Annotated in this window: 42 protein-coding genes, 1 rRNA gene and 1 pseudogene; 36 read left to right on the top strand and 8 right to left on the bottom strand. The window is 53.3% G+C overall.

Features of this window, described 5'->3' with window-relative positions; translation table 11 throughout:
* Nucleotides 1-120 precede the first annotated feature (120 nt).
* The 8 genes and pseudogenes from V8L71_RS17675 to cysQ form a co-directional block, all read left to right on the top strand.
* Nucleotides 121-300: pseudogene (locus V8L71_RS17675) on the top strand (flagellin); the annotation flags it as partial.
* A gap of 90 nt (nucleotides 301-390) precedes the next feature.
* Nucleotides 391-744: a hypothetical protein gene (locus V8L71_RS17670; protein ID WP_035561520.1), complete on the top strand. Its 354-nt coding sequence runs from the start codon at nucleotides 391-393 to the stop codon at nucleotides 742-744.
* A 26-nt stretch (nucleotides 745-770) separates the two neighbouring features.
* A complete protein-coding gene (locus tag V8L71_RS17665) occupies nucleotides 771-965 on the top strand; it encodes a hypothetical protein (protein WP_035561523.1) in 195 nt (64 codons plus the stop codon).
* A 291-nt stretch (nucleotides 966-1,256) separates the two neighbouring features.
* Nucleotides 1,257-2,027 carry an amino acid ABC transporter substrate-binding protein gene (locus V8L71_RS17660; RefSeq protein ID WP_035561526.1) on the top strand — a complete coding sequence of 257 codons (771 nt, stop codon included), beginning with the start codon at nucleotides 1,257-1,259 and terminating at the stop codon, nucleotides 2,025-2,027.
* Between the two features lie 96 nt (nucleotides 2,028-2,123).
* Nucleotides 2,124-2,792 (top strand): amino acid ABC transporter permease, encoded by a 669-nt coding sequence (locus tag V8L71_RS17655; RefSeq protein WP_035561529.1) that lies wholly within the window; start codon nucleotides 2,124-2,126, stop codon nucleotides 2,790-2,792.
* Entirely contained in the window at nucleotides 2,789-3,544 is a 756-nt protein-coding gene (locus V8L71_RS17650) for an amino acid ABC transporter ATP-binding protein (RefSeq protein WP_035561533.1), read from the top strand. Before V8L71_RS17655 ends, V8L71_RS17650 begins: the two co-directional genes overlap by 4 nt.
* 117 nt (nucleotides 3,545-3,661) lie before the next feature.
* Nucleotides 3,662-5,227, top strand: coding sequence for an ATP-binding protein (locus tag V8L71_RS17645; protein WP_035561536.1), 1,566 nt, complete (start codon nucleotides 3,662-3,664; stop codon nucleotides 5,225-5,227).
* Nucleotides 5,227-6,003, top strand: a complete 777-nt coding sequence (cysQ, locus tag V8L71_RS17640; RefSeq protein WP_035561539.1) for a 3'(2'),5'-bisphosphate nucleotidase CysQ — start codon at nucleotides 5,227-5,229, stop codon at nucleotides 6,001-6,003. Before V8L71_RS17645 ends, cysQ begins: the two co-directional genes overlap by 1 nt.
* 14 nt (nucleotides 6,004-6,017) lie before the next feature.
* Here cysQ and V8L71_RS17635 read toward each other — a convergent pair whose 3' ends face one another.
* Nucleotides 6,018-7,988 (bottom strand): sensor domain-containing diguanylate cyclase, encoded by a 1,971-nt coding sequence (locus V8L71_RS17635; protein ID WP_035561542.1) that lies wholly within the window; start codon nucleotides 7,986-7,988, stop codon nucleotides 6,018-6,020.
* Nucleotides 7,989-8,091: 103 nt separating this feature from the next.
* Nucleotides 8,092-10,191 (bottom strand): putative bifunctional diguanylate cyclase/phosphodiesterase, encoded by a 2,100-nt coding sequence (locus tag V8L71_RS17630; protein WP_045812072.1) that lies wholly within the window; start codon nucleotides 10,189-10,191, stop codon nucleotides 8,092-8,094.
* Nucleotides 10,192-10,697: 506 nt separating this feature from the next.
* On the opposite strand from V8L71_RS17630, the gene V8L71_RS17625 reads away from it, so the two are divergent.
* From V8L71_RS17625 to ispH, 8 genes are all read left to right on the top strand, one after another.
* A protein-coding gene (locus V8L71_RS17625) for an IS630 family transposase (RefSeq protein ID WP_144408560.1) occupies nucleotides 10,698-11,712 on the top strand; the annotation gives its coding sequence in 2 pieces (ribosomal slippage) (nucleotides 10,698-11,098 and nucleotides 11,097-11,712; 1,017 coding nt in all).
* Between the two features lie 527 nt (nucleotides 11,713-12,239).
* Entirely contained in the window at nucleotides 12,240-12,506 is a 267-nt protein-coding gene (rpsT, locus tag V8L71_RS17620) for a 30S ribosomal protein S20 (protein ID WP_008959243.1), read from the top strand.
* An 84-nt stretch (nucleotides 12,507-12,590) separates the two neighbouring features.
* Nucleotides 12,591-14,174, top strand: a complete 1,584-nt coding sequence (gene murJ, locus V8L71_RS17615) for a murein biosynthesis integral membrane protein MurJ (protein WP_035561552.1) — start codon at nucleotides 12,591-12,593, stop codon at nucleotides 14,172-14,174.
* A gap of 64 nt (nucleotides 14,175-14,238) precedes the next feature.
* Nucleotides 14,239-15,276, top strand: coding sequence for a bifunctional riboflavin kinase/FAD synthetase (gene ribF, locus V8L71_RS17610; RefSeq protein ID WP_035561554.1), 1,038 nt, complete (start codon nucleotides 14,239-14,241; stop codon nucleotides 15,274-15,276).
* A complete protein-coding gene (gene ileS / locus V8L71_RS17605; RefSeq protein WP_336274952.1) occupies nucleotides 15,260-18,130 on the top strand; it encodes an isoleucine--tRNA ligase in 2,871 nt (956 codons plus the stop codon). The genes ribF and ileS overlap by 17 nt, the downstream gene beginning before the upstream one ends.
* A gap of 58 nt (nucleotides 18,131-18,188) precedes the next feature.
* Nucleotides 18,189-18,686 carry a signal peptidase II gene (lspA, locus tag V8L71_RS17600; protein ID WP_298058062.1) on the top strand — a complete coding sequence of 166 codons (498 nt, stop codon included), beginning with the start codon at nucleotides 18,189-18,191 and terminating at the stop codon, nucleotides 18,684-18,686.
* Between the two features lie 19 nt (nucleotides 18,687-18,705).
* The gene (fkpB, locus tag V8L71_RS17595) at nucleotides 18,706-19,152 is read left to right on the top strand and encodes an FKBP-type peptidyl-prolyl cis-trans isomerase (RefSeq protein ID WP_336274951.1); all 447 of its coding nucleotides are present in this window, start codon (nucleotides 18,706-18,708) and stop codon (nucleotides 19,150-19,152) included.
* Nucleotides 19,153-19,182: 30 nt separating this feature from the next.
* A complete protein-coding gene (gene ispH / locus V8L71_RS17590; protein ID WP_336274950.1) occupies nucleotides 19,183-20,163 on the top strand; it encodes a 4-hydroxy-3-methylbut-2-enyl diphosphate reductase in 981 nt (326 codons plus the stop codon).
* A gap of 69 nt (nucleotides 20,164-20,232) precedes the next feature.
* Here ispH and tnpA read toward each other — a convergent pair whose 3' ends face one another.
* On the bottom strand, nucleotides 20,233-20,646 hold the full coding sequence (gene tnpA / locus V8L71_RS17585; RefSeq protein WP_336274949.1) for an IS200/IS605 family transposase: 414 nt from the start codon (nucleotides 20,644-20,646) through the stop codon (nucleotides 20,233-20,235).
* Nucleotides 20,647-20,702: 56 nt separating this feature from the next.
* Here tnpA and V8L71_RS17580 point away from each other — a divergent pair, with 56 nt between their 5' ends.
* The 10 genes from V8L71_RS17580 (at nucleotide 20,703) to V8L71_RS17535 (ending at nucleotide 31,279) form a co-directional block, all read left to right on the top strand.
* Complete coding sequence (locus tag V8L71_RS17580; RefSeq protein ID WP_336274948.1) at nucleotides 20,703-21,878, top strand: RNA-guided endonuclease InsQ/TnpB family protein; 1,176 nt, start codon at nucleotides 20,703-20,705, stop codon at nucleotides 21,876-21,878.
* An 85-nt stretch (nucleotides 21,879-21,963) separates the two neighbouring features.
* Nucleotides 21,964-22,389, top strand: a complete 426-nt coding sequence (locus tag V8L71_RS17575; protein WP_336274947.1) for a type IV pilin protein — start codon at nucleotides 21,964-21,966, stop codon at nucleotides 22,387-22,389.
* Nucleotides 22,376-22,951, top strand: coding sequence for a GspH/FimT family pseudopilin (locus V8L71_RS17570; protein WP_336274946.1), 576 nt, complete (start codon nucleotides 22,376-22,378; stop codon nucleotides 22,949-22,951). Before V8L71_RS17575 ends, V8L71_RS17570 begins: the two co-directional genes overlap by 14 nt.
* Complete coding sequence (gene pilV / locus V8L71_RS17565; RefSeq protein WP_336274945.1) at nucleotides 22,948-23,379, top strand: type IV pilus modification protein PilV; 432 nt, start codon at nucleotides 22,948-22,950, stop codon at nucleotides 23,377-23,379. Before V8L71_RS17570 ends, pilV begins: the two co-directional genes overlap by 4 nt.
* Entirely contained in the window at nucleotides 23,376-23,861 is a 486-nt protein-coding gene (locus V8L71_RS17560) for a prepilin-type N-terminal cleavage/methylation domain-containing protein (protein WP_336274944.1), read from the top strand. The genes pilV and V8L71_RS17560 overlap by 4 nt, the downstream gene beginning before the upstream one ends.
* Nucleotides 23,858-25,648 (top strand): DUF7305 domain-containing protein, encoded by a 1,791-nt coding sequence (locus V8L71_RS17555; RefSeq protein WP_336274943.1) that lies wholly within the window; start codon nucleotides 23,858-23,860, stop codon nucleotides 25,646-25,648. Before V8L71_RS17560 ends, V8L71_RS17555 begins: the two co-directional genes overlap by 4 nt.
* A gap of 64 nt (nucleotides 25,649-25,712) precedes the next feature.
* Nucleotides 25,713-26,735 carry a tryptophan--tRNA ligase gene (locus V8L71_RS17550; RefSeq protein WP_336274942.1) on the top strand — a complete coding sequence of 341 codons (1,023 nt, stop codon included), beginning with the start codon at nucleotides 25,713-25,715 and terminating at the stop codon, nucleotides 26,733-26,735.
* A gap of 292 nt (nucleotides 26,736-27,027) precedes the next feature.
* Nucleotides 27,028-28,041: an AI-2E family transporter gene (locus tag V8L71_RS17545; protein ID WP_336274941.1), complete on the top strand. Its 1,014-nt coding sequence runs from the start codon at nucleotides 27,028-27,030 to the stop codon at nucleotides 28,039-28,041.
* Between the two features lie 156 nt (nucleotides 28,042-28,197).
* A complete protein-coding gene (locus V8L71_RS17540) occupies nucleotides 28,198-29,409 on the top strand; it encodes a YeeE/YedE family protein (protein ID WP_336274940.1) in 1,212 nt (403 codons plus the stop codon).
* 190 nt (nucleotides 29,410-29,599) lie between these two features.
* Nucleotides 29,600-31,279 carry an NAD-dependent malic enzyme gene (locus V8L71_RS17535; RefSeq protein ID WP_336274939.1) on the top strand — a complete coding sequence of 560 codons (1,680 nt, stop codon included), beginning with the start codon at nucleotides 29,600-29,602 and terminating at the stop codon, nucleotides 31,277-31,279.
* A 54-nt stretch (nucleotides 31,280-31,333) separates the two neighbouring features.
* On the opposite strand, the gene acnA is transcribed toward V8L71_RS17535, so the two are convergent.
* The gene (gene acnA / locus V8L71_RS17530; RefSeq protein WP_336274938.1) at nucleotides 31,334-34,066 is read right to left on the bottom strand and encodes an aconitate hydratase AcnA; all 2,733 of its coding nucleotides are present in this window, start codon (nucleotides 34,064-34,066) and stop codon (nucleotides 31,334-31,336) included.
* A 285-nt stretch (nucleotides 34,067-34,351) separates the two neighbouring features.
* On the opposite strand from acnA, the gene trxB reads away from it, so the two are divergent.
* Nucleotides 34,352-35,305, top strand: coding sequence for a thioredoxin-disulfide reductase (trxB, locus tag V8L71_RS17525; protein ID WP_336274937.1), 954 nt, complete (start codon nucleotides 34,352-34,354; stop codon nucleotides 35,303-35,305).
* Nucleotides 35,306-35,328: 23 nt separating this feature from the next.
* Here the strand turns inward: trxB and V8L71_RS17520 are convergent, their stop codons facing one another.
* Nucleotides 35,329-35,865: a GspH/FimT family pseudopilin gene (locus V8L71_RS17520; RefSeq protein WP_336274936.1), complete on the bottom strand. Its 537-nt coding sequence runs from the start codon at nucleotides 35,863-35,865 to the stop codon at nucleotides 35,329-35,331.
* Nucleotides 35,866-35,999: 134 nt separating this feature from the next.
* On the opposite strand from V8L71_RS17520, the gene thiO reads away from it, so the two are divergent.
* On the top strand, nucleotides 36,000-37,103 hold the full coding sequence (gene thiO, locus V8L71_RS17515; protein ID WP_336274935.1) for a glycine oxidase ThiO: 1,104 nt from the start codon (nucleotides 36,000-36,002) through the stop codon (nucleotides 37,101-37,103).
* Here the strand turns inward: thiO and V8L71_RS17510 are convergent.
* Complete coding sequence (locus V8L71_RS17510) at nucleotides 37,100-37,372, bottom strand: PP0621 family protein (RefSeq protein WP_336274934.1); 273 nt, start codon at nucleotides 37,370-37,372, stop codon at nucleotides 37,100-37,102. The two genes, thiO and V8L71_RS17510, sit on opposite strands and share 4 nt — an antisense overlap.
* Nucleotides 37,373-37,508: 136 nt before the next feature.
* On the opposite strand from V8L71_RS17510, the gene V8L71_RS17505 reads away from it, so the two are divergent.
* Nucleotides 37,509-39,143, top strand: coding sequence for an NAD+ synthase (locus tag V8L71_RS17505; RefSeq protein WP_336274953.1), 1,635 nt, complete (start codon nucleotides 37,509-37,511; stop codon nucleotides 39,141-39,143).
* A gap of 38 nt (nucleotides 39,144-39,181) precedes the next feature.
* Here the strand turns inward: V8L71_RS17505 and V8L71_RS17500 are convergent, their stop codons facing one another.
* Nucleotides 39,182-40,888: a methyl-accepting chemotaxis protein gene (locus tag V8L71_RS17500; protein ID WP_336274933.1), complete on the bottom strand. Its 1,707-nt coding sequence runs from the start codon at nucleotides 40,886-40,888 to the stop codon at nucleotides 39,182-39,184.
* A gap of 236 nt (nucleotides 40,889-41,124) precedes the next feature.
* Nucleotides 41,125-41,940, bottom strand: a complete 816-nt coding sequence (locus V8L71_RS17495; protein ID WP_336274932.1) for an outer membrane protein assembly factor BamD — start codon at nucleotides 41,938-41,940, stop codon at nucleotides 41,125-41,127.
* A 216-nt stretch (nucleotides 41,941-42,156) separates the two neighbouring features.
* Between V8L71_RS17495 and rluD the strand changes: the two genes are divergently transcribed.
* From rluD to V8L71_RS17460, 7 genes are all read left to right on the top strand, one after another.
* Entirely contained in the window at nucleotides 42,157-43,116 is a 960-nt protein-coding gene (gene rluD, locus V8L71_RS17490; protein ID WP_008959220.1) for a 23S rRNA pseudouridine(1911/1915/1917) synthase RluD, read from the top strand.
* Complete coding sequence (gene pgeF / locus V8L71_RS17485) at nucleotides 43,113-43,868, top strand: peptidoglycan editing factor PgeF (RefSeq protein ID WP_336274931.1); 756 nt, start codon at nucleotides 43,113-43,115, stop codon at nucleotides 43,866-43,868. Before rluD ends, pgeF begins: the two co-directional genes overlap by 4 nt.
* A 145-nt stretch (nucleotides 43,869-44,013) precedes the next feature.
* The gene (gene clpB, locus V8L71_RS17480; protein WP_101146383.1) at nucleotides 44,014-46,593 is read left to right on the top strand and encodes an ATP-dependent chaperone ClpB; all 2,580 of its coding nucleotides are present in this window, start codon (nucleotides 44,014-44,016) and stop codon (nucleotides 46,591-46,593) included.
* 434 nt (nucleotides 46,594-47,027) lie between these two features.
* Nucleotides 47,028-48,752 (top strand): acetolactate synthase 3 large subunit, encoded by a 1,725-nt coding sequence (locus tag V8L71_RS17475; RefSeq protein WP_336274930.1) that lies wholly within the window; start codon nucleotides 47,028-47,030, stop codon nucleotides 48,750-48,752.
* Nucleotides 48,752-49,243, top strand: a complete 492-nt coding sequence (gene ilvN, locus V8L71_RS17470; protein ID WP_007113940.1) for an acetolactate synthase small subunit — start codon at nucleotides 48,752-48,754, stop codon at nucleotides 49,241-49,243. The genes V8L71_RS17475 and ilvN overlap by 1 nt, the downstream gene beginning before the upstream one ends.
* Nucleotides 49,244-49,451: 208 nt before the next feature.
* A complete protein-coding gene (gene pssA, locus V8L71_RS17465) occupies nucleotides 49,452-50,351 on the top strand; it encodes a CDP-diacylglycerol--serine O-phosphatidyltransferase (protein WP_422822707.1) in 900 nt (299 codons plus the stop codon).
* A 458-nt stretch (nucleotides 50,352-50,809) separates the two neighbouring features.
* Nucleotides 50,810-50,906: ribosomal RNA gene (locus V8L71_RS17460) — 16S ribosomal RNA — on the top strand; the annotation flags it as partial.

Below are 50,906 nucleotides of genomic sequence, written 5' to 3'. Positions count from 1 at the left end.
CGGAGGTCAGCGTCTGTTGTTCAGGTTCAGTGAGAGGGGCAACGAAGCGTTTTTCCATGGTTCTGTCCGTGTCAGAAATCCTGGCATGGATATTACACGAAAACTTTAGATCAGGTACTTATCACTAACCTGCAGACTAACGAAACCAACCTTTCTGCTGCCCGTTCGCGCATCGAAGATGCTGACTACGCAACTGAAGTGGCCAACATGACTCGCTCGCAAATTCTTCAGCAGGCGGGTACTTCTGTACTGGCACAGGCTAACCAGCTGCCGCAGAACGTTCTTTCTCTGCTGGGTTAATCTGAGACTTAGCTTCGATAGAGCCTTCGCTTTATCGCTAAGTAGTACAGCTAAACCGGCCCTAAGGGGCCGGTTTTTTTAGGAGTCGATGTGAGCGACAGCGTGCAGACTATTTCAGCCTATAGCGTCATTAATGACGTTATCCCCAAGCTTAACGCGGTAGAAAAGCTCGTCGAAGGTACGGTAAAAGAGATTGTCGAGACTAGTCGGCTTCCAGCAGAAATTGAGCGTTACTCAAAGTTGCAAATAGAGTTTCAGCTTGAAATCTCGATGATTCGTATGAACCTGGAACATCTGTTGAACCGTTACCAAGGTGAACTCACGGCGGTGAAGCAGAACGAGCACAACGACAAGTTATTAACGCTGGATTCATATGAAGCAACGGCCATTGAAAGTGCCAAGATGCTTTATCAGCGTGTTCAAGAGCTACAGCAGGCGCAATAACAGCGTTCAAATAATAGGGAGTTGATATGCACCCTGATGAGCACGAACAAGTCGCACTGGAGCTGGAAACACTGATCCGCGACACCCAGGCTGCGATTGACCGAGTCGAAACCTATGGGCTGCAAAACACGATGCCCGAAGATTACCAAGCGCTGCTAGATATTTTAGACAATGCTATTAAGCAGCAGCGCGCGCATACGCAGGGAATGCTATCGGGCTAATGCGTGAGCGTTGTTTGAAAAGCTCGCCAATAGCTAATTTTGCCAGCACCTACTTTTGCAGGTTACTGCCTCACCCTCGCTTTGAGACGTCATGGTAAAATACCCCACGCCATTGCGCCGCTGTTGTGATTACACCTATATCAGCTATATTCAAAATAAGAATAAAAATTAACTTCAATATTCTTTTGTTCGTTTTTGTCGTAGGGGTAAGTATAGTCGCTATCAACGCCGCATGACTTTCTATGCGGCTATTCGTATCGTCGGATTATCGACCAACGAGGAAACAGACTCATGCCACTACCACGCAAGCTGACTACCACCTTCGCCGCGCTTTCGCTAAGCGTTACCAGTGGGTTGTTCGCCACCACTGCCTACGCCGATACACTTCGCGTGGGCATGTCGGGTGGTTATTTCCCCTTTACGTTTGTGGAGCAGGACGAGCTTAAAGGCTTTGAAGTCGATGTCATGAATGCCGTGGGTGAGATCACCGGTGATGAGATTGAGTTTGTTACCGCCAGCTTCTCTGGCTTGGCCGGTATGCTTGAGTCTGGCCGTATCGATACCATTGCCAACCAGATTACGATCACCCCTGAGCGCGAAGCCAAGTACGCCTTCACGGAGCCCTACGTGTATGACGGTGCGCAGGTCGTGGTGCGGGCGGGTAATGATTCTATTCAGGGCGTTGAGGATCTGTCCGGCAAAAGCGTGGCGGTAAACTTGGGTTCCAACTACGAACAGTTGCTGCGTGAGCAACCGAACGCCGATGAAATCGATATTCGTACCTATGAATCCAACATCGAGCAGGATGTGGCCTTGGGTCGGGTTGAAGCGTTTGTGATGGATCGCGTGAGTGCGACGCAAGTCATTAAAGAGAAAGGCTTACCTTTAGAGCTGGCGGGTCAGCCGTTCTCGACCATTGAGAACGCGCTACCGTTCCGTGATGACGAAGCGGGCCGTGAGCAGCGCGACCGCGTTGGAGCAGCACTTGCCGAGCTGCGTGAAAATGGCGAGCTACGTGAGATATCGGAAAAGTGGTTTAATACCGACATCACCCAGCCGTAACGTTTAGGCTACTCTGGTTTAACGCGGCCGTGGCATTGCCACGGCCGTTTGCTTATAAGCGGTCTAATCTATGTTTAATTATTATGTTTAATTATTATGCTTAATATCGAATATATGTGGGGGTTGTTGCCGGTTCTGCTGCGCTATCTGCCGCTCACGCTTCAAATGGCGACGATCGCCATGTGCTTTGCGCTGATACTGGCGTGCCTGCTGGCGGTGGTTCGCGTATCAAGAGTGCCGGTGTTAAACGGGCTCTCGCTGCTGTTTATCTCGTTTTTTCGCGGTACGCCGTTGCTGGTTCAGCTGTTTCTTTTCTACTACGGCCTGCCGCAACTGATTAGTTCGTTGATCGCGATTACCGGCGTCACTGCTGCGGTGCTGGGGCTAACGCTGCACTTCTCTGCTTATATGGCCGAGTCCATCCGTGCGGCGATTGTGGGGATTGACCGCAGCCAGACCGAGGCCGCGCTCTCCATCGGCATGACCCAGTCGCAGTTAATGCGGCGTATTATTCTTCCCCAGGCAACCCGCGTGGCAACCCCAACGCTGATGAACTACTTCATCGATATGATTAAAGCGACCTCGTTGGCCTTTACGTTAGGCGTCACCGAATTAATGGGCGCGACGCAAAAAGAGGCGGCGGGCAGCTTTCTCTATTTGGAAGCGTTCTTGCTGGTGGCGCTGATTTATTGGGCAGTCGTGGAAGTGCTCTCCTGGGGGCAGCGTCGGTTAGAAATTTACCTGAATAAGGCCTACCAACGATGATTTCGCTGCAAGGCATTACCAAGCGCTTCGGCGGCCACACGGTGTTTAAAGATATCGATTTGAGCCTTGCCCAGGGCGAGATTATCGTCATCATTGGCCCTTCCGGTACGGGTAAATCGACGCTGCTGCGCTGTATTAATTTCCTTGAAAAGCCCGACGCCGGACGCTTGCAGGTAGGCGACCTAAGTGTGGATACCCAGCGCGCCAGCCGGGCCGATATTCTGGCATTGCGTCGGCGCACGGCGTTTGTGTTTCAGAACTACGGCCTGTTCGCCAACAAAACCGCGCTGGAGAATATCAGCGAGGGGATGATCGTGGTGGATAAGCTGCCCAAGGCCAAAGCTCACGCGCGGGCCAGGGAAATTCTGGAACGCATCGGCCTGGCGGATAAAGCCAATGCTTACCCGGCGTCACTTTCCGGTGGCCAGCAGCAGCGGGTAGGCATCGGCCGCGCCATGGCAGCGAATGCTGATGTGATTTTGTTTGATGAGCCCACCTCTTCCCTAGACCCGCAGTGGGTGGAAGAAGTGTTGGGCTTAATGAAGCAGTTAGCGGTAGAACGCCAAACGATGATCGTGGTCACCCACGAGATGCAGTTCGCCCGGGAAGTGGCGGATCGGGTGGTGTTTATGGACGAAGGCGGCATCGTCGAGCAAGCCCCGCCTGAAGAGTTGTTCACTGCGCCCAAAGATGAGCGAACGCGCCATTTCTTGCGCAAGATTTTGGCGCCTACTGGGCAGGCAGTGCCGTAAATGCGGTGCTGGTTTTTTAGGTGGCACAAGCTAAGTTAATGCCAAGCGTGGCTATGGATGGAAGCAATGCCGTGCATGTTATGCTGACTTTCAGTTCACCTGTTTTTTGAGGTTGCTATGCCAACTGAAAACCGGCTCAAATTGCCTATTGGCGTTCAGACCTTCTCGGATATCCGTGAAGGTGACTACTACTACGTTGATAAAACACCCGATATTCACCGCCTAACGGAAGAGGGGAAATACTTTTTCCTCTCCCGCCCGCGTCGCTTCGGTAAAAGCCTGCTGCTTGATACCCTGCGCTGCCTGTTTGAAGGCCGCAAAGCGCTGTTTGAAGGACTGTATATTCACGATAAATGGGATTGGCAAACTGGGCATCCGGTGATTCGTATTAGCTTTGCCGATGGGCATTTGGCTAGTCGTGAGGATTTGGATACCCATATTCGCTATCAGCTGGCTCAGCATCGCGAGCGCCTGGGCATTGTCAGCGAGCGCCCCAAACTAATTGCCAATGATTTTTCGGACCTGATTCGCCGCACTCACCAGAAGTTTGGTCAACGTACGGTAGTGCTGGTTGATGAATACGATAAACCAATTCTCGATAATATCTTAGCCCCAGAGCGAGCCCGCGAACTGCGCGAAGGGCTGAAAAACCTTTACAGCGTGCTCAAAGACGCCGACCCGTATTTACGCTTTGTACTGTTAACGGGTGTTTCTAAGTTCAGCAAAGTGAGCCTATTCTCGGGGCTGAATAACCTGAACGACATTACGCTGGATGCGCCTTACGCTTCCATTTGTGGGTACACCGATGAAGATATCGACAGCGTCTTCGCTCCTGAATTACCGGGGTTAGACCGTGCTCAAATCAAGCATTGGTATAACGGCTACCGTTGGGGTGGGCAGGAGGTGACCGCTGTATACAACCCCTTTGATGTTCTACTACTGTTTCAAAAGCGCCAGTTTGGCCCCTATTGGTTTGAAAGCGCTACCCCCACATTTTTGGTAGAAATTCTAAAACAACGCGGGGTGTTTACGCCGTCACTAGATCAGCTGGAAACCGAGGCTGAGCTGCTGGGTCGTTTTGATGTTGACCATATCGGTACTGAGGCGCTGTTATTTCAAACGGGATATCTAACCGTTAAGCAGGTGGAAGAACCCATGGTGGGGTATCGGTTATATACCCTAGGCTTTCCTAATCAAGAAGTAGAAACCAGCTTAAACCAAGCGTTACTGCCGGTATTAGGTGTTGAAAACTCAGCGCGTGAGCGCAAAACGCTGTTTACACATTTACGCGCCCATGATTTAGCCGGTCTTGAAACTCATCTTAAAGCCCTTTACGCCGGGCTACCCCACGATTGGTATCGCAACAATCCTATTGCTCAATACGAAGGTCATTATGCCAGTGTCTTTTATAGCCACTTTGCCGCCCTTGGGTTAAGCGTTACGGTGGAAGACGCCAGCCATTTCGGTAAGGTGGATATGACAGTGGATTTCAGTGGTCACCTTTACCTGTTCGAATTTAAAGTGGTGGAGCAGTTGCCAGAAGGCAGCGCACTAGAGCAGATAAAAACCAAAGGCTACGCCGATAAATACCGCGCCCAAGGTAAACCTATCCACTTAATTGGCGTGGAATTTTCCCGCCAGCAGCGCCAAATTGTGGCATTTGATATGGAGACGCTCTCTTAATGCCCACTATCACCCAGTCATTACTAAAAAGCATTGAGCAGTTAGCCTGTGAGGCAGGCGAGGCGATTATGCAGGTCTATCGTCGCGATTTCAGCGTCGAAATAAAAGCCGACAATAGCCCGCTGACTGAGGCGGATAAAGCGGCCCATGAGATTATTGCCCGTGGCTTGCAGGCGCTTACCCCTGAGGTGCCGGTACTCTCTGAAGAAGATACCCAAGGCTTTAACGGCGCTAACGCTGAGGGCTTTTATTGGTTGGTCGACCCGTTGGATGGCACCAAAGAGTTTATCAAGCGCAATGATGAGTTCACCGTCAATATTGCTTTGATTGCTCAAGGAAAACCGGTGTTGGGCGTGGTGGTTGCCCCTGCCTTACAGCTTACTTATCTAGCCGCTGAAGGCTTGGGGGCCTTTAAGGTCGGCTCTGATGGGCAGTGGCAGGCCATCCAGGCGTCATTGCCGCCGCAGGCAGGGCGGCCTTGGCGTGTGCTGGACAGCCGTTCGCACCCCGACCCGCGTATGGCAGCATGGTTAGAAGCGCTGGGGGAGTACGAAACTCAACCCATGGGGAGTTCGCTGAAGTCGTGCTTTATCGCGGAAGGTAAAGCGGATGTCTACCCGCGTTTTGGCCCCACCAGTTTGTGGGATACCGGCGCTGCTCAAGCGATTGTCGAACAGGCCGGTGGGCGAGTGGTCACCCTGGACGATCAGCCTTTAAGCTATGCCAATCCCCAGCAAGTGCTTAACCCCGATTTTGTGGTATGGGGCAAGCGCTAGACTGTGTGCAAGCGCTATTGCGTGTGAATGATGAACTGATTACGGCCGTTTTCTTTCGCTTCATAGAGCCCTATATCCGCTCTTTTAAGCGCCGGCTTTAACGATTTTTCTTGGTCGCGAACAGAGGTTACCCCCAGTGATGCGGTGATTTTTAGCGCTTGTTGCGTACCTTCATATTCAACCAAGGTAGTCGCCTCTTCAATAGAGGCACGAATTCGCTCTGCCACCTGCTGAGCCTGCTCAATAGCGGTGTTGGGGAGTAACACCGCAAACTCTTCACCCCCAACCCGGCACAGTAAGTCTTCTTGGCGAAGCAGGTCGCTGACTATTTGCGTAAAGTTTTTCAGTATTTCATCGCCAATGTCGTGGCCATACTCATCGTTGATGTGTTTAAAGTGGTCAATATCTATGGTGATAAGCGCTATGGGATGATTTTGGCGCCGTGCCCGTGACATCTCGATGGTCGCTTGGGCTTGTAAGTAGCGCCGGTTAAACACGCCCGTTAGGGGGTCGGTCATGGCTTGCGCACGTAGTTTTTCTTCAAGCTGTTTACGCTCGGTAAGATCAAACACCATCGCTCGGGAATGCACAAAACGGCCATTGCGCGTGTAGGCAGAGCCTTGAATCATCACGTGACGAGGCTCGCCGTTACGCGTGAGTAAGCTGCATTCTGCGCTGCCAGGTTGGTTGTCTTTCACGTTTTGGAAGGCTTTTTCAAACTGCTCGCGTGTTTCTGGTGTAATCAACTCTCGATAATTGATATGACCAATCACTTCCTTGGCAGAGTAACCTAGCCAGGCAAGTTCGGTTCGGTTCATTTTGACCACGAGACCGGACTTATCAATCGAGTGATAGCCGCAGGGGGCATTTTCATATAAATCACTGACTTCATAGGCATGGCGCTGAGCGGCTTGGCGTAATTCCCGTTGGCGTTGGCTGCTGAAGGCCCAAAATAACCCAAATGCCACGGTAACGCCGTAAGTCAGCAACAGAAACCAGAGGACAGTGGCCTCTTCTTTAAACAGTGAGAACCAGGTAGGGCGTGGGAGCGTGACCCCCAGTTTCCACGGATGGGAGGCGTTGTCGCTATAAATAGTACCTGCCAAGCTACGGTAGCGCTGGGTGCGTATATCTTCGGTTTGAAAGCGCAGTAGGTGGTTGTCTACTATGACGTCGCCTTCACTGCGCTGCTGCATGGCTTGCCAGTAGTGAGGGGAAAGCGCAGCAAAGTTGCCACCAAAACTCGCTGTATCTATTGATTCGATACCTTCATTCAGCAGCCATTTGCCTTGGGCATCGACCAAGAGCGTATTGGCGTTCTGGTCAAGCAGCATGGCTTGGCGCAAGGCGTCCGTCAGGTAATCCCAATTAAGGCTCAAAAGTACCACGCCACGGCGTTCGCCGGTGGCATCAAACACTGGGGTGGAAACGTTGACCACTGGAATCACATCGCGCCCAAAGAGCTCGAACTGCAGGTTATGGCCCGGCGGTGAGATATACAGGTCGCGTGGTAATAGTTTGGATGCTTCTATGAAGTAGTCAGTATTGACATGAAGGTTGCCCGATATCCGTGGTCCAGTTTCAATGCTTCTGGGGGCACGCAGCACTTCGCGCCCCTGGTTATCAATCAGGACTAGCTTGGTGTAACGAGAGTTGTGGCTGATTAAGGTCGTTAAGAAATTAGAAAGCTGGGATAAATCGCTAAGTGAATATTGCTGGTCAGTTAGTGTCGTTAAACTTTGCGCTGCTAGGTAGCGCCTTAGTCCAGGCATTTCAGCAATGGCAAGCGCGTAGTTAAGGCTTTCATTGATATCGCGGGTTAACGCTTCTTGCCCTACTTTTAAGAGGGCATCGGCTTCGGCGCTCAGGCTATTGAGCCGTGTTTCCATATGCACATGGAGAACAGGCAGCAGCGTCGTTGAAACTAGGATCAACGGTATACTCACAGCTAGCAGTAGGCGAGTGTGTAGGCGGCGCAGTGGCACGGCAGCATTTCCTGTCTGGAATAGGCGGCCTGGATGCGGCAGCCTGTTTTTCTGTTTAGAAATTAGGTGTGGCGTTTATAGGGAAAGTTTTATCAGCCACTTTCTAAGGTGGCGTAAGCGTTCGTGGCAAGCGTTTTAACATCTCAAACGGCAGGGGTTTGGAGAAATAGAACCCTTGCAACAGGTCGCATTGGCGTTGCTGCAGATCCCTTTGCTCTTCACGTGTTTCAATGCCTTCGGCGACTACCGTTAAGTTTAAATGGTGCGCCATGGTAATCACGCCTTGAACGATGGCGGCATTTTTAGTGTTTTGTGAAATGCCTCGAATAAATAGAATGTCGAGTTTTACCTTGCTGATGGGGAGGTCGCGTAAATAGCTAAGACTCGAAAAACCAGTGCCGAAGTCATCCAACGCAACGCTAATGCCCAGGTCGCGTACTTCGTTGAGTAGCGCAACAGCCTGTTCGGTATTCGTCATTAGCGTGCCTTCCGTTACCTCTAGTTCCAGTAAGGCAGGGGGGAGGCCGCTAGCGTGAAGCGCAGCTTTAATTTCATTCATAAAGCCAGTGCGCCGGAACTGCATTGGCGAAATATTGACCGCCACCGCCAGGGGGCGCTCACGGCCAGCATTAAGGGTCGCAATATCATGACAGGCGCGATCCAATACCCAGCGACCAATGGCAATAATTTGCCCCGTTTGCTCGGCAATCGGCATAAACACACCCGGTGAAACAAGGCCTTTGGTGGGATGGTGCCAGCGTATCAGCGTTTCCACACTTTTAATGTCGCCGCTAGCGGCATCCACAATGGGTTGATAATACGCTTCAAATTGCTCAGCTTGTATGGCTTCTTGTAACTCTCGTCTGATAACAACATGTTCGGCGACATTGTCGATGGCGTCACCGCAGTACCATTGCCATGTGTTACGCCCTTGGCGCTTGGCGTCTTCCATCGCGAGGCTAGCATGGTGAAGTAGGTCATGCGTCTGGGTGGCACTGCCTTTATTTGAGGCGATACCAATGCTGGCGCTGATATGCAGGCTATATTGATAGAGTGTAAACGGCTGAGCAAGAACCACTAATAAACGGTTCGTGAGAGCAATCACTTCTTGTTCGCCTTGGGAAGGGGCTAGCAGTACCACAAACTCATCGCTAGAGAGGCGGGCCACACTAACGCCCGCTGTCACGGTATCTAGTAAGCGTTGCGCTACGGTTTTAAGTAACTGGTCTCCTACTCCATGGCCAAACGCATCATTAATCGGCTTAAAGTCGTCTAAATCGATATGAAGCAGCGCCAGTTCATGGCCCCGCGCTTCACAGCTTTGTAGCGCATGCTCCAGGCGTGTTTGTAGCGCCCCAAGGTTAGGGAGCCCGGTGAGTGGGTCGTGCGCTGCTTGATAAGCAATCCGCGCTTCCTGCTCTCGCTGACGTGTAATGTCTTGTTGTATGCCGATAAAATGCGTACATACGCCCGTCTCGCTAAACACGGGGCTAATCGATAACTGGTTCCAAAACAGGCTGCCGTCGCGGCGGTAGTTACGTAGCAGTACTTGCACGTCTTGATGTTGAGTGAGGCCGCGGCGAATCTCTTCAACAGCTTCCGGGTTGGAATCTTCGCCCTGTAAAAAACGACAGCTGTGGCCAAGTGCTTCTTCAGCGCTATAACCGGTAATGTCGGTGAACGCACTGTTTACATACACTAGCGGTAAGTGGGGCTGGGTGGCATCTGCCATTACCACGCCGTTGGGGCTGGCTTCAATCCCCCGTTTTAACAGTCGTAACTCGTTTTCATCCTGTTTGCGCTGAGTAATATCACGGCAAATAGCATAGACGCCTATCATTCGCTCATCGACGATAATCGGCACATGGGTGACTTCAAGCTGACTGGCATGGTGATGATTGTTGATACTAAGCGCTTGATAGCTTTGATGGTGCCCTTTTAAGGTGGCGTTAAAGGCAGCTTTTGCCTCTTCGAGAGCGTCGATATGGAGCAACTGAAAAAAAGCGTTACCGGTTAAGTGCTCATTGGCGATACCGGTGATATGCGCTGCGGCTGAATTACAGTGCTCGATAATGCCATCAAGGCTCAGCTCAAATATGGCATCGGGATGATGGGTAAATAGCGCGTGATGGCGCGCCTGCAAAGCGTGAGGTACATCCTGTACGTTATAATTGTTTGCAATACTCTCCTTAATGTTTGCCATGAAGACTCTTTTCACAAGTTAATCCGTGTCACAAGTTTGTCATAAAATAGGCGTTGGCTAACCATTACCATAATTTAGGCTCGAAAGCTTCGGTAGCGGCGGCCACTGAGTGGACGCCGCGCTATTTTAACTATTCCATGCGGTTAGCCGTGTTGACTTGGTCCGCGCTGAGCTCGGTAAGCTCATTAATATCACTTAAGCTATTGCGTGACGCCGAAATTGCTAATGTGCTGATAATTATAACCATCAGTATTAAGAGCGCCATGGCAGCCGTTAAGCTATGTTGAACGCGTATGTTTTTCATTTTCCCCACTTTAAAAAGTAATAAGATGCGACTGCTTTTTAAGGCGTGCCATGCAGTAGCTTTAGAATTAATTGTATTAGCTTGTTTTTATGGAGCTGGTTGAACGTTGCAAATCGATCAACGTGGTGCTCAAGGAGGCAGCTAAGTGATTCTGCATAAATTTTAGTGTATAAAGATAAGACTCAAGCAGAGAGGACTATCCATGTCTCGGCGCTTACGCTTCGTATCTTTAACACCTGACCAGCAACGTATTTTAAATGAGGCCTACCAGTACGGCGAAAAGAGAGCATTACGTCGTCGGGCTCACGCGATTCTACTTAACCACAAGGGTCATACGATAAACCAGATTCGCGATATTATCGGTGTGAAGCGCGATACAGTATCGACCTGGTTATCCCAATGGGAAGCAGACGGTATTGAAGGTCTTCAGGACAAGCCTCGAGACGGACGCCCCAATCTTCTCAGCGAAAACGATCTTTCGGTGTTGCAGCAGTTGGTGGAAGAGCATCCGCATCAATTGCCAGTCCTCCATGCTAGGTTTCAAGATAAGACAGGCAAAGTCGTCAGCCAGGACACATTGCGTCGCGCGTTAAAAAAAAGGCTATAGCTGTAAGCGAGTACGCCGTTCATTGACTTCACAGCGTGATGAAACGGATTTCCGCAATACACAAAGGATGATCAATGTGCTGAAGGAATGGGAGGATGATGGCGAGTGCGATCTCTATTTCTTCGATGAAGCGGGTTTCTCACAATCATCGTCACTTCCCTATGCATGGAGCCCGATAGCAAAGCCCTGGGAAGTGACTGCGTACTCACATAGTAAACGGCTGAATGTGCTGGGCTTTCTCACTAGAAAAGGTGAATTCTTTCACCATATGACCACCGAGTCAGTAACAAGTGAGATCGTTATAGAAGCCTTTGATCAGTTTGCAGCACATAAAGACCCTGACGCATTCGCCGTCGTTGTTCTAGATAATGCCAGAATGCACCATTCCAAGGCATTTCAGCGCAAAATTGTCGATTGGATGGCGCATCGCATTCACTTGGTGTATTTGTCGCCTTATTCACCGGAACTGAACCTGATCGAAATCCTTTGGCGTGAAATCAAATACCGGTGGCTACCGCTAACAGCCTACAGTTCGTTCGATAAGCTTTGTGACTCGGTCAAAAACGTATGCAATTCTTACGGAAAAAATTACTCGATAACTTTTGCATAGCTACTTAGGCAAGTCTGGAAAGCGCTTAATACTAGATTTTCTAGTTTTAATTGACTAGCACGATGGTGCTCTTCAGAGTGTAACGCTAAGGTTGTTTTGTGTCTGCCTTTAATCATTTTTTAATGATGCTTTTTGTACGGAACATGTCTCTTTAAATATATAAAAAAACAGAAAAATTTAATTGGCGTGCAAAAATAAGCCGTGCTTGAATCCATAAATCACCCCATCGACCTTGGGATTCTCGGTCAAGGGCCATTGACAACGGCTAGCAAGCGCGCATGGTGCGTGATAGACTATGCCATCCTCTCAGACAGACCCGTGAATGGGCAGCTCGATTTAACTGCCTGTTATACGTTTTGGTAGGGTGAAAAGCCTGCCAAATCAACTGGTTGTTATAGACCTGATCAGCTAGTTGTTAGAGAAGTGTCATGTTGCGGAACGTCGTGCTGTCATAGCGCAGCCGACAAACACATATTTAATTTCGTTGCCGTTTTTTCGGCAACCTTTATTCTCCAAGGAGATACCCTGTGGCGAACAGCAAGCAAGCTCGCAAGCGCGCCCGCCAGGCCGAGAACCGTCGCGTCCTGAAATCCAGCCAGCGCAGCATGGTCCGCACCTACATCAAGCGTGTAGTGAAAGCGATCAGCACCGGCGACCACGCTAAGGCAATGGAAGAGTTCAAGGCCATGCAGCCGGTCGTTGACCGTATTGCAGACAAAGACGTGCTGTCCAAGAAGAAAGCAGCTCGCCTGAAGAGCCGTTTGAACAAGCGTATTAAGGCACTGGCGGCGTAAGCCGGCAGGCGCCATAAAAAAACCGGCTGCGGCCGGTTTTTTTGTGTCTGAATGATTTTTCTGGATGGTTTTTGTGGATAGCTTATGACAGCGAAGAAAGCTCCCAACACTTCCTCAAACACCGCCATAGCCCGCCGCGGGCTAATGCGCTCGGGCCTCGTCGTCAGTACGATGACGATGCTGTCGAGGGTGATGGGGCTGGCGCGCGACGTGGTTATCGCTACCTTATTAGGGGCAGGGGATGGCGCCGATGCGTTTTTCGTGGCGTTTAAGATCCCTAATTTTTTGCGCCGTCTATTTGCTGAAGGGGCGTTCAATCAAGCCTTCGTGCCGGTGCTTTCGGAGTACTCCACCCAGCGTAATCGGGAGGAGATACGTGCGCTACTGAATGCGACCGCGGGTAGCTTAACGGCAGTGCTGGCGCTGATTACTGCCGTGGCAATGCTCTGCGCGCCGTGGTTGATTTGGGTGTTTGCCCCCGGGTTTGGCAGTGAACCAGAAAAGCTAGCGCTGACCGCGGATATGCTGCGCTTAACGTTTCCCTATTTATTGCTGATTTCGCTTACCGCGTTTGCCGGTAGCGTGCTGAATACCTGGAACCGCTTTGCGGTGCCTGCGTTTACCCCGGTGCTGCTTAACCTTTCGCTGATTGGTGCGGCGCTATTTTTAATGCCGCTAATGGAAGAGCCCGCCATGGCGCTGGCTTGGGGTGTGCTGATCGCCGGGGCTGCGCAGCTGGTTTTTCAGGTGCCATTTTTACTGCGCTTGGGGCTGATGCCCACGCCCTGGCCAAACTTTGCCCACGAGGGCGTACGGCGCATACTGAAATTGATGGGGCCTGCGCTGTTTGGGGTGTCGGTATCGCAAATTAATCTGCTGTTGGATACGGTCTTGGCTTCGTTGCTAGCGGCGGGTAGCGTGTCGTGGCTCTATTACTCTGACCGGTTGGTAGAACTGCCGCTAGGCGTGTTTGGCGTGGCGATTGGTACGGTGATTTTGCCAGCGCTTTCCAAGCGACATGCTGACCAGTCCAAAGAGCACTTTGCTGCGATGCTCGATTGGGCTATTCGCATTGTGTTGCTGTTAGGCTTGCCCGCGGCGCTAGCGCTGGCGGTGTTGGCCGAGCCGCTGTTAATCACGCTATTCCATTACGGCGCGATGACTGACAACGACATCCAAATGGCGGCGATGAGCCTGCGCGCTTACGCCTTCGGTTTGGTAGCCTTTATGCTGATCAAAGTATTGGCACCGGGCTTTTTTGCCCGTCAAGACACCAAAACCCCGGTAAAGGTAGGCATTATCGCCATGGTCGCTAATATGGTGCTTAACCTGCTGCTAATTTGGCCGCTGGCGCATGCCGGGTTGGCGTTAGCCACCGCGCTGTCAGCCTTCTTGAACGCTGGCCTGCTGGGTTATCTGCTGCATAAGCAGGGTGTGCTAGTGTTTCAGCCGGGCTGGAAGCGTTATTCGGTACAGCTAATCGGGGGCAGTGGGTTAATGTGTGCGGCACTCTATTTTGTGGCGCCGGACTGGCAAGCGTGGCTCTCCTTTGGCCTGTGGCAGCGGATAAGCTGGGTGACTGGGCTGGTGGTAATGGGCGGTTCACTCTACTTCGCGTGGCTGGCAGCATTAGGTTTACGCATCCGTCATCTTAAAATGCACTCATAACGCTGCACCCTGGCGTGCGGGTTCGTTATAATTGAGGCTTTGTCCTCCCAACGGCTGAGGTGCCATGCGCGTCATTCGAGGTCTGCACAACTTGAAAGCGGCTCATCGTGGCTGCGTTGCGACTATCGGTAACTTCGATGGTGTGCATCGCGGCCATCAGGCCATTCTTCAGCAGTGCCGTGAACATGCCGCACGCTGGAGTGTGCCGCTGACAGTGGTGGTGTTCGAGCCCCAGCCGCGCGAATTTTTTGCCGGTGACCAAGCACCGCCGCGGTTAACCCGCCTGCGTGAAAAAGTGCGCTTACTGCGTGATTTTGGCGCGGAACAAGTGCTGGTGCTGCCGTTTAACGATACGCTGCGCAGCCTGACGGGGCGCGAGTTTATCGATCAGGTATTGATTGATGGGCTCGGCGTTAAGCATTTGGTGGTGGGTGATGATTTCCGTTTTGGCTGTGATCGTCGCGGTGACTTTGCGCTGCTGGCGGAAGTAGGGCGCGAGCAGGGGTTTGGCGTCGAGCACACGCGCACGTTTACCGTGGATGACGAGCGGGTTTCCAGTACGCGGGTGCGCACTTTGCTTGCCAGTGGCAATTTTTCCGCCGCGGCGCGTTTGCTGGGCCGCCCCTATTCGTTGCATGGCCGTGTGGTGCGTGACCAGCAGTTGGGGCGCACGCTTGGCGTACCCACCGCCAACTTGCCGCTGCTGCCCCAACCGTTAACGCTGCGGGGTGTCTTTGCGGTAGTCGCTGAGCTTGAAGATGGTGAACGCCACCAGGGTGTTGCCAATGTTGGCTTTCGTCCGACGGTGGGCTCAAAACGGCCGACCCTTGAGGTGCACCTGTTCGATTTCTCCGGTGATCTTTACGGCCAACGTATGACGGTATACCCCTGTACGCGACTGCGGGGCGAGGTCAAGTTTGACGGCCTTGACGCGCTGAAAGCGCAAATTGAACGTGACCAAGCCCGTGCTCGCCACTATTTTTCGGCGGCAGTGGCCAATCACGACTATTCTCTTCCGCTGGCCTCGGCCCCGCTTGGGCGTGAGACCGCTTCTTCTGATTCATCTTCGGCGGGAAATTCCGCTGATGCTAACGACGGCTGACCGGACTATGGATTACAAGCACACGCTGAATTTGCCTGAAACTGACTTCCCCATGCGCGGCATGCTGCCAAAGCAAGAGCCAGGACGGGTTTCCCAGTGGCAAGATATGAACATTTACCAGCGCCTGCGTGAAGCGCGCGCAGGTGCGCCGCTGTTTGTACTGCACGATGGCCCTCCTTACGCCAACGGCAGTATTCATATCGGTCACGCCGTTAATAAAATTCTTAAAGATATCATCGTTAAGTCTAAGAATTTAGCCGGTTTTGATGCTCCTTATGTGCCGGGTTGGGACTGCCACGGTTTGCCCATTGAGCACAAGGTAGAAACTACCCATGGCAAGCACTTGGCGCCGGAACACGCTCGCGAGCTGTGCCGTGAATACGCCGGTGCGCAAATCGAAACGCAGTTGGCCGACTTTGTGCGTTTGGGCATCATTGGCGATTGGGATCACCCTTACCGCACCATGGATTTCGCCAACGAAGCGGGCGAGATTCGTGCCTTGGCCGAGATGGTCGACGCGGGTTACGTGTTTAAAGGTTTGAAGCCGGTGAACTGGTGCTTTGACTGTGGCTCTGCACTGGCGGAAGCCGAAGTCGAGTATGCGGATAAAAAGTCTGACGCCATCGACGTTGCTTTCCCGGTGGAAGACGCCGACAAGCTGGCGGCCGCGTTCGGTTTAAGCGAACTGGCTAAACCAGCGGCGGTAGTGATCTGGACCACCACGCCTTGGACCATTCCGGCCAACCAAGCGTTGAACGTTCACCCCGAGTTCACCTACGCGCTGGTCGATACTGGTGAGCGGCTATTGCTGCTGGCGGAAGAGTTGGTGGAGAGCTGCCTAGAGCGCTTTGGCCTGCAAGGCGAAGTGATTGCCACGACGCAAGGCAAACAGCTTGATCTGATCAATTTCCGTCACCCGTTTTATGATCGTCTCTCGCCGGTCTATCTGGCGGAGTACGTTGAGTCAGAAGTGGGCAGTACCGGTATCGTTCACTCCGCTCCTTCTTACGGCATGGATGACTTTTTAACCTGCCGCGAGCATGGCATGGAGTTCGATGACATGCTTAACCCGGTGCAGGGCAACGGCGTTTACGCTGACGACCTGCCGTTCTTCGGCGGCCAGATGATTTGGAAGGCTAACCCGCTGATCGTCGAAAAACTGCGCGAAGTAGGCGCACTGATGGCGCATATCCCCATCAAACATAGCTACATGCACTGCTGGCGCCACAAAACGCCGGTGATCTACCGTGCCACGGCGCAGTGGTTTGTGGGCATGGATATTAAAGGCAAAGGCGGCAAAACTCTGCGTGAAAGTGCCCTCGAAGGCATTGAAGCCACGGCGTTTACGCCTGCTTGGGGCCAGGCGCGCTTGCATAGCATGATCGCCAATCGCCCAGACTGGTGTATCTCTCGCCAGCGTAATTGGGGCGTGCCGATTCCGTTCTTCTTACACAAGCAAACCGGTGAGCTGCACCCGCGTACCGTTGGCTTGATGGAAGAGGCGGCCAAGCGCGTTGAGCTAGAAGGTATTGATGCTTGGTTCAAGCTCGACCCCGCTGAGCTATTGGGTGCGGAAGCAGCGGATTACGACAAAGTCACCGATACGCTTGATGTGTGGTTTGACTCTGGCACCACGCACCGCCACGTACTGCGCGGCTCGCACCCGCACGGCCATGAAAGCGGCCCGCGGGCGGATCTGTACCTGGAAGGCTCTGACCAGCACCGTGGTTGGTTCCACTCTTCACTGCTGACAGGCTCGGCCATTGACGGTCATCCGCCGTATCGCCAGCTGCTGACCCACGGCTTTACCGTCGATTCCCAGGGCCGCAAGCAGTCCAAGTCGCTGGGCAATGTGGTCGCACCCCAGGAAGTGATGGATAAGCTAGGCGGCGATATTCTGCGCCTATGGGTTGCCTCCACCGATTACTCCGGCGAAATGGCCGTTTCCGACGAGATTTTGAAGCGCACGTCAGACGTATATCGGCGGATTCGGAACACCGCGCGCTTCCTGCTTTCGAACCTTAACGGGTTTGATCCAGAGAAAAACCAAGTTGCGTTTGGCGATATGCTGGCGCTGGATCAGTGGGTGGTGGATCGCGCTTACCAGCTGCAAGCGCGGATCGAAAAAGCCTATGAAGAGTACCGCTTCCTGGATGTGTATCAGCAGGTGCACGGTTTCTGCGCGCGGGAACTGGGCGGCTTCTATTTGGATGTCATCAAAGACCGCCAATACACCACGCAAACCGATTCGCTGGCACGTCGCAGTGCGCAAACCGCGCTCTATCATGTAGTCGAAGCGCTGAGCCGCTGGATCGCGCCGATTCTCTCCTTCACCGCTGAAGAGATCTTTGAACATATCCCCGGTAAGCGCGGCGACAGCGTATTGCTTGAAACCTATTACACTGAGCTTGGCACGCTGGAAGAGGGCGCTGATTTAGGCCGTGCGTTCTGGGAGCAGGTGCTAGAGGTTAAGCACTCGGTCAATAAGTGCTTGGAAGACGCCCGTAATGCCAAAGTGATTAAAGGCAGCTTGGCAGCCGAGGTCACGCTGTATGTCAGCGACGAGCTGCAGGCGAGCTTATCCAAACTGGGCGACGAGCTGCGTTTTGTGATGCTAACCAGTGACGTTACCCTTAAACCGCTGGCAGAAGCGGCTAATGTAGAAGGGAATAGTGCCGAAGCCACTGAGCTAGAAGGCTTGAAAGTAGCCGTTAGCACGAGTGAGCACGCTAAATGCGAACGCTGCTGGCACCACCGCGAAGAGGTAGGCAGCCACGCTGAACACCCTGACCTGTGTGGCCGCTGTGTGAGCAATTTACCCGAGGGCAGCGGCGAGATTCGCTACTATGCGTAAAGATACAAACTCGCCTAGTGATAACAGCACGCCGAGTGAAGTAAGCGAGCGGCCAACCATGCAGCGGCCGCTGCGCTGGTTGTGGCTATCATTGGCGGTGATTGTGTTGGATCTGGCCACGAAATATGTGGCCAGTAGCCAGTTGGGTTACGCGCAGCCGGTGGAAGTGCTGCCGTTTTTTAACCTCACGCTGCTACATAATCCCGGTGCAGCGTTCAGCTTTTTAGCCACGCACCCAGGCTGGCAGCGCTGGTTCTTTGCCATTGTGGCGATTGGTGCCAGTGTGGCTCTTACCATCTGGCTTACGCGGATAAAAAACGATGAAAAGCTATTGGCGATAGCGCTGCCGCTGATTATTGGCGGTGCGCTGGGCAATCTCTACGACCGCTTGGTGCATGGCTACGTGGTCGATTTTCTGTCTTTCCACGTTGCTGGCTGGTACTACCCCGCATTTAACGTGGCGGATATTGCGATTACCCTGGGGGCAGCCGCTTTAATCTGGGAATCTATTATGGGTGAGCGGCGGCGCAAAAAAGCGGCCAAGGCTTCCCATTAATCGAACGTTGAGAACTGTTATGAACGACTATCTAATTGATGACGGCATGGAAATAACCCTGCACTTCACCTTGAAGCTAGAAGACGGCACGCTGGTGGATTCCACCAAAGACAAAGCACCGGCCACCTTTGAATTTGGCGATGGCAATCTTCCACCAGGTTTTGAACACCCCATTAAAGGTATGGCAGCGGGCCAGAATGGGTCGTTTCAGATAACCCCTGAACACGCTTTCGGCCAGCACAACCCACAGAATATTCAGACCCTAAAACGCGCTGATTTTGGCGACGAAGCCCCGGAAATTGGCATGGTGATGTCGTTTGCCGATAAAGCGGGAACGGAATTGCCGGGTGTGGTCAAAACCATCGACGGTGATCGTGTAGACGTCGATTTCAATCACCCGTTAGCAGGCCGCACGCTTACGTTTGAAGTAGAAGTACTGGACGTTAAGCCGGTGAACACTCATTAAGCAGATGCTACGTCGCATCAAGGCGCTCTTATGACAAGCACGCAGCAAACACAGCCTATCGAAATTAAATTGGCCAACCCGCGCGGCTTTTGTGCCGGTGTGGATCGTGCGATTGATATCGTCAATCGCGCGCTGGATGTCTTTGGCCCGCCCATTTATGTGCGCCATGAGGTGGTTCATAACCGCTTTGTGGTCGAAACACTGCGGGATCGTGGTGCTGTGTTCGTTGAAGAGCTGGATGAAGTGCCGGATGACGTTATCGTCATTTTCTCTGCCCACGGCGTTTCCCGTGCGGTGCAAGCCGATGCCGAACGGCGGGGGTTGAAGGTATTTGACGCCACCTGCCCGCTAGTGACTAAGGTGCACCTGGAAGTGCTGCGCTACGCCAAACGAGGGCAGGAGTGCATTCTGATTGGCCATGAAGGCCACCCGGAAGTCGAAGGCACCATGGGGCGCTACGATACCTCCCACGGCGGGCGTATCTACTTGGTCGAGGACGAAAAAGACGTTGCTAACCTGGAAGTACGTGATCCCTCCAAGCTTGCCTTCGTAACGCAAACCACGCTCTCAATGGATGACACTGCCAAAGTGATTGATGCGCTGCGTGACAAGTTTTCCGAGATTCAAGGCCCACGTAATGATGATATCTGCTACGCCACGCAAAACCGCCAGGATGCCGTGCGTGAGCTAGCCGCCCAGAGTGATTTGTTATTAGTGGTTGGTAGCCCCAATAGCTCAAACTCGAACCGCTTGCGGGAGCTTTCGGAGCGTATGGGTACACCTGCCTATTTGATAGATAACGCCGATCAGATCGACCCGCAGTGGCTTGAGAATGTAGCGCGTATCGGCGTCACCGCTGGCGCCAGTGCTCCTGAGGTGCTGGTTAAAGGCGTAATTAGCAAGCTGCAAACCATGGGCGCTGCTATACCCGAAGAGTTACAAGGCCGTGAAGAAACCATTACTTTCTCGATGCCCAAAGAGTTACGTGAGCAGGTGATTGTCAGCAGCTGATCTTAGCAAAACTCCGCGTAAACCCTCGCCCACTCGGGCGGGGTTACAAGCGGGAACTGCGTAGCAGGTCTAGTCGGGGGTCTTCTGTCCTTTGACGTATTCCTTGAGCGTTTCAATCGTTACCCCTCCCGCGCTACAGGCAAAATAAGACCTCGACCACAGTGCAGCACTGTTGCTCAACCTCGGAATATGCGTGTTCAAGAAACGCACTCGCCGGGAAGAGGTGGATTTCAAAGTGTTCACCAGCACGCTAATCGACAGCTTCGGTGGGTATTCGATGAGCAGGTGAACGTGATCCTCCTCACCGTCGAACTCAAGGATACGGCAGTCGAGCTTCGCGCAGGCCGATTCAAACGCCTCTCGAAGCTGCCTGATCATGTCACCGTCGAACACCTTGCGTCGGTATTTCGTCGTGAAAACGAAATGGACGACTAGCCGCGTAACGCTATGACGGCCTCGCCGATAATCTTCGTGCACACTCACTTGCCTTTCCTCGCCTAAGCCCCTAATCTGTAGTAAGTATAGCAAGGAACACTGACATGCTGAAAGCTGCCAAGATACGCATCTACCCCACGTCCGAGCAGGCGGAGTTTCTAAACCGTCAGTTCGGCGCGGTGCGTTTCTGCTACAACACAGGCCTTCGCATCATGTCTCACCGTTACAAGCGCCACGGTCAGTCGTTAAGTGCCAAGCACGACATCAAGAGGCTGCTGCCCGTCGCCAAGAAGTCCCGCCAGTATGGATGGATGAAAGAGGCGGATTCCATCGCCCTCCAGCAAGCGTGCCTTAACCTCGATAAGGCGTTTCAGCGCTTCTTTGATCCCCAGCAGAAGGCCGGCTATCCACGCTTCAAGAGCAAGCGTGGAAAACAGTCGAGCTACCACTGCGTTGGGATAAAATCCGGTGAGAACTGGGTCAAGGTTCCCAAGCTAGGGCCGATCAAGGCAAAGATTCACCGTCCGGTTGACGGCAAGCTCAAGAGCATCACCTTGACTCGCACCGTCACTGGCAAGCACTACGCCTCCCTGCTGTATGAAACAGAACAGGCGGTGCCCGAGCCTCTAATGGACATCAACGCGACAAACGTTGTCGGCCTCGATATGGGGCTGACACACCTGGCCATTGACTCCACCGGGCGTAAAGTCGCCAACCCACGCTTTCTCAAACAGACGCAGAAGAATCTCAAGCGCAAACAGCAAGCGCTGTCTCGCAAGAAGAAAGGCAGCGCCAAGCGAGCCAAGGCCCGCATGCTCGTTGCCAAGGCTCATGAACGGGTCGCCAATGCGCGCAATGATTTCCAGCACAAACTGTCCCGACAGATCGTTGACGACAACCAAGCGGTGATCGTCGAGACGCTGAAAATCAACAACATGATGAAGAATGCCAAACTCTCCAGGCATATCGGTGACGCCTCTTGGTACGCCTTGATCACCAAGCTGGCATACAAAACAAAGGAACAGGGCAAGCACCTGGTCAAGATCGACCCATGGTTTGCCAGTTCCAAGATATGCCATGCCTGCCAGCATAAGATGGAAAAGATGACGCTCGATGTCCGGTCATGGGATTGTCCCGCCTGCCATACGCATCACGACCGGGACATCAATGCGGCGCTTAACATCAAGCATCAAGGTATTTTGAAGTTGAAAGCGGAAGGGCTGTCCGTTTCTGCCCATGGAGGCTTGCGTAAACCCGGCATGCCGCCGGTTGCTGCCTAAGAAGTGGGAAGCTCCGTCTGATAGGGCGGAGAACAGTCACGTTTCGTGATGCAAAGCGTATTAGTTTGCGACATACTGAAACAGTATGAGCCAACTAATACAGGAGCAAAGCCGCGTGCCTTATGTTACTCATCCTTCCACTGGCCGTTTTTCCCATAACGGCCAGCGCGGCTTTACCCTCATTGAGTTAATGATTGTGCTGGTGATCATCGGCATCGTCGCCTCCATTGCTTACCCCAGTTATACCCGTTATGTGCAAAAATCAGTACGAACCGACGCCCATGCGGGCCTGATGCAGGCTGCTTCCGAGCTTGAGCGCTGCTATACGCGTACTTATGCTTATAGTGATTGCGCAATCAGTGAATTCTCCCCCGAAAACAACTATGAGATTGGGGAAAGTATTAGTGGTAGCGGATACCTACTGACCGCAAGTACCACTCAGAATGATGGTTGCGAAGGCGATATTACCCTAAGTTCAAGTGGCGAAAGGTTGCCCAATGACTGCTGGTAATCAGAGACGGCAGCGCGGCTTTACCCTGATTGAGCTGTTGGTCACGCTGATGACCGCGTCGATCATCGCTATTATGGCGGTTCCCGCGTTTGTCGGCTTCCTTGCCCGCCAGCAACTAGCGAGCGATGTAAACGAACTAATTTCTGTGCTGAGCTTTGCACGTAGTGAGGCGATAAAGCAGCGCAGTGATACAACAGTAGTCTTCTCACCTCCTAACGCCGCTACTTCAAATCGTCGCCCTGAATCTTGTCGAAATAACGAAGTTGCTGAAGAGTTAAGTGACAGCAATGGAGTTAGCACCATCTACCGTTATTCAGACTGGTGTTACTGGGTAGTAAAAAGTGACGCAGTCGATGAGATATTGCGGTTAGGGCAATCGGCCAATATAACCACGCCTGATCAAGCCTTTTCGCTCACCTTCCAAAGCTTAGGTGACGCCAATATTGATGACTGCCGTACTGACCCTTGCCAAATTACGCTTACATCACAACGAGAGGACATTGCGCCTGTTACTCTTGCTGTCAATATAACTGGCAGCATTCGCAAGGAGTCAGAACCATGACTCATCAGCGTGGCTTTAGCTTAATAGAGGCGCTAATCGCGCTGTTAGTGCTCTCCATTGGCCTGATCGGTGTGGCGGCTATGCAACTGAAAGCCCTGCAAAGTGCGAACGCTGGCTATCAGCGTTCAGTAGCAAGCGTGGCTGCTGTGGATGCTCAGGAGCGACTTTGGGCGCAGATGGCTACGCTTGGTTCTGATGAGACGTGTGAAGATATTGATTTAGCACCAGTTCAAAAAGCATGGAGAGAGCATTGGTTTCTGAAAAGCGACGCTACGCCGTTGCGCAACACTATTGAAGCGCAAAGCGGTATCGAGCCGGTGAATGGTGATAACAAGTGCCAATTCACAGTCACATTGGTGCTAAGTGAGGATAACAACGACCAACTTGATTATCTTATTCGCCTGCCCAGTCTGGAGTTCCAGCCATGAGACTGGCTCAGCGCGGGTTTACCCTGGTAGAACTGATGGTGGCGATGACGATCAGCACAGTCATTATATTAGGGGCAGGCCAGCTATTTTTAACAACCTTTCAAACATTCCAAAATGTAGACAAGGTTAGCCGTAAGCAAGAAACATTAATATTTGCGGTCAGCACCCTGACTGAGGCAGGGCGTAATGGAAATATTGAAGATTATGCTATTGAGCCTGATGAACGTAGCTTTGACAGCGGTACTCGTTATTACTGTGTTCTGCAAGATGGAGTTCAAAACCAGCCTGTAGTTGATCTTGCCCAAGTTGATGACGTGACAGCCTGCCCGATGCTTTTTGAAACTAATGATGATGGAGTATTTCACTTAGTCACGCTGCCCATCGGTGATTGCCGGGAAGGCAAACGTGGTGAGACTTGTGACGAGTTTACATTCATCGTCACTGAGCGAAACAAATTAATCACACAAGAGCCAACCCCATGAAACAACAGCAAGGCGCAGCGTTAGTAATTGTTATGGCATTGCTTTTGGGAGCGCTGATGTTAGGAGTGTCGGGTATGCAGAGCGCGTTAATAGATGAACGCCTTGCGGGTAATTATCGCGCTGCGACCCAGGCACAAATGACTGCTGAAAATACTTTATCGGCTCTGGTCGACCCAGAGAATGCCGCACGCCGCAATTACCATCTTAATGACTTATTTGATGACGATGAATTCGCCGCTGTAGGGGATATCGAGCGACTGCGAGGGCGCGAGTTGGAAGCCCTGCTCAGGGAAGGCGCGCTGGGCGCGTTTTTCAAACAGTTGCTACCAAGTAACTATGAAGAGCTAAGCTCAAAAGATCAAACTGATATACGAAACGCCCTTGTAGAAAATTTTGTACTAGAATTTGAGCGCCTAGAAAATGAGCAAATTGCGATTACTGCATTAGATGATGGATTACGCAAAAGTGCACGAGGGCAGGCGCGACTAGTTTATTCATTAGGCGATGATGCGGGTAGCCCATCCCCTTTTCAGTCTCCAATAGTTGGCTGTGAAGGCGTTTCGTCAGGAGGAGGTTCCACTATCAGCAGCTACCGCTCTAGTGACGGCAGTTGGAGTGGGCAATCAGGCAGCTTTTCTAATAACGATATCCCTCTTATAAGCACCACTGCCGATAACGCGAATGTGGTTCTTGGTGGTAATGAGAAAGTTCATGGCGGTATAGAAGCATTAGGTACCGTAACCCTCAATGGTTCTTCTCAAGTATTTGGCAGCATACTGGCCAATAAAACAATCTCTTTAAATGCAGGGGGCGGGCGCGTCCAGGGTAATACTGAGAGCCTTGAGAATGTAATATTTGGCAGTAGCGCACGTGTTGATGGCATCGTAAGAGCCATGGGGAATGTGATTTTTGATAATGATGCCGCTAGTGTTGGTGATGGTATCTACGCTGGTGGAACCATAACTTCTAAACGTAATCCTGTTTCAGCACATATTGACCAGGATAGCCGGGCTAATTTTTACGCACGTAGTAGTGTGTCGCTTAATAGAGTTGAAGAGCAGCCCTGCGATATCGCCGACTTTAACGGGAACTCGCTGGATGAGGAAATAACTCGTTATCAAGACGAACTTACTTCACTCGGTGATATTACAGTGGGTGCCCACCCTAACGTAAAATGGAGATTTACCCCACAGCAGATAGAGCGTTACGATGAAACCAATAACCTTAATCGATGGGTTACCCATGCGTCGCCGCAATTTAATCTCTTTTTCGGTGAGTCAGCGCCTATCTATCGAGTTAATAATTTACGATTAACCAGTTCTCCTTCATTAAGAGTGAGTGGTGGCGACATAGTTATCATGGTGGATGGAAACTTTACTATGGGCGGAGGTGGGCCTGGGTTAGTTATTGATTCAGACAGCAGCTTGACAGTTTTTGTTGCAGGAAAAATAGATTTTGGCAGTGTGCTTAAGATGCCCACAGCTAACTCGATCAACAGCAATGGTAAGCCAACATTTACTATCTTTTCTGGCTATAACGGTTCAGGAACCGGAGTTAATTTCAGTTCAAGTAACCGCGTTGTAGCTAACGTTTATGCGCCTTACGCAAATGTTTCAGTTAATTCGGGCGCAGGTTTCTTTGGAAGTGTCAGAGGGAGCACAGTAAGTGTGAGTGGCGGCGGCAGTATCGTTTATGATGAATTGCTGGTTGACGCCTTTGGGGATGCTTCAAACGGCATACCAGAAGAGGGAGGCAGTGGTGATTGGCAACTAGTTGGCTGGCAATAACGCCATTCGCCACGCGCCTAGGTGCGCGTTATCATAGCGGTATTTGCTTAAGAGCCTGAAAACCATGAGTCAGACTGCCAAAACCCGCGTTCTCACCGGTATCACCACCACCGGCACGCCCCATTTGGGCAATTATGTTGGGGCGATCAAGCCTGCCATTGAGGCAAGCCAGGATCCCAACGTTCAGTCGTTCTACTTTTTGGCTGATTACCACGCGCTGATTAAATGCCCTGACCCAAAACGAGTGCAAGAGTCTCGGCTGGAAATTGCTGCCACATGGCTGGCACTTGGGTTGGATACTGATAACGCGATTTTCTATCGCCAGTCGGATATTCCTGAAATCCCTGAGCTTACCTGGATGCTCTCTTGCGTCTGCGCCAAAGGCCTGATGAACCGCGCCCATGCGTATAAAGCGGCGGTAGCTGAGAACGAAGAGGCAGAAAACCAAGACCCAGATAAAGGCATCACCATGGGGCTGTTTGGCTACCCTGTGCTAATGGCGGCGGATATTTTAATGTTTAACGCCAATAAGGTGCCGGTAGGGCGTGACCAGATTCAGCATATCGAGATGGCCCGTGATATCGCCGGGCGCTTTAATCATCTCTATAAGGGCCAGCATTTTGTCCTCCCAGAAGCCGTCGTTGACGAGAAAACGCAGCTTCTGAATGGTTTGGATGGGCGTAAGATGTCCAAAAGCTATGATAATACGATCCCGCTCTTTGCTCCTGAGAAAAAGCTGCAGAAGCTGATACGTAAGATCAAGACCAACTCGCTGGAACCCGGTGAGCCGAAAGATCCAGACACCTGCACGCTGTTCCAAATTTACTCCGCTTTTGCGACGGCGCAAGAGACCGCCAGCCTCCGCGAGCAGTATGCTGCAGGCATTGGCTGGGGTGATGCGAAGAACCAAGTGTTTGAGTACTTGAACGCTCACTTAAGCGCGCCCCGTGAACGCTATAACGCGTTAATGGAAGATCCCGCTCATATTGAAGCGGTACTTCAGAAAGGCGCAGAGCGGGCGCGCGAAGAAGCGGCAGTAACGATGGATCGCTTACGTGCTGCCGTTGGCCTGGGGCGGTTTGTTTAATATCTGAACACTGCCATTCACCGTAGTGACCTGTTAGTCATCTAGCAGTAACGACGAAGCCCCTTCCGCTTGGAAAGGGCTTCGTTTGTTTCGGGCCTCGCGCTTTGCTGCTAACTAGGCTGTTAGTGATAGCTCAGCCTTCAATCGGGGGCGTTAGTCATTAACTGAATGAGCATGGTTGTGCATGAGCATGGTTGTGCTGTTGTCCTATAGTGCTTATCACGTAGGCTATGTATTTCTCAGATACGTATTTAGCTTCGCAAAAGCAACGCATCCACAAAGGGAATATTGTATGCGGTCAAGGTATCGACATCAGTCGTTTACGGAATGTGCATTAATAGCCTTAACGCTGGCGGTCGTCGCGTTAATGCTTTGGAAGCTTGTTGGACTACTGATCTTAATTTTTGGCGCAGTGGTGGGCGCCTGTATATTGCAGACGGGTATGACGCCACTTTTGAGGCTAGGTGTGCCACGGTGGCTGGCACTGTTAACGGTGATTATTACGCTAACCCTGGCGCTAGGGTTAGTTAGTTGGGCATTTGGCGCGCAGGTGTCTGCTGAGTTGGAATCACTGTCTGTTCTATTGCCCGAGGCATGGGAACAGCTTCAGGAAAGGCTTGAAGGGTCGCAGCTAGCGCCCCTGCTTGATGACGCGGCTGGGCGGGCGAGAGATTTATTTGGGAACGGCATTTCGCAAGTTGGGATGATGGTGGTCTCCATGGGGGGCAGTGTTGTCAGCTTTTTCGCGCTTATCGTTGGCATGGTTTATTTTGCTGCGCAGCCGGGTCTTTATCGCCGTGGTTTATTGCTACTCGCGCCCATTAAAAGCCGCCCACGTTTGGGTGAAGCGCTGGATGAGAGCGGTAAGGCGCTTCGCTATTGGCTTGGCGGGCAGTTAGTGGCCATGGTGGTCACTGGGCTTTTAGTGGGTGTCAGCATGTGGCTGTTAGGTGTGCCAGCGCCGCTTGGCTTGGGGTTAGTGGCTGGGCTATTGGATTTTGTGCCACTGGTGGGGCCTCTGATTGCCGCTATTCCTGCGTTGTTGCTTGCCTTCACGGTGAGCCCTCAAACCACGCTGTTTGTGCTGATTGTGTATACGATTATTCAGCAGATAGAGGGCAATATTTTACAGCCGCTGGTACAGCAGCGCGCTGTTCACTTGCCCCCCGCCATGCTGCTTTTTTCGCTGTTTGCAGCCAGTACTCTGTTTGGATTAGCCGGCCTGATTTTGGCCGCACCGCTGACGGTGGTGGCGTTTGTGTTGGTGAACAGGCTATACGTCACTCGAGAGGAAGAAAGCCAGTAAATAGTGTTAATCGTCATAAATACAGCTGCACAAATAATTGTACGCCGATTATTAGCAGCGTTAAGCTTATCATCATTATCCGTATTAACTGGATCCATTCTGTCTGGAAGCGCCTGTTCGTGAACAGGCGCTTTTGGCATTGATAAAGGTGAATGTATGTCTACAACGACGGTTGCTGCGCCGCAGAGTTACCGCGTGCCGCTCATCGCCACAGCGGCGATTGTGCTTGGCGCGTTGCTTATAGGAGTAGTGTTTGAGGCCAATACGGGCCTGTTGATGATTGTCGGTGGGCTGTTTGGCATGGTGCTTTATCATGCTGCCTTTGGTTTTACCTCGGCGTGGCGGGTATTTATTACCGAACGGCGAGGGCGTGGCTTGCGTGCCCAGATGGTGATGCTGGCGATTGCGGTGGTGCTGTTTTTCCCTGCGTTGGGGGCTGGCACGCTGTTTGGTAATGAAGTGTCGGGCTTTGTCGCGCCTATCGGTATCTCCGTGCTGGTGGGGGCGTTCTTATTCGGGCTGGGCATGCAGTTAGGCGGTGGTTGTGCTTCTGGTACGCTTTTTACTGCGGGTGGTGGTAACGCACGTATGTTGATCACCTTGGTCTTCTTTATTGTCGGCTCGGTGATTGGTTCGGCGCATTTTGCCTGGTGGCAGAGTTTGCCGGCCTTTCAGCCGGTATCACTGGTCAACGTGGCTGGGGTGAGTGGCGGGGTTGCGATTAGCCTGGTGTTGTTTGCTGCGATTGCTGCTTTCACCTGGGTGATGGAGAAGCGCCGCCATGGTCAGTTAGAGCAGGCGCCTGCTGTTAATAAACAGAGTGCTGAGCGTTGGCTGACAGGGCCTTGGCCATTGGTGGCGGGTGCCGTGGCGTTGGCGTTGCTGAATTTCGTCACCTTGGCACTGGCTGGCCGCCCATGGGGAATTACCTCTGCGTTCGCACTGTGGGGTGCAAAGAGCTATGCGCTCGTTGGTGGCGATGTAAGCCAATGGGGCTATTGGCAAGCGCCGGGTAATGCAGCAGCGCTTGAAGCCAGCGTATGGAGTGATATAACCACGGTAATGAACGTCGGCATAATGCTGGGGGCACTTGCCGCCGCCAGCTTGGCCGGTCGTTTTGCGCCTAACTTTAGAATTCCGTTGAAATCACTTTTAGCCGCCATCGTGGGTGGCCTTCTGCTCGGGTATGGCGCCCGCTTGGCGTATGGCTGCAATATCGGCGCCTACTTCAGCGGCATTGCGTCTGGCAGCCTGCATGGCTGGGTATGGTTGGTGGCTGCGTTCGCGGGCAACATGCTGGGTGTTAAATTAAGGCCTTTCTTTTTTAGCGGCGTAGAAGGCCGCAAACCCACCGCTAAAACCAGCTAAAACTAGTTTAAAAGCACTAAAATAGTTAGATGACGCCCCGGTTTGAAGCTCATTCAATCGGGGCGTTTTTATGTTAACAACGTCGCTCTCTTCTACCTTTGTAGCAGGAGCATGTTACATTAAGCCCAAACGCCGCAAACGCCCGATGTTGCTGCATTGCAGCAGTGATTGACATAAAAAGAGAATGCTTATGACTACCCAGAGTAAACGCCCCTTATACCTTCCTTACGCCGGTCCTTCTCTGCTCGAAATGCCGCTATTGAACAAAGGCAGCGCGTTTACTCAACAGGAGCGCCTGGCGTTTAACCTGATTGGCTTGCTGCCGCAAAAAGTGGAAACCATCGAGGATCAGCTGGAGCGGGTCTATCGCCAGTACCAGCAGTGCCATAGTGACCTTGAGAAACACATCCATCTGCGCGCCATTCAAGACGACAACGAAACGCTCTACTTCCGTTTGGTGTCTCAGCATCTGGAAGAGATGCTGCCGATTATCTATACGCCGACGGTCGGGCAAGCGTGTCAGGAATTCTCCAATATTTATCGTAACCACCGTGGTCTGTTTATTAGCTACCCTGACCGCGAGCATATGGATGACATCCTGCGCAGCGCCACGAAAGATAACGTCAAGGTCATCGTAGTGACGGATGGTGAGCGGATTCTGGGGCTGGGTGACCAGGGAATCGGGGGCATGGGTATCCCGATTGGTAAGCTGGCGCTGTATACCGCCTGTGGTGGCATTAGTCCCGCTTACACGCTGCCGATCATGATTGATGTAGGCACCAACAACAAAGCGCTGCTGGATGACCCCATGTACATGGGCTGGCGCCACGAGCGGGTAGGTCAGGAAGAGTACGACGCTTTCATGGCGGAGTTTATTGCCGCCGTGAAGCGCCGTTGGCCTAACGTGCTGCTGCAATTTGAAGACTTTGCCCAGGCCAATGCGGTGCCGCTGCTTGAGCGTTATCGTAATGAACTGTGCTGCTTCAACGATGACGTACAGGGCACTGCTTCGGTGGTGGTCGGTACCTTGATGGCGGCTTGCCAAGCGCGCGAAGAAACCATCGCCCAGCAGCGCGTGGTGTTTGTCGGCGGCGGTTCTGCGGGCTGTGGGATTGCCGAGCAGGTGGTGGTGGCCATGGAAGCCGAAGGCTTGACCGAAAGCGAAGCCCGGGCACGTATTTTCATCGTCGATCGGGACGGGTTGATGACCAGCGATCAAGCGTGGCAGCGCGACTTCCAGCGCCGCCTGGCCCACGACCCCTCCTTGGTGGTTGGCTGGAATGGTCAAGCCCTGGAGGAAACGATCGCGCAGATCAAGCCAACGGTGTTGATCGGTGTCTGTGGGCAACGCGGTATTTTCACCGAGCAAGTTGTTCGCACCATGCACGCGGGCTGTGAGCACCCAGTGATCATGCCGCTCTCCAACCCGACCTCGCAAGCAGAGGCGGTGCCGGAAGATGTTATCCGCTGGACCGATGGTCAAGCGCTGGTAGCCACCGGTAGCCCCTTCGCGCCGGTGGTTTACAACGGCCGCACTTACCCGATCGCCCAGTGCAACAACGCCTATATCTTCCCAGGTATCGGTTTAGGGGTCATTGCCGCCAGTGCCAACCGAGTCACCGATGAGATGCTGATGAGCGCCTCACGGGCGCTGGCACGCGAAGCGCCGCTGGTGAAAGAAGGTAAGGGGGCTTTGTTGCCACCTCTATCGCGTATTCGCGATATCAGTAAGTCGATTGCCTTTGAAGTCGCTGCGCAGGCGCAGCAGAATGGCGTGGCGCTGAAAACCAGCGGCACGACGCTGCGTGAGTTGATTGAAAAGGCATCCTGGTCGCCGGATTACCGCACCTATCGCCGCCGCGCATTCTAAACAAAAAAAAGCCCCCACCGAGGTGGGGGCTGCAAGCATTGGTAGGTTTTACCCTTAGGCTGCGCCGATCATCTTGCGCAGCACGTAGTGAAGGATACCACCGTGGCGGTAGTAAGCCAGCTCGTTTACCGTGTCAATTCGGCACTTGGCATCAACGCTACGTTCCCCGTCGGCATTTTTGATCACGACTTTGACGGTGCCACCCGGTGTCAGGTCGCTCAAACCGGCAATCGAAATCTCTTCATCCCCGGTTAATCCCAACGTTTGACGGCTTTCGCCTTCGGCAAACTGCAGCGGTACAACGCCCATACCGATCAGGTTAGAGCGGTGGATGCGCTCAAAGGATTCGGCGATCACGGCGCGAACGCCCAGCAAGCGTGTGCCTTTGGCTGCCCAATCCCGTGAAGAACCGGTGCCGTACTCTTTACCAGCGATCACGACTAGCGGTTTGCCTTCCTCTTTGTACTTCATCGCGGCATCGTAAATAGCCATCTGCTCGCCGCTGGGTACATGGCGGGTTTCACCACCGACAACGCCATCGAGCATCTCATTTTTGATCCGCACGTTGGCGAAGGTGCCGCGCATCATGACTTCATGGTTACCCCGGCGTGAACCGTAGGAGTTGAAGTCGACCGGCTTAACGCCGTGCTCTTGCAAGTAGCGACCTGCCGGGCTGTCGGGCTTGATGGCGCCCGCCGGGGAGATATGGTCGGTGGTCACCGAGTCGCCTAGCATCGCTAGAACACGAGCGTTGTGCACATCTTCGATGGCATCCGGCTCGCGGCCCATGCCTTCAAAGAAGGGCGGGTGCTGAATGTAGGTAGATTCAGGCCACTGATAGACCTTGCTCTCTGAAACGTCGATTGCTTTCCAGACGTCGTCACCCTCAAACACCGCGCCGTATTCTTTACGGAACATCGCGGTATTGACCTTCTCAACGGCGCTGGCGATTTCTGCTTGAGTGGGCCAAATGTCTTTGAGATAGACAGGTTCGCCGTTGCTGTCGTTGCCAATGGGTTCCTGGGTTAGGTCACGCTGAACATTACCGGCCAGGGCGTAGGCGACCACCAGGGGCGGCGAGGCCAGCCAGTTGGTTTTGACCAGCGGGTGAACGCGGCCTTCGAAGTTCCGGTTACCAGACAGCACCGAGGCAACGGCAAGGTCCCCCTGGTCGATGGCCTGCTCGATCTCATCAGGCAGCGGGCCTGAGTTGCCGATACAGGTAGTGCAGCCGTAGCCGACTAGGTTGAAGCCCAGTGCATCCAGGTCATCGTTTAACCCAGCGGCTTCCAAATAATCGGTGACGACTTTGGAACCGGGGGCCAGTGATGTCTTCACCCAAGGCTGAGTGGTTAGCCCTTTTTCGCGTGCTTTACGGGCCAGCAAGCCCGCTGCCATCATCACGCTGGGGTTGGAGGTATTAGTACACGACGTAATGGCCGCAATCACCACCGCGCCAGGGTCGAGGCTAAAGTCCTGGTCATTAAGTTTAACGGCTTGGCTAGTGTCGTGTTCAAAGCTGCGTTCCACACCGACCGCGGTTTGACCGCCTTCAGAGGAGAGCTTCCCTTTAGCGGTTGAATCTGCTTTGACGTCTTGCTGCATGAACTTGTCGAAGGCTGCCGCCATATCCTGTAGAGCGACACGGTCTTGCGGGCGTTTGGGGCCAGCCAGACTGGCTTCCACCTCGGTCATGTCCAGTTCCAGCGCATCGGTGAAGATCGGCTCATCGCTGGGTTCGCGCCACAGCCCTTGGGCTTTGCTATAGGCTTCAACCAGCGCAATTTGCTCATCTTCACGCCCGGTTAGGCGCATATAGTTTAGCGTTTCATCGTCTACCGGGAAGAAACCGCAGGTAGCACCATACTCAGGCGCCATATTGGCAATCGTCGCGCGATCCGCCAGGGGCAGGTCTTTCAAGCCGTCGCCGTAGAACTCAACAAATTTTCCTACCACGCCTTTTTTACGCAGCATTTCGGTAACGGTTAGTACTAAGTCAGTGGCGGTAATGCCTTCGCGTAGTTTGCCCGTCAATTTAAAACCGATGACTTCGGGGATTAGCATTGATACCGGCTGACCGAGCATGGCTGCTTCGGCTTCGATACCGCCCACACCCCAGCCAAGTACGCCCAGGCCGTTGATCATGGTGGTGTGGGAGTCAGTGCCCACGAGCGTGTCGGGGTAGGCGAAGGTCTTGCCGTCTTCGTCTTTGGTCCATACCGCTCTGCCTAGATACTCCAGGTTGACTTGGTGGCAAATGCCGGTGCCAGGCGGTACTACGCTAAAGTTATCGAATGCCTGCTGACCCCAACGCAGAAACTCATAGCGTTCACGGTTGCGCTGCATTTCGATATCCACGTTCTCTTGGAACGCGGCGGGGTTACCAAATTTGTCGACCATTACCGAGTGGTCAATGACCAGGTCGACCGGTGATAGCGGGTTGATCTTGGCTGGGTCTTCGCCAAGGCTTTCGACAGCAGCGCGCATAGAGGCTAAATCCACCACGCCAGGGACGCCGGTGAAATCTTGCATTAAGACACGTGCCGGCCGGTAGCCTATTTCACGGCTGGAATAACCTTCTTCCTGCCAGTCGACCAGGGCCTGCATGTCTTCTTCAGCCACACTTTCGTCATCGCCGAAGCGCAGCTGATTTTCGAGTAGGATTTTGAGCGTCTTGGGAAGCCGGTCAATGCTGCCCAGTGCCTCTGCCGCTTTGGGTAGGCTGTAATAGTGGTACGTTTTACTGCCCACCTCTAAGGTACTTAGCGTATCGGGTGTCTTGCTCATGTGTCTCTCCTCTGATTGCTGAGTGTTGCCCTCAGCGTGACGGTCACGATCTTCCTGTCGTATTGATTACCCTAGTATGGCTTACCCCAGTATGGCGTTGATTTAGTAATAACACATGGGTGTTTGCTTCGTCCCTTTCAAGGTTTCTTCGCCTAATAGCGTAGACGAAACCTTGCAATAGCTTGTACTTGGCACCATTTCAGGCAGACTCTGTGCCTAATTTTTTATAAAGCTTTTACACAGCTCTCAATACAGCTATCAGTCAGATCTTTACAAGGTGGTGTCATGGAAACTCGTCATGAGCGTTTGATTATTCTTGGGTCCGGCCCGGCAGGCTATACGGCCGCCGTGTATGCCGCACGGGCAAACTTGAAGCCATTGCTGATCACCGGTATCCAGGCGGGTGGACAATTGACCACCACAACGGATGTCGATAACTGGCCGGGCGATGCGCAAGGTGTTCAAGGCCCTGAATTGATGGAGCGCATGAAACAGCACGCTGAACGCTTTAATACCGAAGTGCTGTTTGACCATATCAATGAGGTCAGCTTAGGCGAAAAACCCTTTACGTTGAAAGGCGACAGCGGCATTTATACCTGCGATGCGCTCATTGTCGCCACCGGTGCCAGTGCGCGTTACCTGGGTTTGCCCACCGAGCAGCAGTTTATGGGCCAAGGGGTTTCTGCCTGCGCGACCTGCGATGGCTTTTTCTATCGCAATCAGGAAGTCATTGTCGTCGGGGGTGGTAATACCGCCGTGGAAGAAGCGCTCTATCTCTCTAACATCGCTTCCAAGGTAACGCTGGTCCACCGCCGGGATACGCTGCGGGCAGAAAAGATTCTGCAGGATAAACTGCTTGAGAAAGCCGCCGCCGGCAAGATCGTCCTTGAGTGGTTCCAGGAAGTTGAGGAAGTACTCGGCGATAACTCGGGCGTTACTGGGGTGCGAGTTAAGTCCACCAAAGATGGTGCCAGCAAAGAGATCCATGCGCCTGGTTTGTTTATCGCCATTGGCCATAGCCCCAACACTGGCATCTTTGAAGGTCAGTTAGCCATGAACGGCGGCTACATCAAGGTGCACTCTGGGCTTGAAGGCAACGCCACCGCGACCAGCGTGCCGGGCGTATTTGCCTGCGGTGATGTAATGGATCACATTTATCGCCAAGCGATCACCTCTGCCGGTAGCGGCTGCATGGCAGCGCTGGATGCCGAGCGTTATTTAGACGGCATTGCCGGGTAACGTCGCACTCTGCTCTGAAGCGCCTAGCAATCGATAGGCGCTTCATCGATTCTCAGACGCCCCAGCTGGCTCAGTACTAGCTTTTTCCCCTGCGACTCTTCGGCACCGTTGCCTGAACAAATAGCAAAACTGCCGTTATAACCGCTGGTATAGCCCAATGAGCTGTAGCGAATGCGCGACCAGCCCCGGCTGTAAGTTACTTGTGTGCCTCGCTCGGCAGGCATAACGCGCAAAATATCGTCGGCTTGAACGTTATCTGTTTGATCCCCCTTTACGATCATAAGCTCACCGCCCCATTCGCTACTGCATGCCGTGCGGTCTTCAGTCGCCGGGCAAAGCGTGATCTGGCGACGTTGGCTGATGGCCGTATTGCGCGCTAATGAAAACGCGCTTTGTAATCGATTGATTTCGCTGGTCTGCGCGGTTCGCTCACCTAGTGCTTGAAAATTAGGCAGCCCCCAGGCGGCTATAATGCCAACTAACAGCAGTGTGATCAGTAGCTCAAGCAACGTAAACCCGCTTTCAGGTAGCGTGCGTGTGCCGTTATGGCCATCGTTCATCGCCTCTCCTTACTTGACCTTGTTATTGCCCGCGCTATGCTCAGTGCCCGGTGTCAACGGCCATGATCAGCTGGCGGCTTAATCAGCCTAGGTGATAGTCACTATTTTTTATGTAAGCCAAAACGGACAATGTTGTGAGCGATTTCTTAATTATTGGTGGCGGCGTGATCGGCATGATGACGGCGCTGCAGCTAGCCGATGCGGGTCAACAGGTCACGCTGGTCGAGCGTGGCGAGTGTGGTAAAGAGGCCTCGTGGGCCGGTGGCGGTATCGTCTCACCGCTTTATCCGTGGCGATACGACGCTGCGATATCGCAATTATCACGCTGGTCAGAAGGTGTTTACCCCTCGTTGGCTTTGCGGCTGTTGGAAGAGACAGGTATTGATCCTGAGTATCGCCAAAAGGGGCTGCTCTACCTGAACGTAGATGACGCCGATAAAGCCCTGCGCTGGGCGCGCCAACTGGGCAAGCCGCTAGAGCGAGTAGGGGCAGATTTCGTCCACACCAAAGAGCCTGGCGTTGCAATGGCGGGCGACAGCGCGCTATGGATGCCGACCCTGGGCAGTGTGCGTAACCCACGGTTAGCCAAAGCGTTGAAGGCGCGGTTAACGGCGATGCCTCAGGTAACACTGAGAGAGCAGTGCGAGGTCAGTGGGCTTCTTCAAAAAGAGGGTAACGTCGAAGGTGTGATGACGGCACAGGGGCCAATAACGGCTGGGCGAATCATTGTGTGTGGCGGTGCCTGGACTGCTCAACTATTGGCGCAGCTGAATGTGCAGCTGCCGGTAAGGCCGGTAAAAGGGCAGATGATCGCTTACCAGGCACCCAAGGGGTTAGTGCAGCGTGTGGTGTTAAAAGATGGGCGTTATATTATTCCGCGTGCAGACGGGTTGCTGTTGGTCGGCTCTACGTTAGAGGAAGCTGGGTTTGATAAGACCACCGACGCGGCAGCACTGGCATCGCTAAAGCACAGCGCCGAAGCCATTCTGCCTGCCTTGGCAACCTGCCCGATAGCGCATCAATGGGCCGGGCTTCGCCCTGGTTCGCCGGCGGGTGTTCCTTTCATCGGTGCCCTTCAAGAATGGCCTAACGTATACATTAATGCGGGGCACTATCGTAACGGCTTAGTGCTGGCGCCTGCATCGACCCATTTATTGGCGGATCAACTGCTGGGGCGCGAGCCATTAATCGACCCCGCGCCTTACCAGCCCACGCCCGAACGGCTTATTCAGGCTTAAGGCGCGTCGTCTTTATCCTGCTGCTCTTGCAGGAAACGGTCGCGATGGGCGCTGGAGCAAAACCACTGGGCTTGTTCGCGTAGCGCTTCTTCTTCAGGAACGTGGACCTCGCACCAGCGGCAGCGCACCATTTTGCCACCCTCGTGGCGATTAACGTGTTTACTCTGCTCCTCATGTTCGAGTTTGCGTTGGCGGTAGATGCCGTAGAGCTTCAAACCGGCATAGAAGACAACAGCGAAGATAATCAACCGAATGATCAATAGATTCATCCTTATTTTTCTCCCGAAATGGGGATATAAGCGTTAGGAGTGTCGCACGGCCTTTGCTAGCGGGCGGCCCTTGCGGGACAATGCGTGTATGTCGGTGCAATCCTATTCTAAAGATTCTCAAGAGATTTTAACGCCCATGCAAGACTTAACGCTGGTAATGGCCCAACTCGATCCTCTGGTCGGGGATATTCCCGGCAACGCCGCACGCGCGATTGAAGCAGTGCGTGAAGCACGGATTGAGCATGGGGCAGATATTGTTGTCTTTCCTGAGCTTTTTTTGTCGGGCTACCCGCCGGAAGATTTGCTGCTGCGCCCCTCAATGGAAACCCGCCTACGTGAAGCTCGCGCGCTAATGGCATCAAAAGTTGCCCGCGACGTGCTGGTGATTATTGGCTACCCAGGGGTTCGCGAAGGCCGTTGTTACAACTTGGCTGGGGTGCTCTACAACGGCCAGTGGGAAGCTGAATACGCCAAGCAGGCGCTGCCTAACTACCAAGTGTTCGATGAGCAGCGCTATTTCACGCCCGGCACTGAAACGCTGGTGTATGAGCATAAAGGCGCCAAGCTGGGCATCGTGATCTGCGAAGACCTATGGGATGGCGCGCCGGTTAAGGCCGCCGCGCAAGCGGGTGCGGAGGTGCTGGTCTCCTTGCACGCCTCGCCCTATCACCAGGACAAGCCCGCGGAACGGCTGCGCTTGTTGGAGAAACACGCCCAGGATACGCAGCTTCCAATTGTGTATGTGAACACCATCGGTGGCCAAGATGAACTGGTCTTTGATGGAGGCTCTTGCTGCGTTAACGCCAGCGGTGAGTTACAGGTGCTGGCACCGTATTGGCAGGCAGGCCTGATGCCGGTTCAGTTTTTGCAAACCAGCGCGACGGTGTGGGAACCCCAAGCCGGAGAGATTGACCCGGAGGTAGAGCCGGAAGAGAGCCTTTACTGTGCGCTCGTGACCGGGCTGCGCGATTACGTCAACAAGAGCGGTTTTGATGGTGTGGTGCTGGGGCTTTCCGGCGGCATTGATTCCGCGCTTTCGCTGGCGATTGCGGTTGACGCACTGGGCCCTCAACGAGTGCAGGCGGTGATGATGCCCTATCATTACACGGCGGATATTTCCAAGCAGGACGCTGCAGAGCAGGCCAATATGCTCGGAGTGCACTACGAGATCATGCCGATTGAGCCCATGGTCGAAGCCTTTATGGGGACGCTTGCTGAAAGTTTTGCCGGTACGGAACGCGATACCACCGAGGAAAACCTGCAGTCGCGCTGCCGCGGTGTGCTGCTAATGGCGATTTCCAATAAGAAAGGCTTGATGGTGCTGACCACCGGCAACAAGAGCGAAATGGCGGTGGGCTATGCCACGCTGTATGGCGATATGGTGGGCGGCTATAACGCTATTAAGGATGTGTATAAAACCTGGGTTTATCGTCTTGCCCGCTGGCGCAACACGCAATCACCTGCCATTCCTGAGCGGGTGATCGAGCGGCCACCTAGTGCCGAGCTGGCGCCTGATCAACAAGATAGCGATTCCTTGCCCGATTACGATGTGCTCGACGCGATCTTAGTCAGCTACATTGAAGGCGATATGAGCGCTGAGGCAATTATTGCCGCTGGTTTTGACGAGGAAGACGTTTATAAAGTGGTTAAGCTCGTCGACCGCTGCGAGTATAAGCGCCGCCAAGCCCCGATTGGCGTGCGGGTGACGCCACGCGGTTTTGGCCGGGACCGCCGCTACCCGATTGTTAATGGCTGGCAGCCCGGCGCGTGATCAAACTTAGCGATTCATAAAGACGCTGTTGAGGTATCTTAAAAACTTTCCCACTCAGGTTCGGCCTGCTGAGCTTTTGCAGCAGGCAGTGTACCCATCGTATTAGACGAATGAGCACGCACAGGTGCCAATGCGGTACGCGGCGCCTGTACGTTTTGGGGGGATTCGGGCAGCTTGAAGACTTCCATGGCATGCAGCAGAGAGTGAGCGTTTTGACGCAGGTTGTTGGCGGCGGTGGCGCTCTCTTGTACCAGAGCCGCGTTCTGTTGGGTCACGTGATCCATCTCGGTCACTGCTCTACCTACCTCTTGCACGCCAGTACTCTGCTCGGCACTGGCATTACTAATTTCTTTCATAATGCTATTGACGCGCTCAATAGCCGCCACGATTTCAACGGTTGATTTGCTGGCCTCTTCGGCGCGTTCATTGCCGTGGTTAACCCGTTCCAGATTTTTTGAGATCATATTGTTTATTTCCCGCGCAGCGTCAGCGCTGCGTTGGGCAAGCCTGCGAACTTCTTCAGCCACGACCGCGAAGCCACGGCCATGTTCGCCAGCGCGGGCCGCTTCGACCGAAGCGTTAAGGGCCAGAATATTGGTTTGGAAGGCGATGGCATCAATCGTCGAAATGATGCCCGAGATTTCCTGTGAGCTTTTATTCAACTCGTTCATGGTGTCGACCACTTGATGCACCGCGTCGCCGCCGCGGGTGGCGGTGCGAGAAGCGCTCGTGGCCTCTTGACTGGCTTGCGCTGCGTTCTCGGCATTAAGGGTAACGGTACTATTGAGCTGCTCCATGGCGGAAGCTGTCTCGGCCAGCGCACTCGCTTGCTGCTCAGTGCGTGAAGAGAGGTCGTTATTGCCTTCCGCAATTTGCTCGCTGTTGCTGGCCACCGCCTCCGCCGAGGCACGTACCTGAGTCACAATGGTTTGTAACTGCTGCGCCATGGCAACCTGTGACGCCATAATGCTGCGGGTATCTCCCTTCTTGAGCTTACCCTGGCTGGTTAACTCGCCGCGACCAATTGCTTCTGCGAATGCTTTGACTTCGTGGGGTTCGGCACCCAATTCACGTAGCAGCTGGCGGGATAAAAACACCGCGATCAGACCGCCAACCAGTAAAGCGAACAGTGTTAGCCCCAGCATCTGCATCTGAAAGCCGGAGGCGGTGTCGCGTGCGGTCGCTGTGGTGGCGTCATTCAACTGTTGTTGAAGGTTGATGAACTGGTTAATGCGATTAAGCCATTCGGCGTAAGCAGGGCCCGCTTCTTCAAGTAGGAGTGTCTCTGCATCAGCAAATTGATCAGCTTGACGCAACTTTATAACTTGCTGCGTTAGCGCCAGTGTGGTGGCGGCTTGGGAGTCGATACTAGCAAGAATGTTTTGCTCTTCCTGACCACTAGGATACTCGTTAGTCACTTGGTGCTCGCCTTCCGACGCTGTGACGTAATCGCTGCTAAGGCTTTCCATTTCGCTGAGTAACGCATCTACTCTGCTATCGTCTTGGGTAAGCACTATATCGCGCAGGGCAATCGCGCGATCATGCACGCTTCCACGCATATCCACAGCAAACCCCAGCTTGGTGCCGTTAACATCGTTGATGGTGGTTAAGTCGCGATCAATCTGATTGACTTGGTAGATGCCTACGGCTGTTAGCAAAACCAGCAGCCCGAGTAGGGCAGAAAAACCGAATGTTAAACGCGTGCTTATTTTGGTGTTGCTGGAATCGGCGTTAAGAAGTGACATTGAGTGCTCCCTCAGGCGCCGTTAAGACGCTTTATTATTAAAGACGGACTAACTATATAGTGTTGTACAATTTTTGTATAGAAAATAAATATTGTTTGTACAATGTGTATAGCTAGATTGCATTTTTTTCTTTGAAATCAAAAGAGAGGGCAAATTACTAATAAAAAACCACGCCGAGGCGTGGTTTGATAGCTAACTGCTGTAGTGTTTTTTATCGATACTAGCTGGGCAAAGGCTTAATCATTTTGACCTAAGTGTTTCGGAACAAAGCGGCTGCCTTCTAACTGCTCATGATCAGGCGCGTTTTCTCGCAGTACCGCTAACACCTCATTGGCGCGATCATCCATGTCCAAGCCTTGATAGCCTTCTACCATGGTGGCTAGGGCATCCCGGGTGGCGCTTGATTCAGGATAGTTTTCGACGACCCAGCGGCCACGCTCAACCGCTGCCAAATAGGCCCCGCGGCGTAGGTAGTAATCGGCGACATGCAGTTCATGGCGGGCCATTAGCTCACGTAGGTAGACGATGCGCTGCTGGGCATCCGGCGCATATTCACTCTGCGGGTAACGTTGGATCAGCTCGCGGAAATCATTGTAGGCATCCCGCGAGGCGCCCAAATCGCGCTTGGAGATGTCGATCAAGCGCAGGCGCTCTAAGCTGAAGCGGCCTGCTTGCCACGCCGAAAGGCCGCGAAGATAGTAGGCGTAGTCTACCTGGGGGTGGTCGGGGTGAAGGCGAATAAAGCGGCTGGCCGCTGCCCGGGCTTCTTCCCAATTGCTATTTTCATAGTAGGCATAGATCAGCTCAAGCTGTGCCTGCTCAGCATGGGCGCCAAAAGGGTAGCGTGTATCGAGCGCTTCTAAACGCTCAATCGCGATCGGGTAGCGGTTGCTGTCTAAGGCCGTGCGGGCCAATTCATAGAGCTCGCGCTCCTGCACCCCAGCAAATTCATCTTCCTCTTCTTCACTGGTGTCGTTACTCGCACAGCCCGCTAAAAGGGCAAGGCTTAGGGCTAGAGCACCAAAGCGGTTGGCAGCTGAAAAAACGCGCATCTTCATCCTCGTTGCAAACAAGCCTCAATCACCAAAAAGCGGCGATGGCCATAAGTAGAAATGGTAGAATAAGTCGCAGTCCGCCCACTATAAAACACCTCGACATAAAACGCAGGCTTAGCGACGTTTCGTCAGGTGCCGTCAATATTGATTTTTCCATGCTGAGGCTGATTTTTCGCCTTGCTGGGGTTTTTTCGCGCTTTAAAGAGGTTTTTCATGTCTCGAATAGTTGAAGACACGCAGCGTGTGCCCGCCACACTGGCCGGTGCGCGGTTAGACCAAGCGGCGGCGGAGTTGTTCAGCGATTACTCACGTGAACGCTTAAAAGCGTGGATTAATGCCGGTGAATTAACCGTGGATGGCGTACAAGCCAAGCCGAAAGCCAAGCTGCACGGTGATGAAGTGTTGGCACTGCAGGCCACCATCGAAGACGATACGCGCTTTGAAGCGCAGGATATCGCGCTGGATATCGTGTATGAAGATGACGCGGTAATCGTCATTAATAAAGCGGCGGGTATGGTCGTTCATCCCGCTGCAGGCAACCCGGATGGCACGCTGCTCAATGCCTTGCTTTACCATCACCCGGCGCTTGCTGAAGTGCCACGTGCGGGTATCGTTCACCGCCTGGATAAAGATACCACCGGCTTGATGATGGTGGCGAAAACGCTACCCGCTCAAACTGTTCTGGTGGATCAGTTGCAGGCACGCAGCGTGTCGCGCCAGTACGACGCGGTGGTGATTGGTAAGCCGGTCTCTGGCAGTACCATTGATGCGCCTATTGGCCGTCATCCGAAAGATCGTAAGCGCCAAGCGGTGACCACAGCAGGTAAGCCAGCCATTACCCATTTCCGTGTGGTCGAACGGTTTCGTGCGCATACTCATGTGCGGTGCAAATTAGAAACCGGGCGTACCCACCAAATTCGGGTACATATGGCCCATGCTCGCTATCCGTTGATTGGTGATCCCATGTATGGCGGCCGTGCCAAGTTGCCGCCAGGCGCTGCGGAGCCATTGAAGGAGATATTGCGCGAGTTTCCGCGTCAGGCGCTACATGCGCGGAAGTTGATTTTCAAGCATCCGGTCAGTGGCGAAACTGTTACTTTTCAGGTCGATCTCCCCGATGATTTGCTAATGTTGTTGGATTACCTGCGCGAAGATAACGAGACGATGAGATGAGCGATGCCATTAATTTAAGGCCGACGCTTTTAATGCCTGACTGGCCAGCGCCGGCCAATGTAAGAGCCTTTGTGACCACCCGTGAATCGGGGCCTAGCCAGGGGGATTTCGCCGCCTTCAACACAGCTGCTCATGTCGGTGATAACCCCGACCATGTCGCACTGTGTCGCCGCCTGTTGCAAAAAGAGATCGGGGATGAGCGACCGCTACTGTGGCTTAATCAGACCCACGGTGCCCGCGTTCAGCAGGTTTTTGAACCTAACGTCGCCGATGCGGATGCTGCCATTGCTACGTCTAATGAGTACGCCTGTGTGGTGCTGACAGCAGATTGCCTGCCGGTCATGCTGTGCAATCGCGCTGGAACCCAGGTCGCCGTTGCCCATGCGGGGTGGCGTGGTTTGGCAGGTGGCGTGCTGGAGGCGACGATTGCTGCAATGAATACCGATCCCAAGGACATCCTTGTGTGGTTGGGCCCCGCGATTTCCAACGCTCAGTTTGAGGTTGGCCCGGAGGTCTATGGTGCCTTTGTGGCAGTGCATCCTGACATCGCCGACGCTTTTGATCATAGTCCCTACCGGCTGGGTCATTACATGGCCGACTTGTACCGGTTGGCGCGGTTTCGTTTGGAAGCACTAGGCGTAAACAATATAAGTGGCGGCCACTTCTGTACTGCCTGCGAGTCGCGATTCTACTCCTACCGTCGCGATGGCGGTAAAACCGGCCGCATGGCCAGTGTGATCTGGATCAATTAAACCAGTGGTTTGTTCACACACCTCTTGAAAAGCATGGAACTGACGCCATTTAACTTGTCAAGCTAATCGTGGTTTAGCACGTTCAACGACAAGTTGCCGGGTTACGCGGTGCGTCCAAACGCACGGCACCCCCAGGAGGAATTTCATGCGTTTTGATAAATTTACCGCCAAGCTCCAAAGCGCGATTGCCGAGGCGCAGTCACTGGCCGTTGGTCGCGGCCATAATCAGCTAGATCCCGCTCATTTGCTGCTGGCTCTGCTCGATACCAAAGACACCGGTATTAAAGCCCTGATTGAAAAAGCCGAGGGGAGTCCCTCGCGTCTGCGCGATGGGTTGATACAGCAACTGGATAATTTACCCAAGGTAGGCCAGTTCGATGGTGAAGTGCAGCCATCGCGGGACTTTATCAAGCTGTTCAACTTAACTGACCGTGAAGCGCAAAAGCGCGGCGATCAGTTTATTGCCAGTGAGCTAGTGCTGCTGGCAGCGCTTGAGATGAACTCGGCCCTCACCAAACTGCTGAAAGACGCAGGTATTAATCGCAAATCCCTCGAAGCGGCTATCAATAGCCTACGCGGCGGCGCCACGGTGGACGATGCTAACGCCGAAGATCAGCGTGAAGCGTTGAACAAATACACCATGGATCTTACCCAGCGTGCGCTGGACGGCAAGCTGGATCCGGTGATTGGTCGCGACGACGAAATTCGCCGTACGATTCAAGTACTGCAGCGGCGTACTAAAAACAACCCGGTTTTAATCGGTGAGCCGGGCGTGGGTAAAACCGCCATTGTCGAGGGGTTGGCCCAGCGTATCGTTAACGGCGAAGTGCCTGAAGGGTTAAAAGATAAGCGCGTGCTCTCGCTGGATATGGGCTCGCTTCTGGCGGGCGCCAAGTTCCGAGGTGAGTTTGAAGAACGCCTGAAAGCGGTGCTTAAAGAGCTCTCTCAGGAAGAGGGGCGGGTAATTCTGTTTATCGATGAACTGCACACCATGGTCGGCGCAGGCAAAGCCGAAGGCGCCATGGATGCAGGCAATATGCTCAAGCCTGCCCTGGCTCGCGGTGAGCTGCACTGCGTCGGTGCGACCACCCTTGATGAGTATCGTAAGTATATCGAGAAAGACGCCGCGCTAGAGCGCCGCTTCCAGAAGGTGTTGGTGGATGAGCCTTCCGAAGAGGACACCGTGGCGATTCTGCGCGGCCTGAAAGAGCGCTACGAAGTACACCATGGCGTGGATATTACCGACTCGGCGATTATTGCGGCGGCCAAGCTCTCGACGCGCTATATCTCAGACCGTCAGTTGCCAGACAAAGCCATTGACCTGATTGATGAAGCCGCGTCGCGTATTCGTATGGAGCTGGACTCAAAGCCAGAGTCGATGGACCGCCTAGATCGCCGCTTGATTCAGTTCAAGATGGAGCGAGAAGCGCTCAAGAAAGAGACCGATGAGGCGAGCAAAAAACGCTTGGAAGCTTTGAGCGCCCAGATTCACGAGCTAGAACGCGAATACGCAGACCTGGATGAAATCTGGAAAGCTGAAAAAGCCAGTATACAGGGGGCGGCTCAGTTTAAAGCCGACCTTGAGCAGGCTCGCCTAGATTTAGAACAGGCGCGTCGTCAGGGTGATCTGGGGCGGATGTCGGAAATTCAGTACGGCAAGATTCCAGCACTCGAAAAGAAAATTGCCGAAAGTGGCGAAGGCGAAGCGGATACCTCAAGCCACCAATTGCTGCGCTCCAACGTGACCGAAGAGGAGATCGCTGAAGTGGTTTCCCGCTGGACGGGTATTCCGGTCTCCAAAATGCTCGAAGGTGAGCGTGACAAGCTACTGCGTATGGAAGAGGCGCTGCACGAGCGAGTCATCGGGCAGGATGAAGCCGTTGAGGCGGTGGCGAACGCAGTGCGCCGCTCACGGGCAGGGCTTTCAGATCCCAATCGCCCCAATGGGTCATTCCTCTTCCTCGGCCCTACCGGCGTAGGTAAAACCGAGCTATGTAAGTCGCTGGCCAACTTCCTATTCGATACCGAAGAGGCGATGGTGCGTATCGATATGTCGGAGTTTATGGAGAAGCACTCCGTGGCTCGTTTGATCGGTGCCCCTCCTGGCTACGTCGGCTATGAAGAGGGCGGCTACTTAACCGAGGCCGTACGGCGCAAGCCTTATTCGGTGCTGCTGTTGGATGAGGTGGAAAAAGCGCACCCGGATGTCTTCAATATCCTGCTACAGGTGCTGGAGGATGGCCGCTTGACCGATGGGCAGGGGCGCACGGTGGACTTCCGCAATACCGTGATCGTGATGACCTCCAACATGGGCTCGGATATTATCCAGCGCATGGGGGGAGATGATAGCGACTATGAAGTAATGAAAAACATGGTCATGGAGGTGGTGGGTAACCACTTCCGGCCTGAGTTGATTAACCGTATTGATGAAGTGGTGGTTTTCCACGCACTGGGGCAAGAACAGATCCAGGCGATTGCCGGTATTCAGCTGGAGCGCTTGAAGTTGCGCCTGGCTGAGCACGACCTGAAGCTAGAGGTCAGTCCTGAAGCCATGGCGCAATTGGCGGTAGTCGGCTTTGACCCTGTCTATGGGGCGCGGCCACTCAAACGGGCGATTCAAAGCCGTATTGAAAACCCGCTGGCGCAAGACCTGCTGGGGGGTAAATTTACCCCCGGTGATACCATTCATATCACGGCAGAAGAAGGCAAGTTGGTGTTTAGCTAATCATTGGCAACGCATTTTTGCGCAATTGAATAGGGAAAAAGCCCTGCTAGCGTTGCTGGCGGGGCTTTTTTAATGGCTTCTTGCGACCTTTGTTGCGTTTGGCCCGATCGGAGGTTGACAGGCTGAGGGCGCTAATGGAATCTTGTCGGTTCCTGATTTGCGGGCGCGGACTCAACGGGCAACCCCTAATCCCCGCGCGAAGGGTAGGCGAAGGCCTCTACCCGCCGAAGGACTTCCGGGCTTGGGCTAACCGTCCAACCTGGCCAACGCCCCGACACGGCGAACTGCCGTGATAAGAGTGCAGGCCCTAACCGGGCCATCTGCCAGGGTTTGGCATCAGGTGCCGGCAAGGGCCGGCAGCGGCATACCGCCGCACTCGACACCGTGCCCGTGTGGGTACGGATCGCACTCGAGACCTCCAGGGGAGAAATACAGTGGAACTGCTTTCCGGCGCAGATATGATCGCCCGCTTCTTGCAAGATGAGGGCATCGAATACATTTATGGTTACCCCGGCGGTGCAGCGCTGCATATTTACGATGCACTCTTCCGCCAGGACAAGGTGAAGCACATTTTGGTGCGTCACGAACAAGCGGCTACTCACGCGGCCGATGGCTATGCTCGCGCCTCGGGCAAAGCGGGCTGCGTGCTCGTCACTTCAGGCCCCGGTGCCACGAATGCCGTGACTGGTATTGCCACCGCCTACATGGATTCCATTCCCATGGTAGTGCTGTGTGGCCAGGTGGCCAGCCACCTGATTGGTGAAGACGCCTTCCAGGAAACCGATATCGTCGGTGTGACACGCCCGATCGTGAAGCATAGCTTCTCAATCCGTCACCCGTCTGAAATTCCGGAAGTGTTGAAAAAGGCGTTCTACCTGGCGTCGACCGGTCGCCCCGGCCCGGTGGTGGTCGATATCCCAAAAGACATGACTGCTCCCACGGAGCGCTACGAATACGTTTACCCGAAAAAGGTCAAACTGCGTTCGTACAATCCGGTAACCCGCGGCCATACCGGTCAGATCAAGAAAGCCGTCGAAATGATGCTTAAAGCCAAGCGTCCGGTGTTTTATACCGGCGGGGGCGTGGTGACGGGCAAAGCCAGCGAAGGCTTGACTGACTTGGTTAAACAGTTGGGATATCCGATTACCACTACGTTGATGGGCATTGGCGCGTATCCGCAAAGTGATCGACAGTGCTTGGGCTGGCTAGGTATGCACGGCTCTTATGAGTCGAATATGGCCATGCATCACGCCGACCTGATTATTGCCATTGGGGCGCGCTTTGACGACCGGGTCACCAATAACACGTCGAAGTTCTGCCCGACAGCTAAAATCATTCACGTTGATGTCGATCCAAGCTCGATCTCTAAAACGGTACGTGCCGATGTGCCCATCGTTGGCCCGGCTTCCAGCGTTATCAATGAGATGATCAGCTTGGTGCAGGGGCATAACATTGCGCATCCTGAAGCACTAACGGAGTGGTGGGAGAAGATTGACGGCTGGCGCGCCGACCGTGAAGGCAAGCTTTATGAGCGATCCAAGCCCGACGAAGCGCTGAAGCCACAGGAAGTCATCGAAGCACTCTGCCGTGTTACGCGGGGTGAAGCTTATGTGACGACTGATGTTGGTCAGCACCAGATGTTCGCTGCTCAGTACTACAAGTTCGACAAACCCAACCGGCTGATTACCTCCGGTGGTTTGGGCACCATGGGCTTTGGCTTCCCTGCTGCGATGGGTATTAAACAGAACTACCCGGATGATGATGTGGTGTGCGTCACCGGTGAAGGCAGCTTCCAGATGATGATGCAAGAGCTCTCTACCTGTAAGCAGTACGGGGTGGGCGTTAAGATCGTTAATCTTAACAATGCATCGCTGGGCATGGTGCGTCAGTGGCAGGATTTGAACTATAAGTCACGTCACGCACATTCTTATATGGAGTCGCTGCCCGACTTCCATATGTTGATTGAGGCATATGGGTTCACCGCGATTACCGTCAATACGCTTGACGAGCTTGAGCCAGCGCTAGAGCGTGCGTTTGCTGATAAGCATGAACTGGTGTTTCTTGACGTGAAGGTCGACCCCTTTGAGCACGTCTATCCGATGCAGGTACCGCTAGGTGCCATGCGCGACATGCTGCTGTCTAAAACGGAGCGTACCTGATGCGTCATATCATCTCGATTCTGTTAGAAAACGAACCGGGTGCGCTGTCACGTGTAGTCGGGTTGTTTTCCCAGCGTAACTTCAACATCGAAACGCTGAATGTTGCCCCAACGGAAGACCCATCGCTGTCGCGCTTAACGGTGACTACCGTGGGCGATGACCGGGTGATAGAACAGATCACCAAGCATCTTAATAAGCTGATTGATGTGGTGAAGCTGGTGGATCTCACCGAAGGTAACCATATCGAACGCGAATTGATGTTGGTGAAGGTGAAGGCGCTTGGTGCGGCGCGTGATGAAGTGAAACGTACGGTGGATATCTTCCGTGCGCAGATCGTCGACGTGACGCCAAGCCTGTACACGGTGCAGATCACCGGCGATGCGGGCAAGCTCGATGCTTTCCTTCAGGCCATGGCGCCGGTGGGGATTCTTGAAGTTGCCCGTACGGGTGTTTCGGGGATTGCCCGGGGTGATAAGGTTTTGTCGCTCTAAGCCCGAAAGTACGCAGCCTTTACAGCTAGCCCTTAAAAGCAAGCACCTAAACATAAGCGTCGCTCCTTTCCCAGAGCGGCGCTTTTTAATTATTAGCCTGTTAATGCTCGTTGACGTCAGCCCCCACAATGCAGCAATTGGCTGGCTGAGTGGCACTCACCGTGTAGAATGAAAGCGACTACGGTTCCCGTGACTTCACTTTTAATGGATGAAACCTATGACACAGGACGCTCGCGATCAAGAGCACTCAAACTCTGATCAGTCAAATCCAGGCCAGCCTGATGAGGCTGAACAGCAAGACAGTGCTGATCAATCAGAAGTAGTTGGCAACGAGGATTTGGCGGCTGCTTTCTTACGTGAAACCGAAGTGGTTGAAGAGACGGTTGAAGACGGCAAAAAGATTCGCCGTCGTGGTATCTATTTACTTCCTAATTTATTTACCACTTCAGCGCTTTTCGCTGGCTTCTTTGCGGTTGTCGCTGGCATTAATGGTGAGTTTACCTCAGCTGCCGTGGCGATCTTTATTGCAATGGTACTGGATGGCTTGGATGGCCGTGTTGCGCGAATGACCAATACGCAAAGTGAGTTTGGGGCCGAATACGACAGCTTGGCGGATATGATCTCGTTTGGGATGGCGCCTGCATTAGTCGCTTTTACCTGGATTCTGCAGGACATCGGTAAAACCGGCTGGGTAGTCGCCTTTCTCTATGTTGCCTGTGCCGCGCTTCGCCTAGCGCGCTTCAATGTGCAGATTGGCAGCGTGGATAAAAAATGGTTTATCGGCTTGCCGAGCCCCTCTGCCGCAGCGCTGGTAGCCGCGAGTGTATGGACTTTCCATAGCTTTGACGCTGATGCCTTTGGTTTCAAACTGTTGATGTTGGTAGTGGTGGCAGCAGCAGGCGTACTGATGGTGAGTAACATCCGTTATTACAGCTTTAAAGATCTCGATTTTAAAAAGCCGGTGCCTTTTGTTGTGCTGTTAGCCATTGTGTTGGCGTTTGTGATGATCTCGGTTGAACCTTCAGTAATGCTGCTACTACTGTTTGGTACTTATGTAGCTTCAGGGCCTGTGTTAGCCGTAATGCGCAAAGCAAAACCTAAGAACTGAAACTTTTTCCTACTCATTTTAATAAACCTCTTGCCAACCCGGCCGCGAAACCGTAAAGTACGCATCCGCTGCCGGGGACGCCAAGCGTTACCAGCGGTGCATGAGGTGTAAAAGCCTTGGTTTGTCAGGAAGTTAGCGCAAGTTTCATCGCTCGCTTCAGCCGCTAAACACAGCGGTTGACAACCACCAGGAAATGCGTAGAATACGCCTTCCTCGCTGAGGCAAGCCAAGTCAACGGCTCGCCAGGTTGCTTTTACAGTAACCAGGACAGCGAAACCGCTCTTTAACAATTTGATCAGGTAATTCATGTGGGCGCTTGCTGACGTTGGTGACAAATCACCAAATATCAAGGCAAGCGGTCATGACAATGTAAATTGAAATGAATTCGTTTGAACCTTGAGCCAAGTTTGATCCGCTTTTGTCACTTTCGAGTGGCGAGTAAGGATCACAATGATTGTAAACTGAAGAGTTTGATCATGGCTCAGATTGAACGCTGGCGGCAGGCCTAACACATGCAAGTCGAGCGGTAACAGATCTAGCTTGCTAGATGCTGAC

Origin of the sequence: Vreelandella indica (assembly GCF_037070225.1) — a bacterium.
Lineage (GTDB): Bacteria > Pseudomonadota > Gammaproteobacteria > Pseudomonadales > Halomonadaceae > Vreelandella > Vreelandella arctica.
This window is presented reverse-complemented; position numbering and strand designations above follow the sequence as displayed.

Bases quoted from the DNA above. Each gene is read 5' to 3' on its own strand.
- V8L71_RS17665 (WP_035561523.1), top strand. From the start codon at position 771: ATGCACCCTGATGAGCACGAACAAGTCGCACTGGAGCTGGAAACACTG.
- V8L71_RS17660 (WP_035561526.1), top strand. From the start codon at position 1,257: ATGCCACTACCACGCAAGCTGACTACCACCTTCGCCGCGCTTTCGCTA.
- V8L71_RS17655 (WP_035561529.1), top strand. From the start codon at position 2,124: ATGCTTAATATCGAATATATGTGGGGGTTGTTGCCGGTTCTGCTGCGC.
- V8L71_RS17650 (WP_035561533.1), top strand. From the start codon at position 2,789: ATGATTTCGCTGCAAGGCATTACCAAGCGCTTCGGCGGCCACACGGTG.
- V8L71_RS17645 (WP_035561536.1), top strand. From the start codon at position 3,662: ATGCCAACTGAAAACCGGCTCAAATTGCCTATTGGCGTTCAGACCTTC.
- cysQ (WP_035561539.1), top strand. From the start codon at position 5,227: ATGCCCACTATCACCCAGTCATTACTAAAAAGCATTGAGCAGTTAGCC.
- V8L71_RS17630 (WP_045812072.1), bottom strand. From the start codon at position 10,191: ATGGCAAACATTAAGGAGAGTATTGCAAACAATTATAACGTACAGGAT.
- murJ (WP_035561552.1), top strand. From the start codon at position 12,591: ATGACAGCGAAGAAAGCTCCCAACACTTCCTCAAACACCGCCATAGCC.
- ribF (WP_035561554.1), top strand. From the start codon at position 14,239: ATGCGCGTCATTCGAGGTCTGCACAACTTGAAAGCGGCTCATCGTGGC.
- ileS (WP_336274952.1), top strand. From the start codon at position 15,260: ATGCTAACGACGGCTGACCGGACTATGGATTACAAGCACACGCTGAAT.
- lspA (WP_298058062.1), top strand. From the start codon at position 18,189: ATGCAGCGGCCGCTGCGCTGGTTGTGGCTATCATTGGCGGTGATTGTG.
- fkpB (WP_336274951.1), top strand. From the start codon at position 18,706: ATGAACGACTATCTAATTGATGACGGCATGGAAATAACCCTGCACTTC.
- ispH (WP_336274950.1), top strand. From the start codon at position 19,183: ATGACAAGCACGCAGCAAACACAGCCTATCGAAATTAAATTGGCCAAC.
- V8L71_RS17580 (WP_336274948.1), top strand. From the start codon at position 20,703: ATGCTGAAAGCTGCCAAGATACGCATCTACCCCACGTCCGAGCAGGCG.
- V8L71_RS17575 (WP_336274947.1), top strand. From the start codon at position 21,964: ATGAGCCAACTAATACAGGAGCAAAGCCGCGTGCCTTATGTTACTCAT.
- V8L71_RS17570 (WP_336274946.1), top strand. From the start codon at position 22,376: ATGACTGCTGGTAATCAGAGACGGCAGCGCGGCTTTACCCTGATTGAG.
- pilV (WP_336274945.1), top strand. From the start codon at position 22,948: ATGACTCATCAGCGTGGCTTTAGCTTAATAGAGGCGCTAATCGCGCTG.
- V8L71_RS17560 (WP_336274944.1), top strand. From the start codon at position 23,376: ATGAGACTGGCTCAGCGCGGGTTTACCCTGGTAGAACTGATGGTGGCG.
- V8L71_RS17555 (WP_336274943.1), top strand. From the start codon at position 23,858: ATGAAACAACAGCAAGGCGCAGCGTTAGTAATTGTTATGGCATTGCTT.
- V8L71_RS17550 (WP_336274942.1), top strand. From the start codon at position 25,713: ATGAGTCAGACTGCCAAAACCCGCGTTCTCACCGGTATCACCACCACC.
- V8L71_RS17545 (WP_336274941.1), top strand. From the start codon at position 27,028: ATGCGGTCAAGGTATCGACATCAGTCGTTTACGGAATGTGCATTAATA.
- V8L71_RS17540 (WP_336274940.1), top strand. From the start codon at position 28,198: ATGTCTACAACGACGGTTGCTGCGCCGCAGAGTTACCGCGTGCCGCTC.
- V8L71_RS17535 (WP_336274939.1), top strand. From the start codon at position 29,600: ATGACTACCCAGAGTAAACGCCCCTTATACCTTCCTTACGCCGGTCCT.
- acnA (WP_336274938.1), bottom strand. From the start codon at position 34,066: ATGAGCAAGACACCCGATACGCTAAGTACCTTAGAGGTGGGCAGTAAA.
- trxB (WP_336274937.1), top strand. From the start codon at position 34,352: ATGGAAACTCGTCATGAGCGTTTGATTATTCTTGGGTCCGGCCCGGCA.
- V8L71_RS17520 (WP_336274936.1), bottom strand. From the start codon at position 35,865: ATGAACGATGGCCATAACGGCACACGCACGCTACCTGAAAGCGGGTTT.
- V8L71_RS17510 (WP_336274934.1), bottom strand. From the start codon at position 37,372: ATGAATCTATTGATCATTCGGTTGATTATCTTCGCTGTTGTCTTCTAT.
- V8L71_RS17505 (WP_336274953.1), top strand. From the start codon at position 37,509: ATGCAAGACTTAACGCTGGTAATGGCCCAACTCGATCCTCTGGTCGGG.
- V8L71_RS17500 (WP_336274933.1), bottom strand. From the start codon at position 40,888: ATGTCACTTCTTAACGCCGATTCCAGCAACACCAAAATAAGCACGCGT.
- V8L71_RS17495 (WP_336274932.1), bottom strand. From the start codon at position 41,940: ATGCGCGTTTTTTCAGCTGCCAACCGCTTTGGTGCTCTAGCCCTAAGC.
- rluD (WP_008959220.1), top strand. From the start codon at position 42,157: ATGTCTCGAATAGTTGAAGACACGCAGCGTGTGCCCGCCACACTGGCC.
- pgeF (WP_336274931.1), top strand. From the start codon at position 43,113: ATGAGCGATGCCATTAATTTAAGGCCGACGCTTTTAATGCCTGACTGG.
- clpB (WP_101146383.1), top strand. From the start codon at position 44,014: ATGCGTTTTGATAAATTTACCGCCAAGCTCCAAAGCGCGATTGCCGAG.
- ilvN (WP_007113940.1), top strand. From the start codon at position 48,752: ATGCGTCATATCATCTCGATTCTGTTAGAAAACGAACCGGGTGCGCTG.
- pssA (WP_422822707.1), top strand. From the start codon at position 49,452: ATGAAACCTATGACACAGGACGCTCGCGATCAAGAGCACTCAAACTCT.